This is a genomic window from Dyella sp. GSA-30, from assembly GCF_027924605.1.
Taxonomy (GTDB): Bacteria; Pseudomonadota; Gammaproteobacteria; order Xanthomonadales; family Rhodanobacteraceae; genus GSA-30.
Map to the genome: position 1 here is coordinate 2,467,083 of NZ_AP027042.1, position 57,671 is coordinate 2,524,753.

Here is a 57,671-nt window from a genome sequence, read left to right on the forward strand (position 1 = left end):
CAAACCCGATACGCCATCGCAAGGCGTATTGACTCGCGTGGTGGGCGAGTTCGCGATTCACGGAGCGGCACCGTGAGTTCCGCGGCCAAGCGCATCCTGGTGGTTGGCGAGATCAATGTCGATCTCGTCTTCAAGGGCCTGGGCGGTGCACCGACGCCGGGCCAGGAAGTGCTGGCCGACGATATGCTGATGACACCCGGCAGCTCATCCATGATCTGCGCGATGGGCCTAGCGCGACTGGGCGATCCGGTAACTTTTCACGGCAAGCTTGGCGATGACGCCTGGGGTCACTATTGCCTGGGTGCCCTGCGTGGTGCAGGTATCGATACCGACTCCCTGCGCCCGGACGCTTCACTGCGTACGGGTGTTACCGTGTCGCTGTCGACCCAGCAGGATCGCGCGCTGGTGACCTATGCCGGTGCAATTGCCGACTTGCGTGCAGAGGAAGTCAGCGATGCGCTCTTGGCGCAGGCCGATCATCTGCATGTGTCGTCGTTCTATCTGCAGGAAGCGCTGCGACCGCGGTGCAAGGCGCTGTTCGAGCGCGCTAGCGCAGCGGGCCTGACCACATCACTCGATCCGGGTTTCGATCCGCGCCGCATCTGGGGCGTGGACCTGATCGACACGTTGCAGGCGGTCGATCTGTTTTTGCCCAACGAAGACGAGTTGCTGGCGATCACCGGCAAGGACTCGATTGCCGACGCGTTGTATGCCCTGGTTAACGGGCGCACGCGCACGGTGGTCAAACGCGGCAGACTCGGCTGCGTAACGCTTGACGGTGGCGATTTGCTCAATGTGCCGGCTTACGATATCGACGCTGTCGATAGCACCGGCGCGGGTGATTCTTTCGACGCGGGCTTTTTGCACGCATGGCTGCGCGATATACCCCTGATCGAATGTCTGCGCTGGGGCAGCGCGTGCGGCAGCCTGTCCACGCGCGGTATCGGCGGTACGACGCGACAGGCGACCGAGGCCGAAGCCATCGCCTTGCTGGCCGCATCGGCATGATTACTGTCGCCGGTTTCAATACGGCGATCGATCGCTTGATGCGTGTCGAGCAGTTTCGAGCCGGCGAGGTCAGTCGTGCGCTGGACGAGCGTGTTTATCCGGGCGGCAAGGGCATGCACGTGGCGCAGACCATTGCGGCGCTCGGCGAACGCGTGCAACTGGTCGGCCTGGTCGATAAGGCGCATCGAAATTTGATCACGCAGCGCATGGCCGAGCGTGGCGTGTTGTTCCATGGTGTCGAGATTGGCGAGGATCTACGCCTCTGTATCGCCGTGCAGGACGCTGCCGGCGCTGTTACCGAAGTGTTGGGGCGTGGGCCGTTGCTGACAGAGCGCCAGTGCGAAGCACTGCGCTCTGCTTTTTGGCGCGCAGTGGACGAGAGCGAGCTGGCGGTTCTATCGGGGAGCCTGCCGCGCGGGATGTTACCGACGACCTATGCCTCGCTGGCCGAGGGAGTGCGCCATTTCGGCAAACGTTGTCTGGTCGATGCCAGTGGCGACGCGTTGCAGCAGGCCGTTGCCGCAGCACCCTATCTGGTCAAGCCCAACCGCGATGAAGCCATTGCGCTGTTGGGTTATGCCATCGACGGTATCGATTCGGCAGCCCAAGCTGCATGCGATCTGCATGCACGCGGCATTGCCATGCCGGTGGTGTCGATGGGTGCGCTGGGCGCCATCGCCGCGGATACCGAAGGCGCGTGGCACGCGGAACTGTCGATAGAACAGGCACGCAACACCGTGGGCTCGGGTGATTGTCTGCTGGCGGGGCTGGCCGTGGGCATTCACCGCGGCATGCCGCTGGCCGACGCGCTGGCGTTGGGTGTGGCCTGCGGTGCCGCCAATGCATTGAACGAAGAAACAGGTTTTGTCGAACGCGACACGGTCGAGGCCTTGCTGCCTCGCGTGCGCGTGCGGCGTGTCACAGGGGACAAGCCGTCGGTGATCCACCAGCACTGACAACAACAAGACGGCCGCTCATGGGCGCCGTCGCGACATACCGAGGTTACTGCAGCAGCAGCTCAGGACATCGGGCAACACCGGGAGGAGGGTTGTAATGCGTTTTAACCAACAGAAGTGCGTTCGCGCAGGCGTACGCTTGTCCCCATTCGCAGCTTGCCTGATGCTGGCCCTGGGCGGTCTTGCGTTTGTTCACGACGCCATTGCGCAGGATGCAAATGCGCCTGCCTCGACGGCGCCGGACAAGGCGAAGAATCTGCAGCAGATCACGGTGACCGGCTCGAACATCCGCAGCGTGGATGTGGCAGACGCACAGCCGCTGATTACCATCAGCGCCGCCGATATTCAGCGCCAGGGTTTTGCTACTGTCGGCCAGATCCTGCAGAACGTTTCCGCAGCGGCGACGCCCGATCTGAGTACCTCCGCGCCGGGCGATCTGGGCCCCAACCAGGGTGGCCAGTTCATCAACCTGCGTGGATTGGGCGCGCCGCGCACGCTGGTCTTGCTCAATGGGCAACGTATCGGCGCAGCGCATGGTGGCTACACCAATATCAATGTGATTCCCGCGTCGGTGATCGACCGCATCGAAGTGCTCGCTACCGGGGCATCGGCGGTCTATGGTTCGGACGCGATCGCCGGCGTGGTGAACATCATCACGCGCAAGGATTTCAACGGCGTCGAAATCGACACCTATAACGGCATGTATGCGCCGCATAGCGACGGCAAGCAGAACCAGTACAGCGTGACGGCTGGCAAGAGCGGGGAGCGCGGCGGCATCGTGATCAGTGCTTCGTATCAGAAGCAGGACCCGGTCTGGGCGGGCGATCGCAGTTTTTCGAGCTATCCGTGGACCGACCGGCATCCGTACTACGGCTTGAGCTATACCAAGCCGAATGGCTTGATCACCAATGCACCAGGCGGGCGCGTGGTGCTCAATCCCGGTGGCGATTCGCGCAATATCGCCGACTACAGCCCATTCATGCCGCAGAAATTCAATGGTGCCGGCGATATCGGCAGCCTCGCCGATGCCGGCTCGTATACGTATAACAACAACAGCGGCAAGCAGTCGATGCTGCGTACCGCCGACACCACCAAGAATCTGTACATCGATGCGCATCTGAACCTCACGTCCAATCTGACAGCGAAGTTCAACTACGGATACAACATCGATCGCGAGTACGCGCAGTCGGGTTACTCCACACTCTACAGCGGCATGGGCAGCAACCTGGCCTATCCGTCGACGCTCGACCCCAACAGCTACTACAACCCGCTGCCGGGGCAGGCGACCAAGTTCTATCGCCGCATGGCGGATCTGCAGTACGCCAACCAGAGCTACAACAACCCGACCAACTACCGTTACAGCCTGGGACTGGAAGGCAACTTCACTATCGGTGACGACCACACCTTCAATTGGGACGTCTACCACTACGACAGCAAGATCAAGGGCATCAACACGCGCCCGGGGTACTTCGACCTGGTCAAGGTGCAGCAGGGCCTGGGTCCCTCGTTCATGGGTGGCGATGGTGTCGTGCATTGCGGCACGCCTGGCAATGTGATCGCCGGCTGCGTACCGATCAATCCGCTGGCCGGGCCGGGTGGCTTCACCAAGCAGATGCTCGACTACCTGGCGATCAGCAGCGTCGAGCGTTACGGCAGTCGCGAGCAGGCTACAGCGGCCGATATCACAGGCAACCTGTTTCCGTTGCCAGGCGGCGATCTGACCTTCGCGACCGGCATCCAGCATCGCCGTGTTTCCGGTTACGACGATCCGGACGCCTATGCGCAGCAAGGACTATCCAGCGATGGCGGCGTGCTGTCCAACAGTGGCGAGTACAGCCTCAACGAAGCCTATGTGGAGTTGAACGCGCCGCTGCTTAAAGACTTGCCGGGCGCACAGAGCCTGAGCCTGGACGTGGCGCGCCGTCATTCCGACTACAGCAACTTCGGCATCACCAACAACAATGCATTCAAGCTGACGTGGCAGCCGATCGAGGACCTGCTGGTACGTGCGAGTTACGGCACCGGTTTCCGCGCGCCCACGGTCAACGATCTCTATCAAGGCCGTTATCCGGCCGGTACGTTCACCGACCCCTGCGATGCGGTGTATGGCCCTGGCGCCTACGGCAACAACGCCACAGTTGCCCAGCGATGTCTGAGCGGCTACGGCGGTATCGCTGGCGTGCCGGCCGATTTCCGCCAGGTCGACGTGAGCGGCCAGCCGATCACGACCGCCAGCGGCAGTGGTGCGGTGCCCACCACCAATTTCACCGGCGGCAACGTCAACCTGAAGCCGGAGACTTCGTACAACTCGCAGTTCGGGTTCGTCTACAGCCCAAGCTGGCTGCAGGGTTTCAACCTGAGCGTCGACTACTGGCGCTACAACATCCGCAACCTGATCACCGGCATCGGCAACGACCAGGTACTGGCCAATTGCTATCAGTACGGCATGGCCGACGCATGCAACCAGTTCCAGCGCCAGCCGGGCACGGGTCAGATCTACAACCTGCTGAACCTGGAAACCAACGCGGGCTGGCAGAAGACCAGCGGTTACGATTTCTCGGTGGCTTATGCGTTGCCTGAGTACGCGTTCGGCCGCATCAAGGCGAACCTGAGCGGTACGTATGTCAGCCGCTTCGATACCTTGCCGACGATCGGTTCCGCCGTCGTCAACGGAGCCGGCATCTCGTCGAATGTCACAGCCACGTCGGTGTGGCGCCTGCGTGGCAACCTGACCTTGAACTGGGAATGGCGTGACTTCGGCGCGAGCTGGACCATGCGCTATTTCTCGCCGTTGAAGGCGCCATGTGCATTCACCGATGGACGCAGCGCCTTCCCGTGCAGTCTGCCTGATTACTACGCTGCCGGTGTCGGCACGCAGCCGATGACGCAGATCGGCTCGGTCACTTTCCACGATCTGCAGCTGTACTGGAACGCACCGTGGAAGGGCACGATCTCGGTCGGCGCCAACAACCTCTTCAATCGCGTCGGGCCGTACGTGTACGGCGGTTATGCCGGCAGCGACACGCCCTACAACTACAACGCCTCGTACGACATCGGTCGCTACGTCTACGTGCGTTACCAACAGCGCTTCTGATGCATCAGTTCGCGGCGACGACCTGGGGAGGTCCGCCGCGAACGCATTGAACGTCTCAGGCCGCGGGGAGGAACTCGTGGCGTATTCGCAGAGGGATGTCGCAGGGGATCTGGCGACGCTTTCTAAATCCACCAACGAGGCATGGCATGAACAACGTAAGGGGAAGGCGCGGGTGTTGTAGCAAAACCGTGTTGGCGATGGGGTTGTTGATGGCCTTGGGTGCCGGAGTGACGCAGGCACAATCCATTACCGGTGGTCTTTATGGCAAGGAGCCCGGCGGTGCCGATGTCACCGTGGCGGTCGACAGCACGGCCACGGGCTATCACAAGGAGCTGCATCCGGATGCGGATGGGCGTTATACGCTGGCTGGATTGAACCCTGGCCGTTACACGGTGACGATTTCGCAAGGTGGCCAGGAAGTCGGTAAGCGGGATGTGGTGGTGACGCCGAACGTGCAGACGCCGGTGGCAGCGCTGTCGACGGCGGCTGTGACAGCCGGCTCGCCCAAGGCTTCGACGCTGTCAGGCATCAATGTGAATGCGAACACGATCAATTCGGACATTGTTCCCATTGATGTGAGCACGCCACAGCTTGCGAGCAACTACAACATGGCGCTGGTCAACCAGCTGCCGACCGGTCGTAGCTTCGAAAGCATTGCCCTGCTCAAGTCCAATGTACGCTACGACAACCAGACCACGCAGCTGGTGCAGATCGGCGGTGCGAGTCCGGCAGAAAACCGTTATTACTACAACGAATTCGATACCACCTATGACTATAACGGTCTGGGTACGACCAAGCTGCCGGATGAAGCGGTGAGCTCGGTTCAGGTCATTTCGAGTAACGGCACGACCACCTGGACCAGTTCTACCGGCGGTATTCTCGCCGGTACGGTTCGCCAGGGAACGAATCATTTCCAGGCCGGCTACTCGCTGTACTTCACGCCGCCGACCTCGCGCTTGCTCAATCCGCGCCAACGCGACTCGTTCGATTCCCAGGGCAACTACTACAACTACGACAGCGCCAATACGCACGCGGCGAATGTGGCCAGTCAGTACCTGTGGGCATCGGGTGCGTTGATCAAAGACCGACTGTTCTTCTTCGCGTTATTGGGTAACTCGCCGAACAATCAAAGCACCACCAATAGCCAGACGTTCCATACGAATGCGACAAGTCGGAACAAGAACGGTCTGCTGAATCTGACCTGGAACATCAACAACGATCAAAGCCTGAATATTGTTGGCAATCGTAGCTGGAAGGACACCTTCAACAACCAGTACTCCCTGAGCCGTGATTACGATCCGAGTTCGGCAGGCAAGTATTTCGGTTGGAATGCCACTCATGTCAAAGATCAGTTCCTGATCGGGAACTACAACTGGCAGATCAACGACACGATGAGCCTGCGTCTGATGGGCGGCTATTTGAGCGAGTCCTCGCTCAGTCCAACGTCGACCAGCGGTAGCGGTCTGCCCTATGTGACCGAAGTGGATCCGGTTACCCAGAAGTCGCGCAACATTGGCCTGACCACCGAAGCCAATCAGCTATTCCCGTTCGAGTACTGGCGCCGCGGTTTCAAGGGGGATTTCACCTGGAACCTTGGCGATCACAAGGTCACTATCGGTGCCGAGCATTACAAGCACTACATCAATAACACCATCGCAACCAGTCAAGGTGGTGATTGGACCTACCATACACAGCCCGGCGCGGTACTGCCCAATGGCTCGGTCGTGCCAGGCGACGGGCGCTATGTGGATCAGTTCTTCGAAAGCACGGGCGGTGCCTTCTATACCGTCAACAAGGCGTTCTACGCGGACGATTATTGGCAGGTCGCCGATCGCTGGGTCATTTACGGCGGTATGCGCTTCGACACCTTCATCAACAAGAACGTCAATGGCCAGAACATCTGGCATATGCCCATTACTTCGCCACGTTTGGGTGTTTCCTGGGACGTCCACGGCGACAGCAGCATGAAGCTGGGCGCCAATCTTGGAAAGTACGCGCTATCGATACCTTCGAGCGTCAATAACGGCGCGGCAGGTGCCGTGTACGAGTGGCATCGTTACTTTACGTATACCGGTCGCGATCCTTCGACTCAGGCGCCGACGGGTTTGACTCAGATAGGGCCGCAGTCGACCTTGATCGACGGCCTTGCGCCCAGCGCGAATAACGTGGCCACCTCAAATATCAAGGCGCCGTACCAGTACGAGTTCCAGGTCTATATGCAGAACACGATCGGGACGAGCTGGACCACCTTGACGGAACTGGGCTTCAGTTCGCTCAAGCGGATCATCGACGACACCTGTTACAACCAGGGCATTACCGACTATGCACGGGCCCACGGTTATCCCGATTACACCGACGCCAGCGGCTGTCCGATGTTCAACCCGGGCATTGCACAGGTATTTACACGCGACTACCGTGGTGACGGGAAGCTGGAGTCGCTGACGATTCCTGGAAACGTGTTTGGCCCCGCACCCGCGCGAAAGTACGCGCATGTGACGCTTGAGGCGACCCACGTGCGCAACTCCGAGGAGCCCTGGTTCCTCGACGTGAGCTATACCTGGGCGCACCTTTACGGCAACGACGATGGTCTGCTTAACCTGGGTACGCGTACCGGTGGTGGTCCCGGCGAGCAGATCTATTGGGATTTCCCTGGCCTGATGGAGCACGACAACGGTCCGTTGGCCGGCGACATCCGCCATGCGCTCAATATCAACGGCGTCTACTACTTCAATACCGGCTTGCGCATCGGCAGCACGTTGACGATGCATACGGGTACCCCGCTGAGTTGCCTGGGAACCTATCCGGATGTAAACAACCCCGCGTCGCTCTACGGTGCGGCGAGCCACTATTGCAACAACGTGCCGTCGCCACTGGGCAGCGCAGGACGGCTTCCGTTTTTCTGGCAATGGAATCTCGGCGTGGGTTATGACTGGGCGATCGATTCGGACAATCACCTGAGTCTCGATGTGCAGATTCAGAACGTCACCAATCGTCAGGGGCGGATCGATTCCAATCAGCTCTATGACACCGGTAGCTTTCAGGACAACGGTGCGCCGATTCTCAACCCGAGCTATGGTGCCGCCACCTGGCAGGTGCCGCGTACGACGCAGCTGGTGCTGCGCTATACCTTTCAGTAAGTCACCTGGGGCGGTGATCATGTGATCACCGCCTCAACATGCAAATGAGGTTTGAAAGCATGCATCATTCCAAAGCAAAGCGCTTCGTGGAGCATCGTCGTTTGCTGGCGGCAATGCTCGCGGCGAGCCTGGTCAGTGTGATCAGCGCCAAGACCGACGATCAGACGGTGGCGTTCACCAGGCAGGGCGATCAGCAGCAGTTCGGCAACGCGAGCGTCAATGCGCGCTGGACGTTGAAAGATCATGTGTTGACTGACATGACAGTGACCGATGCCATCAATCAGCAGGTCTTGAAGGTCGCGACGCCGTTTGCGCTGGAGCTGGGCGATGGCAGCAAGCTCGCCACAGCCGATTTCCGTTTGCTGTCCGAGCCCAAGGTGATAAAGCTCAAGGCGGAGCCGAAAGCGCCGCGCCTGGCGGAGCGCATACCAGGCAAGGCCATTGCCGCGAGCTTTGGCGATGCCGACGGGCGTTTTCGCATCGACTGGCAATGGGTACAGCGCGAAGGCTCGGACTATCTGCGCGAGCAGGTGACGATTACCGCGCTAAAGGCCGATGAGAACATCAAGAAGGTCGATCTGCTGCAGACCCAGGCGACAGGAGCGGAGGTGGTCGGCACGGTCAATGGCTCGCCGATCGTTACAGGACAGGATTACCTGGGCTTCGAGCATCCGCTGTCCGAAAGCGCGGTGCGCGGCAAGAATCTCAATCTCTGGATCGAGCGCGGCCTGCCGCTGATCAAGGGACAGTCGATCACGTATTCGGCGGTGATCGGCGCGACACATAAGGGGCAGCTGCGGCGCGACTTCCTGACCTACGTCGAACGCGAACGCGCGCACCCGTATCGCCCGTTTCTGCACTACAACTCCTGGTACGACATCGGCTATTTCACGCCGTATACGCAGCAGCAGGCGGTCGATCGTATCAACACCTTCGGTCAGGAGCTGAGCGTCAAGCGTGGCGTGAAGCTTGATTCCTTTCTGTTCGATGACGGCTGGGACGACCGCAGCGGCAGCTGGAATTTCAGCAAGGATTTCCCGCAGGGCTTTGTGCCGGTCAAGCAGGCGGCGGCCAAATACGGCGCCGCGCCGGGTATCTGGCTGTCGCCCTGGGGTGGGTATTCCAAGCCCAAGGATATCCGTGTCGAGAATGGCAAGGCGCAGGGTTACGAGATCATCGATGGTGGCTTTGCGCTGTCCGGGCCGAAGTATTACCAGCGCTTCCACGATGTGGTGATGAAGCTGCTGAAGGACGACGGTATCAATCAGTTCAAGTTCGACGGTACCGGTAACGCCGACAAGGTCTTTCCGGGCAGCCGTTTCCCGAGTGATTTCGATGCGGCGGTGGCGTTGATCGACGATATCCGCGAGGCGAAGCCGGGGACTTTCATCAATCTCACCACTGGTACGTTGCCATCGCCGTTCTGGCTTCGCTATGCGGATTCGATCTGGCGCGATGGCGAAGACGATGACCTTACCGGTGTCGGTACGAACCGTGAAAAGTGGATCACCTATCGCGATACGCAGACTTATCGCAACATCGTGCTGAAAGGGCCACTGTATCCGCTCAATTCGCTGATGCTCCACGGCATCATCTATGCGCAGGAAAACCGTCGTCTCAACACCGATCCCGGGCATGATTTTGCCAACGAAGTGCATTCGTACTTCGGTACCGGTACGCAGTTGCAGGAGATGTACATCACGCCGTCGCTGCTGAGCGATTCGGACTGGGATACCTTAGCCGAATCGGCTCGTTGGTCGCGTGAGAACGCCGATGTATTGCGCGATACGCATTGGATCGGCGGCGATCCGGGGCGGCTGGATGTTTATGGATGGGCATCATGGACGCCTAAGAAGGCGATCGTTACGCTGCGCAACCCGGACGCGCGGGCGCAGAGCATGGTGATCGATTTGCGGCGTCAGTTGGAGCTGCCTGAGGGGGCGGCTACGCATTTCAGCGGGCATAGTCCGTGGAAGGCCGATGGCAGCAAGTCGTCGATAACGTTCGATGCGGACAAGCCGACGACGATCGAGTTGCAGCCGTTTGAGGTGGTGACGTTGGAGTTGGTGCCTTCGGTGTAACGTTTGGCTTTTCTAAAAATCCTTCCTACTCGTCATCCCGGCGCAGGCCGGGATCTACTCCTCAGCGTGGATGCTTGCCAAACGTCGTCTGACAAGCGGAAATAGAGGAATGGATCCCGGCTTGCGCCGGGATGACGATTGCTATGAGGTTGTCGAGGTACCTCTCAGTCGTGATCAAAGTCGCTCCTGCAACGAAGTTGAAGACTGGGAAACGAGATGCAACGACGGGAATTCCTGAAGATTTCGCTGCTGGCACCACTCGCCGGGCTTGCGCTGCCAGAGTTGGCGTCTGGCAAGGAGGCGAGCGGGGCCGAGCCCATCGCCGACGGACACCCCCATCGCTTCACCTTGTCCAGGCAAGCCTTCCTGCTCGACGGCAAACCTTTCCAGATACGCAGCGGCGAGATGCACCCGATCCGCATCCCCGCCGAATACTGGCTGCACCGCATCCGCATGGCCAAAGCGATGGGGCTCAACACCATCGCGGTCTACATCATGTGGAATGCGTTCGAGCAGGAACCGGGCGTATTCGATCTGAAGACCGGCCGTCGCGACTTCGCGCACTTCATACGGTTGTGCCAGCAGGAGGGCATGTGGGTCTACCTGCGTCCAGGGCCGTACGTCTGCGCCGAATGGGACTTCGGCGGCTTGCCGCCTTATCTGCTGCGCGATCCAAATAGCCATGTGCGCCACAAGGACGATGCGGGCTACATGGCCGGCGTGCGTCGCTACCTCGATGCGGTCGCCCCGGTGATCAAGCCGTTGATGGCAAGCGCGGGTGGGCCGATCCTGATGGTGCAGGTGGAGAACGAATACGCCTCGTTCGGCAACGATCTCGACTACCTCAAACTGCTGCACGCGATGTGGAAGGAACGTGGCATCGACGGCCCGTTCTCGATTTCCGACGGACTTGGGCAGATCCAGAAGCAACAGACGTATTTGCCAGGCACGGCACTCGGGCTCGACGGCGATACGGATTTTGCCTCGGCTCAACGCATTGCCGGCGAAGCGCCTGTATGGGTAGGGGAGGGCTATCCCGGCTGGCTGACGCATTGGGGCGATCCCAAGCTGCAAAGCGCCGACTACGCCAACACCTTGAACGAGCTGTTGCAACAGAAGCGCTCCTTCAATCTCTATGTCGTGCACGGTGGTAGCAACTTCGGTTTTGGCGCGGGCGCCAACGCCAACAAGGACTATTCCAATTTCGAGCCGGTGATCACCAGTTACGACTACGGTGCGCCGATCAACGAGCGCGGCGAAGCTACGGCCGCCTTTCATCGTTTTCGCGAGCTGATCGCCAGGCACGTGGCGCATAAGATTCCCGATATCCCCGCGCCGCCGCCGGCGATTACCTTCGATGCGACAACACCGGTGGCGCATGCATCGATCTGGGACAACCTCGGCACGCCGCGCCAGGTATCGCATCCGCAGCCGAATGAAATCCTGTTGGCGCAGGATCACGGCATGGTGCTTTATCGCAAGCGCCTGCCCGCAGGCGGCACGCTGCATATCGATGATGTGCGCGACTACGCAACGATATTCAGCGATGGACGCTATCTCGATGCGATATCGCGCGTACGCAAGCCGGGTGTGCCCGACGTATCGCAGATAGATGTGCCCGCTGGCGAGCTGGACGTCCTGATCGACAGCTTCGGTCACATCGGTTACGGCCAGGCGATGGCCGATCGCAAGGGCATTGTCGGCGAGGTCAGGCTCGGCGAGCTTCCGCTCGAGGATTGGTCCGTCTACGGCTTGCCGTTGAACGATGCCTTTGTCGCGTCATTGAAACCGCTGGCGGGGCCGTCACGTCGTCCGGGGCTGTTCTTCAAGTTGAATGTGTCGCTAAAGACACCTGGCGATACCTATATCGACATGAGCGGCTGGGACAAGGGCTATGTCTGGGTGAACGGGCAGCTGCTGGGGCGCTACTGGCACATCGGGCCGCAGCAGCGCCTTTATTGCCCGGCGCCGTGGCTGAAGGCAGGGGAGAACGAGATCCTGGTGTTCGACATGCATCGCGTGGATGCCGCGCCAGTGCGCGGGGTAACGCGCCTGGCGGGCTGAGCGTGGGCTTTACTTGAAGGTACAACCGGTCAACAGCACCTGACCCTTCATCAATTCCTCGAGCTTGGTGCAGTGTGCCGTCACCGTCTGGCCCTTGGTCAATCCGGCCGGCACTACGCTGTCGTCGTTGTCGCGAGGATTGAACTGCACCTTCGAGCCGATGATCACATCTTCGCCCGGCATGCCTTGCATCAGCACGGCCTTGTGCGCCTGGCCGACCATGGCGCCGTAGCTGTCGTAATCGAGGAAGCTGCCGACGACGGTGATGTCGTGCTTGCCGGCGTACTTCTTGTCCATGGTGCCCGGATGGGTGGCCGCGTCGCGCGCCACATCGGCGGCCTTGAGCGTGATCGGCGACGCAGCGAAGGCAGGGGTCGCGGCCAGCAGCAGGATAAGTACAGCGTATTTCATTGCATCAGCTCCATGTCGATGAGAAACAACCGCGCCATGGTAGCGCGCCACAAAAAAAGCCGCCCGGAGGCGGCTTTTTGTTTTGCATCTTGCTGATCGATCAGGACGAGCGCGAAGCCTTCTTGCGATCGTTTTCGGTCAGATGCTTCTTGCGCAGGCGGATTTCCTTCGGCGTGATCTCGACCAGCTCATCGTCATCGATGAAGTCCAGCGCCTGCTCCAGCGAGAACTTGATCGCCGGGCTGAGCTGAATCGCGTCGTCCTTGCCCGAGGCGCGCATATTGGTCAGCGGCTTGGGCTTGATCGCGTTGACGGTGAGGTCGTTGTCCTTGGAGTGAATGCCGACCAGCTGGCCTTCATACACCGAGTCGCCTTCGGCGGCGAACAGCTTGCCGCGATCCTGCAACGGCCCCAGCGAGTAGGCAGGGGTAGTGCCGGCGGCGTTGGCGATCATCACGCCGTTGAGGCGCTTGGCGATCTGGCCTTCTTCCTTCGCACCGTAATGGTCGAACACGTGGAACAGCAGGCCCGAACCCTGGGTGAGGGTCTTGAACTGGTTCTGGAAACCGATCAGGCCACGCGCCGGGATCATGTACTCCAGGCGCACGCGACCCTTGCCGTCCGGCTCCATGTTCTTGAGCTGGCCCTTGCGGGTGCCCAGGCGCTCCATCACCGGACCCTGGTGAATTTCTTCGACGTCGACCACCAACTGCTCGATCGGCTCCATCTTCTGGCCGTCGATTTCCTTGATGATCACTTCCGGACGCGACACGGCCAGCTCGTAGCCTTCGCGACGCATGTTTTCGATCAGCACCGACAGATGCAGTTCGCCACGGCCCGAGACCAGGAACTTGTCGGCGTCGGAGCCCTGCTCGACCTTCAGTGCCACGTTGTGCACCTGCTCGCGGTCCAGGCGGTCCTTCAACTGACGGCTGGTCAGGAACTTGCCGCCGGAAAGGTCCTTGTTACCGGCGAACGGCGAGTTATTGACCTGGAAGGTCATGCTGATGGTCGGCTCGTCGACGGTCAGCGCCGGCAGCGCTTCGGGGGTGTCGAGCGCGCAGATGGTGTCGGAGATGGTCAGTTCCGCGATGCCCGAGATGGCGATGATATCGCCGGCTTCGGCGGTGTCCTGCTCGATGCGCTCCAGGCCGAGGAAGCCCAGCACCTGCAGCACCTTGCCCTGGCGCTTCTTGCCTTCGCGGTTGATCACGGCGACCGGCATGTTCTTCTTCAGCGTGCCGCGCTGGATGCGACCAATGCCGATGACGCCGACGAAGTTGTTGTAATCCAGCTGGCTGATGCGCATCTGGAACGGGCCCTCCGGATCGACTTCCGGCTTGGGCGCGTTATCCATGATGGCCTGGTACAGCGGGGTCATGTCGCCTTCGCGCACGGAGTCGTCGAGGCTGGCGTAGCCGTTCAGCGCCGAGGCGTAGACGATCGGGAAATCCATCTGCTCGGCAGTGGCGCCCAGGCGATCGAACAGGTCCCACACCTGGTCCACGACCCACTGCGGGCGAGCGCCTGGACGGTCGATCTTGTTGATCACCACGATCGGCTTGAAGCCCATCGCGAACGCCTTCTGGGTCACGAAGCGCGTCTGCGGCATCGGACCGTCCATCGCGTCGACGAGGATCAGCACGGTATCGACCATCGACAGCACGCGCTCCACTTCGCCGCCGAAGTCGGCGTGTCCGGGGGTGTCGACGATGTTGATGCGGTTGCCCTGCCAGGTGATGGCAGTGTTCTTGGCCAGGATGGTGATGCCACGTTCCTTTTCCTGGTCGTTGGAGTCCATCACGCGCTCGGCCAGCACGGTACGCTCAGAGAGCGTGCCCGACTGCTTCAAGAGCTGATCGACCAGCGTGGTTTTGCCGTGATCGACGTGAGCGACGATGGCGATATTGCGCAGATTTTCGATGGACATGAGTGGACTCGGGCGGCTTTGGACCGTCGCGGCAGGTTTCAAGAAGGCGAATCGGACGATTATACGCGGTTATGTGACAACTTGCCTGGGGGGAGGGGAGTTGTTCAGATTTGCGGCGGGGACGCGTATGTCGAGGCGTTGGGAGGCTGAGGGCTTAGAGCCCCCCTCACCCCAACCCTCTCCCCCGGCGAAGCCAGGGGAGAGGGGGCCAACTGAGGGTGCTTGAATGTCTCGTGCTTGCGCAACCTGCTCCCTCTCCCCTGGCTCCGCCGGGGGAGAGGGTTGGGGTGAGGGGGCGCTCTTGCCCTACTGCTGGATCAAACTCAACTGATCCGCCGCCGTCGCATACAACAATTGATAGTGCTCATACGGATAGGCATAGCTGGCCGTTTCCCCGTCGATAGTCGAGGTATGGACGCCATAGACCAGACAGGTGCCGGTGGCGCAGTTGATCTCGTCGACCCAGGAAATGAAGGTGTACTCCTTCTGCCCGAAATGCTTGCCGTCCAGGCCGTTGAGCAGTGGGCTGCTGATCGAAAGGCCGTACTGGCCGCAGGTCAGCGTGGCGACGTTGAACGGATAGATGCCGCAGGTATACAGGCCATGGAACGCACCGGCGATGCCCAGGAACACGTCGACCTTCGACGAAACATTGAGCTTGGTGATTTCCAGCGCCGCCAGGGTGGCGCCCATCGAATGGCCGATCACATCGATATGGCCGGTGCAGGAGCTGGCGATCGCGCTGGTGATCGCATTGCGCACCGGTGTTTCTTCGGTGCCGTTGTGGTCGTTGCAGGCGGCGCACAGCGAGTTGCCCCAGGAGGGCGCGAAAATTTGCGAACTGGTATAGCCGTTTTGCAGCAGCAGGTCGACGGTGTTCTGGAAATCGACCGGGCTGCCGGTGTTGCCATGCACGAGCACGACGTTGTCGACACAGGTGGCATGCAGAGCCAATACGGGACTTAACAACAACAGGGCCAATAGCCCCAGCACGCGTTGCTTGATGGACATCGCTTGTTGCTCCCTACGCTTTCACTGGAATGCCCCGGGTGGGGCGGGAAGTGCGGAGGTGCTCGGTTGTTGTCGAAGTACGAAAAGCCCCCCTCACCCTAACCCTCTCCCCCGGCAGAGCCAGGGGAGAGGGGACAAAGCGCTAAACCAGGCCGGTCAGGTAGAACGTGGCGATCACCACGAAGACGGCGAGCGTCTTGATCACGGTGATCGCGAAGATGTCGCGATACGACTGCCGATGCGTCAGTCCGGTCACGGCCAGCAAGGTGATGACCGCGCCGTTGTGCGGCAGCGTGTCCATGCCACCGGAGGCCATCGCCGCGACGCGGTGCAGGACTTCCATCGGAATGCCGGCCGCCTGTGCGTTGTGAATGAACGTCTGCGCCATTGCCGCCAGCGCGATGCTCATGCCGCCGGAGGCGGAGCCGGTGATGCCGGCCAGTGCGGTCACGGTGACCGCTTCGTTGACCAGCGGATTGGGGATGGCGTGCAGACCATCGGCCACCAGTTTGAAACCGGGCAGGGCGGCGATCACTGCACCAAAGCCATACTCGGAAGCGGTGTTCATCGATGCCAGCAACGCGCCCGCAACCGCCGCTTTGCTGCCTTCGGCAAAACGCCGCGCCACCGGGCGCCACGCAAAGGCCAGCACGCAGACGACGCCCAACAGCAGCGCGCCTTCCACCGCCCAGATCGCGGCAATCTTGGCGACGTCCTGCACCACCGGTTCGGCCTTGCCGACCACGGCCGGCACGAACGACTGCGTCGGGCCATAGAGTTTCGGAATCGCATCGGTCAGCAGCTTGTTGGCAACGCCGACCAATACCAGCGGCAGCAATGCGACCAATGGGTGAGCGAGCTTGCCGTCTTCGAACGGCGCGGGTTCGTTGACGAGGTTGTCGCCATAGCCTTCGCCCGCTGCCGCCGCGCGGCGCCGCCGCGATTCCAGATAAAGCAGGCCAACCACCAGGATAAATACCGAGCCCAGCGTGCCCAGCCACGGCGCAGCCCAGCCATTGGTGCCGAAGAAGGCGGACGGAATGATGTTCTGGATCTGCGGCGTACCTGGCAGCGAATCCATGGTGAAGGTGAACGCGCCCAGTGCGATCGTGCCGGGAATCAGGCGCTTGGGGATCTGCGACTGGCGAAACAGCTCCGCGGCGAACGGATACACCGCGAACACCACCACGAACAGCGACACGCCGCCGTAGGTAAGCAGGGCACAGACCAGCACGATCGACAGCATCGCGCGGCTGCGTCCGACCAGGCCGATGGTGCCAGCGACGATGGATTTGGAAAACCCCGATAGCTCGATCAGCTTGCCGAACACCGCCCCGAGCATGAATACCGGAAAGTACAGCTTCAAGAAGCCGACCATCTTGTCCATGAACAGGCCGGTGAAGATCGGCGCGACCAGCGCCGGGTCGGTCAGCAGGACCGCGCCCAACGCGGCGATCGGCGCGAACAGGATCACGCTGTAGCCGCGGTATGCCGCATACATCAGAAAACACAGTCCGGCCAGCACGATCAGAAAGGCCATGCCCGAAGTTCCTCCATGGACGTTGGGCGGCGAGTATCCGCAAGCCATGGCGCGGGCGGCACTGTACCAAGGTACAAGTGTGGCCCCGTTCGCACCTGCCTAATCTGCCGGGCATCGGCATCCGGGGGAGTGGATGCGTTCATTGACGAGGGGTGACATGAAACGCACGCATTTGAGTCTTGCGGTTGGGCTGGTGTTTGGCCTGCTCGGTAGCACATCGCTTTACGCGCAACAGGCCGGCGATGCCGGCACGGCTGCCAAGACCAGCGACGCCAAGCAATTGGGCGAGATCAAAGTCACCGCGCGCAAACGCGAAGAAACGCTGCAGGACGTGCCGATTGCCGTCAGCGCCTTCACCGCCGATTCGCTCTACAAGCAGAACGTGCAGAACATCGGTGACCTGCAGGGCAAGGTGCCGTCGCTGCAGGTCTATGCAGCGCGCGGCTCCAACACCACCTTGACCGCCTATATCCGCGGCGTCGGCCAGGCCGATCCGACCTGGGGCTTCGATCCGGGCGTCGGTATCTATCTGGACGACGTGTATCTGGCGCGTCCCCAGGGCACCTTGCTGGACGTGTTCGACGTCAACCGCATCGAAGTGCTGCGCGGCCCGCAAGGCAGCCTGTACGGCAAGAACACCATCGGTGGCGCGATCAAATACGTGTCCAATCCGTTGCCGACCAAGACCACTGGTTCCGTGGAAGCCACGGTAGGCACCTATGGCGAGAAGGACATCAAGGCCAATGTCGGCGGTGCCACCTCCGATGGCGTGTGGCGCGGGCGTATTGCCGTAGCGAGCGAGCACAACGATGGCTACGGCACGGACCTGCTCACCAATAGCCGCAACGGCAACAAGAACACCAATGCCGCGCGTGCCAGCATCGGTTTTTTCCCGTCCAGCGAATTCAATGCGCAGCTGTCGGTGGATGGCATGCGTGATAATTCCAATCCGCGCGGCGCCAAGCTGCTGACGGTCAACGCGTTGGATCCGACCTACCAGCCGTTGAACAGCAACTACAACACGCGCAGCGGCATGGCCCAACTCAACAATACCGAGATGAGCGGCGCCGCATTGACCCTGAACTGGATCGCCAGCCAGGACTGGTCGTTCAAATCGATTACGGCATACCGCGAATCGTCGACCGACACCAATATCGATTTCGATACGCTGCCGGAAAAGATCGCCGACGTCGGCGCCGTCTACTCCGATCATCAGTTCACCCAGGAGTTACAGGCGAACTACGATTCGGGCGGCTCGCTGCATGGCGTGTTCGGCCTGTTCTACTTCAAGGGTTCGGCGGCCGGGCAGATCGACAACATCTTCCTGGGTTCGCCGCCCTATAGCTTGCTGGGGCTGGCGCAATACGGCAGCACCGGCGGACGCGTAGGTACCAAGAGCTATGCGGGCTATGGCGACTTCACCTGGGATATCAGCCCGCAGTGGAGCCTGGATGTGGGCGTGCGCCTGAGTCGCGAAACCAAGAGCGCAGTCATCCAGAACTATGGCTATGCCGATGCGAGCTTCAGCAATCCGATCGCTACGCTGGCCGATTTCAGCGGTTCGCATACCACCAACAACGCCTCGCCCAAGGTGTCGCTGAGCTGGGCGGCCAGCGATCATATCAATCTCTACGCCAGCTATAGCGAAGGCTTCCATTCGGGCGGTTACAACATTCGCGCCAACTGCGTGGCGATTCCCAGCTCGTGCCGTCCAATCCAGGACGAGAAGGTGCAGTCGTACGAGTTGGGCAGCAAGATGACGTTCTTCGACGATCGCCTGATGGCCAACACGGCGGTCTTCCACAACGTGTACTCGAACATCCAGCTGTCGGTGTTTACCTCGTACACCTTGCCCAACGGCAGCCAGGGTTTCTTCGGCGACTTCACCAATGCCGGCAAGGGCCATATCGACGGCCTGGAAGAAGAATTCGCCTGGAAGCCAACGGAAAACTGGACCTTCAGCGGCAACGTGGCGTACCTGCATACCAAGTACACGCAGTTCCTGAGCGGCGGCGTGAATATCGCCGACACGCAGCGCTTTACCAATGCGCCGAAATGGTCGGGCGGGCTGTCGCTGGAGAACACCTATCCACTGGCCAATGGCGGCAGCATTACTGGTCGCATCAATTACACCTACCAGACGTCGGTCTATCCCGAGACGACCTTGTCGCCGCTGATCCTGCAGCCGTCCTATGGTCTGTGGAATGCGGGCGTGATCTGGCAGATCAACGATCCATGGACGCTGAGCCTGCAGGGTAGCAACCTGGCCAACAAGGCGTATCGCACCACCGGCTACAACATTGCCGCGCTGGGCATCGTGACGGGCTATTACGGGGCGCCGCGTGTGGTTACGCTCAGTGCGCGCTATAAGTTCTAAAGTGTAACTCCCCGCCCTCTCCCGACGGCTGGAGCCTGAGGGGGAGGGCACTTTTTTTTGGAGAATGCCATGCGTTGGATCGGTGCTTTATGCCTTGGCCTGCTCGCTGTCGGCGCGCACGCGGACCCGTTGCCGAAACTCAAGCTCGATCCGCACCGCGTGGCGGTGGCCGGGCTGTCTTCCGGTGCTTATATGGCAACACAGATGCAGATCGCCTATCCGGATGTGTTTCCTTACGCGGCGATCGTGGCGGGCGGGCCTTATGCCTGTGCGGGCGGCAAGCTGGATGTGGCGCTGAGTAGTTGCATGAAGGGGACGCCAGCGGCGGATGTTTCTGCGCTGGTGACCAAGGCGACTCAGCGTGCGCAGTCCGGCGATAACGGCGCGCTGAAAAATCTTGCGCATGGCAAGGCGTATCTGTTGCATGGCAAGGACGATGCGTTGGTGGCGCCGTCGGTGGCCGAGGCGGGGGCGCAGTTCTATCAGCGCCTGCGCGACACGGTGCCAGGCTTGAAGGGTTTGCAGGTGGTCGATGATGGCAACCGTGCCTTTGCGCACAACCTGCCGATTGCGGCTACCGGCGATGATTGCGACAAGTCGGTTTCGCCGTATCTGGGGCATTGCGGCTTTGATGCTGCGGGCGAGATCTTTGCGCAGCTGTATGGCAAGCCGTTGCATGCGGTGGGTGATGCCAAGGGGCAGTTGCAGACGTTCAGCCAGAACGCCTATCGGGTCGACAATGTCGATCCCTTGTTGGCCGACGATGGCTATCTTTACGTGCCGCCGTCGTGCGCGGCTGGAAAGCCGTGTGGTCTGCTGGTGGCGTTTCATGGATGCAAGCAGAATGCGGCGGCGGTGGGCGAGGCCTTTGTGAAGGATGCCGGGTTCAATCGCTGGGCGGACGCCTATGATGTGGCGGTGCTGTATCCTCAGACACGCGCAAGCATGGCGCCGTTGAATCCGCAGGCGTGTTGGGATTGGTGGGGGTATTCGGGTGGGGATTACGATACTCAGCGTGGGGTGCAGCCGCGGTGGGTGATTCATGTGGTGGAGCAGTTGGGGATTGCTGCGCCGCGTTGATGCGCGTTCGCATTTCTCTCTGTACTCAAACCTCGTCATCCCGGCGTAGGCCGGGACCCAGTGACTTCGGTGTTGGGTTGTCGCGGTGGTTCTGCTCTCAGGCTAGAAAGTCGCCTTGGGCGTGTTTCGCCGACCTGCCGGTCGCCGAGTTACTTTCTTTGCTTGTCCAAAGAAAGATAACCAAAGAAAGGACACCCCGCGTCCGCCGTCCTTCGGACCGTGGGGTTGGGCCGGGCTTTTCGACAGGACGTCCCTGTCCTGTCGAAAAGGCATCGACGTCCTGTCGATGCCCCCATCGGGGCCTTATCGTCCCAACCCCACTCGGCTCCCGAGGGGGCCCGAAGATCAAGAGCTGTAGGCTCGCTTCGCATCGCCTCCAGCTTTGCGGCTCCTCGCTTTTTGCTCCCTCTCCCCTGGCTCCGCCGGGGGAGAGGGTTGGGGTGAGGGGGCGCTCTTGGCTCTCGGGTTGCGCCCGATGCTGAACTCCACCGTCATCGCCGCTGCAGCACTCGTCTGGCTCGGCCTGCTTTTCGGCGTAGCGCTCATCGGCGAGCGCCGCCCGCATCTTTTCGAAAAACGCTGGGCAATCGTCTACGCACTGTCACTGGCCATCCACTGCACGTCGTGGACGTTCTACGGCACGGTAACGCAGGCGAGTCGTTCGGGGTGGTGGTTGCCGCCGACGTTTATCGGCGCGATCTTGATGTATCTGCTGGCCGTTACCGTGCTGCGTCGACTGGTGCAGCTGGCGCGCGATTACAACGCAGGCTCCTTGGCTGATTTGATCGCGGTGCGCCTCGGCCGTCATTCCGGCCTGGCGGCCATGGTTACCGCGGTGGTGGTGATCGGTATCGTTCCGTATATCGCGCTGCAGCTCAAAGCGGTGGCGATGAGCTACGCGATGCTCAGCCATGGGCAGATCACCGAGTCCGAACCGTGGCAGGACAGTGCGCTGTATGTCGCCTTGCTGATGGCGTTGTTCGCGATGCTGTTCGGCACGCGGCGCGCCTCGGCAATGGCGCATAACCGTGGACTCGTGCTGGCGATGGCGTTCGAGTCGCTGTTCAAGCTGAGCGCGATGCTGGCCTTGGGTTCGCTGCTGTTTGCGCCGTTGCCTGCCAATCTCGTGCATGCCGCGCCACCACCGCACGACAGCTCGGGCTTTCCTGCGCTGATCCTGCTCGGTGCACTGGCGATGTTTACCTTGCCGCACCAGTTTCATGCCGGCGTGGTGGAGTGTCGCGATGCGTCGCACCTGCGTACGGCACGCTGGCTCTTTCCGCTGTACATGTTGCTTATCTCGTTGCCGATTCTTCCATTGGCGCGCCTGGGCGATGCGTGGCTGGGTCCAAGCGGCGTGCCTTCGGATCTGTATGTGCTTGCCTTGCCGATGGCGCGCGAACAGCACGGCCTGGCACTGGTGGCATTCCTCGGCGGTCTGAGCGCGGCGACCAGCATGGTGGTGGTCGCGACGCTTGCGTTGAGCCTGATGATCGTCAATCACTTCATCGCTCCCTTGCGCGTGCGCGCGGGTTGGGGACGCGACGAGCGGGGCGATCTGCGTGGCGAGGTGATCAACCAGCGTCGCGTGGCGATCCTGGTGGTGATCCTGCTTGCCTGGGGATATAGCCGCGCATTGGCGCGCAACGATGCCTTAGCCGATATCGGCGCGATCTCGTTTTCCGCCCTGGCAGGTCTCGCGCCTGCGCTATTGGCTGCCGTGTATCGCCCGCAATGGGGGCCGCGTGCTGTCGCCATGGGCTTGGCGGCGGGAACGTTGGCCTGGTTGTATATCCTGCTTCCGGCGATCATGACCGACGCGGTCTGGATGCACACCGGCCCGTTTGGCATCAGTTGGTTGTCGCCGGATGGTTTGCTCGGACTGGATGACTGGAGTCGCCTGGGCCGTGCGGTGGTGTTGAGTCTGGCGGTGAATATCGCCGTGACGATGGTGTTGGCCGGCTCGCGGTTCGGGCAGGTGGTGCGGCCGGTCAGTGTCGGCGATATCGATGTCTCCCAATTGCACGCGCTGGCGGTGCGTTTCCTGCCGGCCGAACGGGTCGAGCATCTATTCGATAACGCGCCGGCACATGGTCTGGCCGGTGGCCATCGTGTGGCCTTGGTCGAACACGAACTGGCGGCGGTGATCGGTGCGGCATCCGCGCGACTCTTGCTGGAAGTGGTGCGTCAGCAGCGCGGCGGCGAAATCGACACCGTGGCGGCCATCGTTGGCGAGGCGGCGCAGGATCTGCGTTTCAATCAGCGGGTACTTGAGGCCGCGCTGGAAAACATGAGTCAGGGCATCTGCGTGGTCGATGCCGAGCTGCGCCTGGTGGCATGGAACCGACGCTACGCCAGCTTGTTCGACTATCCACCCGAACTGTTGCAGGTCGGACGCCCGGTGGCCGAGCTGACGCGTTACAACATCGATCGCGGCATGATCGGCGAGGGCGAGCTTGAAGACCGCGTACAGCGTCGGTTGACGCATATGCGCGCGGGCACGCGGCATCTATCCGAGCGTCGCTTCCCCGACGGCACGGTGGTAGAGATCCGCGGCAATCCGATGCCCGGCGGTGGGTTCGTCGCGACGTTTACCGACGTCACTGCGTTCCGGCAGGCAGAAGATGCCTTGCTGCGTTCGAACGAGACGCTTGAATGGCGCGTGGGCGAGCGCACGCGCGAATTGGCCGCGGCGAGTGCCGAGGCGCAGCGTGCGAACGAAGCGAAGAGCCGCTTTCTTGCGGCGGTCAGTCACGACCTGATGCAGCCCTTGCATGCGGCGCAATTGTTCGCGCATGCCTTGGCCGAGCGTGGTGGTGAAGTCACTACGGTGCGTCATCTCAACGGCGCGTTGGCAGCAACCGAGGGTTTGCTGGCGGGGCTGCTCGATATCGCGCGTCTGGAAGCGGGACGTTTGCATCCGCAACCGCGCGGTTTTGCGCTAGCCGAAGTGCTCGATCCGTTGGCGGCTGAATTTCGGGTGCTTGCCGAAGAACGTGGCATTCGCCTGGATGTCGTCGGCAGCCGGGCCTGGGTGCATACCGATCCGCAATTGCTGCGTCGTGTACTGCAGAATTTTCTGTCCAACGCATTGCGCTATGCCGAACGCGGTCGCGTGCTGCTTGGTGTGCGGCGTCGTGGCGATCGTTTGCGCCTGGAGGTGTGGGATACCGGGCCGGGTATCGCACCGGAAGAGCAGCGCGTGATCTTCGACGAATTCCGTCGCGGTAGTACGGCAGGTGGGCAGGGGCTTGGATTGGGGTTGTCGATTGCGCAGCGCATGGCGGGCTTGTTGGGAACGCCGTTGCATCTGCGCTCGTGGCCGGGACGCGGTAGCGTGTTCGATCTGGAAGTGTTGCGCGTGGCGCCGTCGCTGCAACCGGCAGCGACAACGGTCGTCGCGCAACCTTTGCCCAACGGACGTGCGCTAGTCGTGGATAACGAACCGGCCGCGCTTTCCGCGCTGTCGGCCCTGCTGTCCAGTTGGGGCTGGCAGGTGCATGCGGCGCGTACGATCGAACAGGCGCGCGAGGCACCGTGGCCTGCCGACCTGCACATCTTCGATTACCACCTCGATGGTGGTTGCACGGGGATGGATGTGTGGCATGCACTGGGCGAGGCGGCGAGCGCTACGCCGACGATCATTCTTACCGCCGATCGTGATGGCGAACTGCGGCAGCGTTTGTTGGAGCGTGGCGTGGGCGTGTTGTACAAACCGCTCAAGCCGTTGGCGTTGCGGCAGGTGTTGCAGCGGGTGGCGACGGCTCAGCAGGTTTGAAAGTACTCTCGAAAACCAACCCTATCCGTCATTCCGGCGAAGGCCGGAATCCAACTCTCAGCATTGCCGCTTGCCGGAAGTCATCTAACAAGCGACGACTGAGGAATGGATTCCGGCCCTAAATACGCGCCGGATCGTTCAACGTCAGCGACTGCAACAAAACCCCCGCCTGCGTCCGATTGCGCACGCCGAGCTTCTCGAAGATCGCGGTGACATGCGCCTTGACGGTGCGCTCCTGGATCGACAGCCGATCGGCGATCTGCTTGTTGAGCAAGCCCTCGCCAAGCAGGACCAGTACGCGATATTGCTGTTCGGTCAGCCGAGCCAGGCGCGCGGCCAGATCGGTATCGGCCGGGTCCGACGGCAGCGATTCGATCGTCTGCGCCCATGCCGGTGGCAGCCAGCTGCCGCAGTCGAGCACGGTGCGAATGGCCTCGCCGATCTCGGCGGGGCTCGCGCTCTTGGGAATAAAACCCGCCGCGCCATGATTGAGCACGCGACGCACGATGCGCGGATCGTCGTGGCCGGACACCACCAACACCGCGACACCGGGATATTGCCCGCGCAACGCTGCGAGTCCGGAAAGTCCCTGGCTGCCGGGCATATGCAGGTCGAGCAGCACAAGGTCGATGTCGGGCTCCGTACCCAGCACGCTTAGCGCACTATCGAGATCGAATGCTTCGAGCACCTTGCAATCGGGCACGCTTTCGCTCGCTGCCTGGCGCAGCGCAGCACGAAACAACGGATGGTCGTCGGCAATCAGCAAGCGTGTCATGGGCGCCGACGGTAGCCGGATGCGGCGTCGCCGTCGAGTTCGAAACGTCATGCTGGACTTTAGTACGATGGCGCATGCGGATTGGCTTGCTATCGTGCCGGGATGAAAAAACGATCCCGCGCCTGGCTGGTCCTTCTGATCGCAGCGGCCGTGTCCGGCTGCGCGTCATCTCCCCGAACGACGGAGCGTTCCATGAAAGCGGCCGACTTTGTGCGTGGCGATATCAGCGTGACCGATCACCGCAACGGCGACGATCTGCTCAGTGCGGGCCTGGGCCTCAAGGGGCTTGCCGGTGCACCTGCGCCATTCGCCGATCCGCAACATCCCACGCCGGTCGAACTTCGCCGTCGCGCGATTCAAGCCAGTTGGAAAGGCATTGCCGATCTCGGGCCGTTGGGCGGTTATGGAAGCGTCTATGGCGGCGTGCCCGATGTGCCTGGTCGTGAGTACCAGGCCTTCGCGTGGATTCCCGGTGCCAGGCAACCGCATCGCGTGTTGCTGCAGGTGCCGGACAACTTCGATACGCAGCGACGCTGCCTCATCGTCACCGCATCGTCCGGATCGCGTGGCATCTATGGCGCGATCTCGCTGGCCGGCGCCTGGGGGCTGCCGCACGGTTGCGCTGTTGCCTATACCGACAAAGGTACCGGCGCAGGTTATTTCGACTATGCCGACGATAGCGGTGTCGCACTCGACGGCACGCGTGCGCAGCGTGGCAGCAAATCGCTGGAATTCGATCCGCCCGCGATAGCCGGTTCGTCGGCGATCGCCATCAAGCATTTGCACTCGGGCGATAACCCCGAAGCGGATTGGGGACGTCATGTCCTGCAGGCGGCGAAGTTCGGTCTGGCCATGCTCGATCGCGCCTATCCGGATCAGGCGCCGTTCACTGCGCAGAACACGCGCATCATCGCGACGGGCCTCTCCAACGGTGGCGGTGCAGTGTTGCAGGCGGCCGGCTTGGACGATGAGCACCTGTTGTCCGGTGTGGTTTCGCTCGAGCCGAATATCCACGCCGAAGGGCAGGGTCGTGCGTTGTACGACTACGCGACGGAGGCATCGATCTGGTTGCCTTGCGCGTTGAGCGACGAGCGCTTTGCGCACGTACCTTTCGCGCGTACGCCGCACGGCGACGTGCCGCCGGCATGGACGGCGCGCTGTGCGAGTCTGCACGCGCAGGGCAGGCTCGCCGGCGATACGCCCGCGAAGCAGGCAGCGCAAGCGTACGAGCATTTGCGCGCGGCCGGTTGGGTCGATGGTGCGATGGAAGTTTCCGCCAGCGTGACCGCGTTCGATCTGTGGCGCGCCATTACGGCCGGTTATGCGTCGTCGTACATGCGCAGCGGCGCCGCATCGATGCCATGCGGTTTCAACTATGCCGCGCCGGGCGCGGATGGAAAGCCGGCGACAGCAAGCGCGGCGGTGCGTGCCGCGTGGTGGTCCGACGGCGCGGGTATTCCGCCTGGCAACGGCATCGGTCTTTTTGGCGGCATGGACGCATCGAGCGATCCGAGTCTGGCCGGTGCCGATTGCCTGCGTGCGCTTTGGGAGGGTCAAGGCACCGACGCGAAAACGTTGCATGCTTCCGTGGCTGCGACGGCAGGGCGTTTGCCACGTGCCGATTTGCCGATATGGATCGTGCACGGTGCGGACGACGGCCTGCTGCCGACCGCTTTCAGCTCCGAGCCCTATGTCGACTGGTTGCGTGCGCAAGGGCGCCGGCCCTTGTATTGGAAGGTGCCGCACGCACAGCACTTCGACGCCTTTCTTGCGCTGCCGGGTTTCGGCGAACGGCATTTGCCCCTGATGCCCTACGGCTATTGGGCGCTGGATCGCCTTTGGGCGCACCTGTTCGAGGCGGTCGCCTGGCCGACGGACGCGCCCACGCCGCAGGGCAAGCCGCGCGGCAAGGCTGCGCTGGAGCGCGAGGCGCTGGGGCTGCCTTGAGGCGATAGGGCACAAGCCCCTGCCTGGGGTATCCTTGTCGGTCTGAAGCCGTCCCCAGAAGACGGCCCCACCCACATCAGGAAGCCTCGATGACCATTAACGTTACCCTCGATACCAACCGCGGCCCGATCCATCTGCGTCTGCATGACGACAAGACCCCCGTCACCGTTGCCAGCTTCGTCAATCTGGCGCGCCGTGGCTATTACGACGGCCTGTCGTTTCATCGCGTGATCGCCGATTTCATGATCCAGGGCGGCTGCCCTGAAGGTAGCGGCCGTGGCGGCCCGGGGTATCGTTTCGAGGACGAATTCGACGCCTCGCTGCGTCACGACAAGCCGGGCATCCTGTCGATGGCCAATGCCGGTCCGCGTACCAATGGCAGCCAGTTCTTCATCACCCACGGCGCCACCCCGTGGCTGGACGGCAAGCACAGCGTGTTCGGCGAAATCCTCGGCGCCGAAGACCAGAAGGTGATCGATGCCATCCGCCAGGGCGACACGATCGAGAAAGTGACCGTGGAAGGCGACGTCGACGCATTGCTCGCTGCGCAGGCCGATCGCGTGAAGGAATGGAACGCGGTGCTCGACGAGCGCGCCTGATCGCATCGTCTGAATTACCCGAAGCCGCCGGGGCAACCCGGCGGCTTTTTCACGCCTTCGTCACCACAGTGAAGGACACGTGGGTTTACTATCGCCAAGCTACAACGGACCCTCTTTCTGCGTCAGGAGAACGGCTATGTCATTGCTCAACGATTTGCTCGGTGGCGGTCAAGGAAACGAGGCAGGGGGCGGCTCGCTGGTCTCCATGGCCGGCGAACTGATCAACAAGGCCGGTGGCCTGCAGGGTCTGATCGGCATGCTTCAACAGCATGGCCTGGGCGATGCGGTGCAGTCCTGGGTCGGCACCGGCAGCAATCAGCAGGTATCGGGCGCCGAGCTCGGTCAGGCGCTGAACAACGGTGGCCTCGGTGCCACGGTCGAAGGGATGGCGGCGAAGCTGGGCGTGGATCCGGGCCAACTGCTGGGTCAGCTTTCGCAGGTGCTCCCGCATGCTGTCGATCACCTGACGCCCGATGGCCAGGTGCCGCAGGGTCAGCCGGCGGGTGGTGGTTTCGATCTGGGTGCCTTGGCCGGTCTGGCCGGCAAGCTGATGGGCAACCGCGCCTGATACACGCTTTTGCCGACGGCACTGGCGGGGCGAGCGCCTCGCCAGTGTCGAACGGTTGGAGATCGATCTTCAGGTAGCGCTGCGGCGCTTGAACATGCCGTAGATCACCAGCAGGATCACCGCGCCGACGATCGAGCCGATAAAATGCACCAGGCCGGTTTCTCCCCAAAGTCCTAATTTTTCGCCCACGAACGTGGAAATGATCGAACCGGCGATACCGAGCAGGACGGTAATGATGAAGCCGCCAGGATCCTTGCCCGGCGTAAACGCCTTGGCCAGCAGGCCAACGACCAAGCCGACGATGATTACCCAAAGCCAATGCATATCCGTGTCCTTCTAAGCGGGTTGATTGGGATCCCCTTGAGACTGCTCTGCGCCACGCATCCCGCGGGCGGGCCGCCAGTGCCCTGAACAGGCCGGTTGGCGGCGACGCCATGATGTCATGGCCGCGGGCGCTATGCAGCTTCCCAATGTCCTGCGCTACAGCCGCCGCGGTCGCGCGAAGATGGCGTTGTAGATCAGCAGCAATATGACGGCGCCGCCGACCGAACCGACGAAGTGCTTCCAGCCGGTCAGGGGCAGCAGGCCCCAGCGCTCGCTCACATAGGTGGCGATCAGCGACCCGGCGATGCCGAGCAGGGCGGTGACGATGATGCCGCCGCTATCGGGGCCTGGTACCAGCAGCTTGGCCAGGACACCGATGATCAAGCCGATAATGAAAACGATGATCCAATGCATCATGGTTCATTTCCTTACGGGTTGGGGGACCTTGCCCGGATTGGCGGGCGCATGGTGTCACGGCCAACCTTAATTCCAGCCGATGGCCAGGTGGCAGGGGCGATGCGGCAGCGCCGCATGCTAAAATCATCGAGTTTGCTGCTCCCCATTTCCCCAGAGGAAGCCATGCCCCAGCTTGCCCAGCGTGTCGGCCGTGCCCAGCCCAGTGCGATCATGGTGATCGCCGAAAAGGCGAAACAGCTGAAGATGGCCGGTCGCGACATCATCAGCTTTTCGATCGGCGTTCCGAACTTTCTGCCCGGCGAGCACGTTTATGCCGCCGCCCGCGAGGCGCTTGCGCATGACAGCGGGCAGTACGGCAGCAACCGCGGTGCCGAAAGCCTGCTCGACGCGTTCCTGAAACACATCGAAGCGCTGGGTTTTCACGGCTATGGCCGGCAAAATCTTTCGATCGGCATCGGTGCCAAGCAGGTGCTGTACAACCTGGCCGAAGCACTGATGAACGAAGGCGACGAAATCTGCTTCGCCGCGCCTTACTGGACGACGTATCACGATATCGCGCAGATCGTCGGCGCGAAGATCAACGTGTTGCATTGCGGCCCGGAGCAGAACTACAAGCTCACCGTCGAGCAGCTCGACGCGGCGCTGGCACGCAAGCCGAAAGTGTTTCTGTTCAACAACCCGTCCAATCCCACCGGCATGGTCTATACGCGCGAGGAAATCGCCGCGCTGGCCGACGTGTTGGCGAAGTATCCCGATACCTGGATCGTCACCGATGACATCTACAACTCGATGGTGTTCGACGGCATCGGCTATCACAACTTCGTGTTCGCCAAGCCGGAATTGCGCGAACGCCTGATCTTCGTCGATTCGATCTCCAAGACCTATGGCATGCCCGGTTGGCGCGTCGGCATGATCGCGGCGCCCGAATCGGTGGCGCGCGCGGTAACGACGCTCAATTCGAATCACATCACCAGCGTGCCGGAAGTGATCACCGCTGCCGCGGTGGCTGCATTCTCCGGCCCGCAGGATATCCCGCAGCAGAAATGCGCCGAGTTCGCGCTCAAGCGCGACATCGTCGTCAATGCACTGCGCGCGATTCCCGGTGTGGTGTGTCCGCGTCCGCAAGGTGCGTTCTACGCATTCCCGGATATCTCGGTAGCGTTCGGCAAGCGTCACAATGGCACGCTGATCGAAAACGACGTCCAGTTCTGCGCGGCGTTGCTCGAAGCCAAGGGCGTGGCCTGCGTGCCGGGCTCTGCGTTCGGCGAGCCGCGCGCGCTGCGTATTTCCTACACTTGCCCCACCGCTCAGCTTGAGCCCGGCCTTGTGCGTATCGCCGAGTTTTTTGCCGAGTTGACCTGATCCACGACCAGGCCCGCGTCGCGAAGAATGCGGGCTTTGTTTTAAGCAAAGTACCCTTAGGAGTTGCCACGATGAAAGCCCCCGTCCGAGTTGCCGTCACCGGTGCCGCTGGCCAGATCGGTTACGCCCTGTTGTTCCGCATCGCCGCCGGCGACATGCTCGGTAAAGACCAGCCGGTGATCCTGCACCTGCTGGAAATCACCCCGGCGCTGCCTGCCCTGCAGGGCGTGGTGATGGAACTCAACGACTGCGCGTTCCCGACGCTGGCCGGCATCGTCGCCACCGACGACGTCAACGTCGCTTTCAAGGACGTCGATTACGCTCTGCTGGTCGGCGCGCGTCCGCGCGGTCCGGGCATGGAGCGCAAGGATCTGCTCGAAGCCAACGGCGCCATCTTCGGCCCGCAGGGCAAGGCACTGAACGATCATGCCAAGCGCGATGTGCGCGTGCTGGTCGTGGGCAACCCGGCCAACACCAATGCGCTGATCGCCCAGCAGAACGCTCCGGACCTGGATCCGAAGTGCTTCACGGCGATGGTCCGTCTCGACCACAACCGCGCGCTGTCGCAGCTGGCCGAGAAGACCGGTGCGCACACCACCGACCTCAAGAAGGTCACCATCTGGGGCAACCACAGCTCCACCCAGTACCCGGACCTGCACCAGACCACGGTCAAGGGCAAGGCTGCGCTCGAGCTGGTCGAGCAGGCCTGGTACGAAAGCGACTTCATCCCGACCGTGCAGCAGCGCGGTGCAGCGATCATCAAGGCACGTGGCCAGTCGTCGGCCGCCTCGGCTGCGTCGGCGGCGATCGACCATATGCACGACTGGGCACATGGCACGCAGGATGGTGACTGGGTCTCGATGGGTATCCCGTCGGATGGTTCGTACGGCATCGAGCCGGGCGTGATCTACGGCTACCCGGTCACGATCAAGAACGGCAAGTACGAGATCGTGCAGGGCCTGTCGGTGAACGACTTCTCGCGCGCCCGCATGGACGCCACCAACAAGGAACTGCGCGAAGAGCGCGCCGCTGTCGAGCATCTGTTTGCCAAGAAATAATCGGCGGTTTTAGTAGCTCGCTTGATATGTCATGGCCGCCGCGAGGCGGCCATGATTGTTTTCGGGGATACCCAAGCCCAACCTATCGTCATTCCGGCGCAGGCCGGAACCCAGTGGCGACTGCAACGGGTTTTTGCGATGCGTTGAGGCGATAACCCTATGCAATGCCACTGGGTTCCGGCCTGCGCCGGAATGACGGGTGAGGAGGAGCGCGTAGATTCCGTAGCGCGCTTCTGCTCTGATAGCCCAATGACCGAATCGATCACCCTCGTCGTTGCCGACGATCACCCGATGTTCCGCGCCGCGGTGTCGCAGGCGCTGCGCACCGTGGTCGAGGGCGCGCGCGTGGTCGAGGCGGCCAGTCAGAGTTCGCTGGAATCCGTATTGGCGGCGGAGACCACGGTCGATCTGGTGCTGCTCGATCTGACCATGCCGGGCGCGATGGGCTTTTCTTCGCTGATCTGGTTGCGTGGCGAATATCCCGACTTGCCGGTGATCGTGATTTCATCCAACGACCATCCGCGTACGGTGCGGCGTGCACAGCAATTTGGTGCAGCCGGCTTTGTCTCCAAGGCGGCGCCTGCCGATGTATTGGGACAGGCGGTTGGTGAGGTACTGGCTGGCGGCAGCTGGTTCGACGCGGCGCGGGCCGAGCGCAGCGAGCAGGATGCGGCGTTAGCCGCGCGGTTGGCGCAGCTGACGCCGCAACAGTTTCGCGTGCTGATGTTGATTGCCGATGGTTTGCTCAACAAGCAGATCGCGGCGTCCATGGGGTTGGCGGAGAACACGGTGAAGATTCATGTCACCGCCGTGTTGTCGAAGCTCGAGTGTCGGTCGCGTACGCAGGCGGCTGTGCTGGTGAAGTCGCTTGATGTGGATGATGCGGGCGAGTGATTGAAAGCCCCCTCACCCCAGCCCTCTCCCCCGGCAAAGCCAGGGGAGAGGGAGCAAGAGCACGTAATATTGATACTTGCGTCAGTCCCCCCCTCTCCCCTGGCTTTGCCGGGGGAGAGGGCTGGGGTGAGGGGGCACAAGAGGCGATGCGAGGCGAGCCTTCTGCTCTCAGGAATTCAGCGATGCCGCCAACAACAATCGACTCATCAACGCACGCAAGCGCGATGGCGCCACGGGCTTGGCCATGAAATGCAGGCCAGCCTCGGCGATGCGTGCACGGGTGTCGTCATCGCGCTGCGCGGTCACCACGATGATGGGCGGTTCGCACTGCCATAGCTGGCGCAGCTCCGGCAGCAATGCCGGACCGATCTGATCGCCCAGCTGATAATCGAGAAGCACCAGGTCGGGCGCATCGCCACGCTCGGCCAATGCGCGCGCTTCGATTGCATCGCCCGCCAGCGAAACAACACAGCCCCAACTGTGCAACAGCGTCGCGGTAGCTTCGCGCGCTTGCGGATCATCGTCGATACACCAGACATACCTGCCGACGAGGGGCGAATCATCGCTTTCCTGAAGAGTGACTACTGGCTCGGCCGCCTGTGTTGCCAGTGGTACCGTCACCGAAAACACACTGCCATGCCCCGGCCAGGAGTGCAGCTGCACGGGGTGCTCCAGCAGGTTGGCGATACGTTCGACAATCGACAAGCCCAGCCCCGCGCTGCGTTCATCGCCATCCATCCCGCTATCGAGACGACGAAACTCTTCAAAAATAGTCTGGCGCTTGTTTTCGGCAATACCGATGCCGGTATCCCAGACTTCGATACGTATGGCATCGCCTTGCCGCCGGCAACCCAGCAAGATGCGCCCTTGCGGTGTGTAGTGCACCGCATTGGACAGAAAATTCTGCAGGACGCGGCGCAGTAGCAGGGCGTCCGTGTGGACCCATGCCTTGGTATCGACCAGACGCAGCGACAACGAGCGCGCCTGCGCCACGATACCGAATTGACGTGCCAGGCTCTGCAGCAGCGGTGATAAGGCAAACGTGGCGATCGTCGGCTTGAGAGCACCCGCTTCCAGGCGCGATATATCCAGCATGCTGGTGAGCAAGCCGTCCTGCGCATGCAACGCCTGCTCGACGCGATCGAGCAGGTCACGTTCGGCTGCGTCTTGCAGACGTTGATGCAAGGCGCCGGCAAAGAGCCGGGCCGCATTCAAGGGTTGCAGCAGGTCATGTACCGCCGCGGCGACGAAACGGGTCTTGTAGCGATTGGCGCGTTCGGCCTCGGCCTTGGCGGCGCGCAGATCCTGCGTGCTTTCTTCGATGCGTTTTTCCAGTGTTGCCGTGAGCGTACGCAGGTCGCGCGCGGCACTCTTATAGGCGGTGATATCCGCATAGCTGGTAACAAAGCCGCCATCGGGCAGGGGATTGCCGCGAATTTCCAGCACGCTGCCATCGGGATATTCACGCTCGTACATATGCGGACCGCCGCTGCGCAGGTAATCGAGGCGTCGTTGAATCGCATCTTCGATATTGCCCGGCCCCAGCAAGCCGCGCCGTGCGTTGTAGCGGAACAGGTCCTCGATCGGTCGACCGGCCTGCAGGAGTTCCGGCGGAAAGCCGAAGATCTGTGCGTAGCGTTTGTTCCAGGCCAGCAGGCGCAGATCGGCGTCGACGACGCTCACGCCTTGCGGCAGATGTTCCAGGCTGCTGTGCTGGCCCTGAGCGGCCTGGTGCGCGGCATCGACCAGGCTGTCTTCGGCCGAGCGCAACGCGGTGGTGTAGTGCGTGACCATGCGCTCCAGCTCGTCGCGGCTCTGCTGGCGAAGGCGGGCAAGCCGCAGACGCTGCTGCAGAAACAGCCCAAGCAGGATCAACGGCAGCCAACCGCCCAGGGTCACCAGCATGGCGTTGCGGCGCGCCGTCAGCACCGGCTGCATGCTGCTCAACGAATGCAAGGTCCAGTTTTGCGCGGGCAACGGCAAGGAGCGCCAGAGCAGGGGATGCGTTATGGGAGGATCGTCGAGCGTTACTTCCTCGCTGCCGTCGGCCAGCGTTTGCGCAACGCGGAAACGTACGGGAGAGAGATCCTGATTACCGTATTGCCGTGTCGATGCGAGTCGCGCGATCGTCGCCTGATCGAGCGGATGCAGCGCGCGATAGGCCAGCCTGGGTCGATTCGTGAGGAACACCACGCCATGGGCGTCGCTCAGAAGCAAGGCATCGTCGCTGCGCGCCCACTCGCTTTCCAGCGCGTCGAGCGTGATTTTCACGACGATCACGCCGATTCTTGCGCCATGTTCGTCGTGCAGGGCGCGAGCAATGAAATAACCGGCGACATTGGTCGACACGCCGACGGCGTAGAACGTGCCCTGGTCCTGCGCCATGGCGAGCTGGAAATAAGGCCGAAAAGCGTAATCGAGCCCCACGTTACTGGAGGGCTCGCGCCAGTTGTTGGCGGCGACCGCCACGCCATGGCGGTCGATCAGGGTCAGGGTCGAGGTATGCGTTGCGCCGTTGGCCTGCTCCAGCTTGCGGTCCAGCGCCTCGGAATCGATATCGGCGGAAGGGCCGGAAAGCGCCTGGCGCAGCTCCGGGTCCAAGGCCAATACGTCCGGCAGCACACGGTAGCGGTCCACCAGCCGTTGCAGAGCCTGTGCGCGTAGCTGCAGTTGTTCGTCCGCTTGCAGAGACAGCTCGTCCAGCGCCCGATGGTAGGCCCACCAGCCGGCAAGCCCCACGCTGGCGACGACCGCGATCAGCAGCAGGCTCAGCTGAACCAGACGCAGGCGGCGGCGATCGCGGATCATCGTAAAAACCTGGGCTCCATGGGCATCCGGCGACCGGCCGGGCAGGGCTATGCTCGCACAACGCCCTGCCGACTAACCCTAATGTGTTATTCGGAATGACGCCCCGCTGAGCTACAAAGCCTGCCAGCATCCAGGCCCGTCGCATGTCGCGCGGGTCGCGGCCATGCGAGGGTAGTCATGCAGATTCCGACCAGCGCGCCCAGTCTCACCGAGCGCCGTCCGTTCTATCGCCACCTTTACGTGCAGGTGTTGGCAGCGATCGCGCTCGGTGCCTTGCTCGGTCATTTCATGCCTGACCTGGGCAAGAACCTCAAGCCGCTGGGCGATGCGTTCATCCGTCTGGTCAGCATGGTGATTGCCCCGGTGATCTTTCTCACCGTGGTCAACGGCATCGCGGGAATGACTCACGTCGGCGCGGTCGGTCGCGTGGTGCTGAAGGCGATGGTGTATTTCCTGTTCTTCTCCACGCTGGCGCTGATTCTCGGCTTGGTGGTGGCGCATCTGGTACATCCGGGTGCGGGTCTGAAGGTCGATCCGGCCAGCCTCAATACGGCCGAAGTGAAGAACTACGCCAGCCATGTCGGCGACATGTCGGTGACGGGTTTCCTGATGGAGATCATTCCGCACACGGTGATGGGTGCTTTCGTTTCAGGCAATGTCTTGCAGGTGCTGTTCTTCGCCGTGTTGTTCGGCATCGCGCTGGCCACCTGCGGTGAGCGTGCGCGTCCGGTGACGGCGTTCTTCGAAGCGCTGACAGCGCCGGTATTCAAGCTGGTGCATATCGTGATGAAGGCCGCGCCGATCGGTGCGTTCGGCGCGATCGCCTTCACCATCGGCCGTTACGGTATCGGTTCCCTGGTCGACCTGGCGTGGCTGGTGCTTACCTTCTATGGCACGTCGCTGTTCTTCGTGCTGGTGGTGCTGGGTGCGGTGGCGCGAATGGCCGGGTTTTCGATTTTCGCGCTGATCCGTTACCTGAAAGACGAACTGCTGCTGGTGCTCGGCACATCGTCTTCCGAGGCAGCGATGCCTTCGCTGATGGAGAAACTGGAACGCGCCGGTTGCAGCAAGTCGGTGGTAGGCCTGGTGGTGCCGACGGGTTATTCGTTCAACCTCGACGGCACCAATATCTACATGACGCTAGCGGTGATGTTTATCGCGCAGGCCACCCATATCGAGCTTTCGCTCAGCGAACAGCTCACGGTGCTCGCCGTGGCGATGCTCAGCTCCAAGGGCGCGGCAGGTGTCACCGGCGCGGGCTTTATTACCCTGGCCGCGACGCTGGCGATGGTGCCATCGGTACCGGTGGCCGGCATGGCGTTGATTCTGGGTGTCGACCGCTTTATGAGCGAGTGTCGTTCGCTCACCAATTTTATCGGCAACGCGGTGGCAACCGTGGTGGTCGCGCGCTGGGAAGGCGCGTTCGACAACACGCGCTGGCAGCAAACTTTGAGTGGCGATGTCAGGGCCGACATCGATGACCGCGACACGGCTGTCCTCGTCCATACCGGAGATCGTTCATGAAGTTCCTACGCGCAGTAGCGGTCGTGTTTGCGACCGGACTGGCTTGCAGCACGGCGGCATTCGCACAGCAGGTTGCGGCCGGTGTGTCGATGCAGTCGCTGGATCTATGGCCAGGGCAGCCGCCTGGCGACAGCCGTGCACACGGTCCCGAGCGTATCGGCCAGACCGGCACGGGCGTTGGTGCGGTGTCCAATGTGTCGCGACCGCGCATCGAGATTTATCGTCCGCAGCATCCGAACGGAACGGCGATACTGCTTATCGGCGGCGGTGGTTATTTCCGCATCGGCATCGGTCACGAGGTGATGCCGACCGCACAGTGGCTGGCCGCGATCGGCGTGACGCCGGTGGTGCTCTACTACCGGTTGCCGGCCGATGGCTGGAAGCCGGTGGCACCGTTTCAGGACGCGCAGCGCGCGATGCGTGTCCTTCGTGCACATGCAGGCGAATACGGGGTGGATCCGAAACACATCGGCGTTGTCGGTTTCTCCGCCGGCGGCAATCTCGCGGGTATCACCGCGACGCGGTTTGCCGATACGTTTTATACCCCGGTCGATGCCGCCGACCAGCAATCGTCGCGGCCGGATTTCGCAGGTCTGATCTATCCGGTGATTTCGCTCAAGAGCCCTTACGACACGACACGCTCGTTCCGTGAGCTCTCCGTGCAGCCTGACGCCGTGCAGGCTTACTCGGTCGAACTGCATGTGACGCATGACACGCCGCCGACCTTCCTGGCGCAGGCCCAGGACGACCCAATCGCCAACATCGGCAACAGTCTGGTGATGTTCGATGCCTTGCGCGCGCAGAACGTGCCGTCGGAACTGCATGTATTCGAGAACGGCGGACATGGCTGGGGCCTGGGCACGCCCGGCACGCTGGTGGCGGCATGGCCACGGCTGTTTGCCGACTGGATCCGTTCGCACGGTTGGTTGCCATCCAACGGCGAGCCGGCGGTGGTCGCACCCAGCAAGCCGAAAGCGGCCAGGCGGGCCTTGCCCGAAGGCGACGACTGAGTCCCACGCATTGCGCACTTTTCTTTAGGGGTTGGGGGTATTTCCATATGAAACACGTCTCTCGCCGCCTGCTGATGGCAGGCTCCGCGTCGGTTCTGTTGGGCGCTTTGGTGCCGCTGCATGCCGAGCAGGTAAGCAATAACGATCTGCTGAAGCTGGTCAAACAGCAGGCCGCCGAAATCAACGATCTGAAGAAGCGCTTGGCCGCCGTCGAAGCGCACGAGCACGATGCGCCGCAGGTGGTCACGACACCGCCCGCGAATGCCACAACGCAGACGGTGGCCACGCAGGCACAGGTGCAGGCGGCGATTGCCGAATCCCGCGCCAGCGAGCTGGCGCTGGTGCAGGCGCAGGGCGGCAATGGCGGCGGTTCCGGTGGTGGCAATGCCAGTTGGGGCAGGGGCGGTGAAGCCGGGCCGGTGTTCAGTAGCGACGATGGCTTCTTTACTTTCAAACCCGATGGTCGCTTGTTGGTGGACTTCACCAGCACGCGTGGTTCGTCGTACGACACGCGCAATATCAATGGCTCGCAGATCAGTCAGGCGCGCTTGGGTGGCGAAGGCACGATCGGTCCGCTGGGTTATCACGTCGAAGCCGATTTCGCCGGCAACAAGGTCTCATTGCGCCAGGCCTACATGAGCTATGAAACACAGCTCTGGGGTTTGCGCAGCAAGTTCTACGTCGGTAACTTCCTCAAGGATCTGGGCACGGAAGGTTCGAGCGAACAGGCGCGTACGCCGTTCATGCTGCGCAATGCCGCGGTGACGGTGGGCGAGCCGGTCAACAGCTTCTTTGGCCTGGGCGCGCAGATGAAAGTGTATGGCGACAATTGGCACTACAGCTTGTCGGTCACCGGCAACTCGCCGTCGAGTTCGACCACCGGCACCAGTTCCGATTCGGTGGCGTATCTGACGCGCGCGCACTGGAATCCGATCAAGGGCAGCGACGGCTTTGTGCATGTCGGCGCGTGGTACTGGTACGAGAGCATCAGCAGTGGTGTCGCCAGCATCAACAACACGCCGGCGATCGCGCTCGACTACAACGCCAACCTCGCCGTATCGGCCAGCTCGATCGCCAACCCGTCGCAGGATCACGGTTCGGGTTACGAACTGGGTGGTGTCTATCGCGGCTTCTGGGCGATCGGCGAATACGGCAAGCGCACCATCGATTCGCATACCACCGATTCGGTATCGCGCCACGGCTCGTCGTTTGCGGCGGGCTGGATGATCACCGGCGAGAAACCCGGGTTCACCAGCCGCTCGGGCAGCTGGGGCGCGGTGAAGGTCAACGATCCGGTGACATCGGGCGGTTGGGGTGCCTGGGAGCTTGCGGCACGCGTCGATCACTACGACTACACCGATGCACCGCGCGGCGGTCTGGGCCAGGGTTACACCCTTGGCGTCAACTGGTATCTCAACGACTGGTCGCGCCTGATGTTCAATTACATCCGCTGGCACACCGACAACAAGGTGGGCAGCTTCCAGGGGCCGGACTGGGGCAATTCGTTTGGCATTCGTACGCAGGTGGTGTTCTAGTCGATCGCACGGCGGCCCGTATGACGGGCCGCCTTATCGAATCGGTCAAGCCTTGGCATGAAGCGTCGCGAACGCCTTGTGCAGGTACTGGAGCAGCTCGGCATCGACAAACGAGCCGGCCATCAGTTCGGGCTCGTTGTCATGCGCCTTGCGAAAACGCAGATGTGTCTGCGGATCATCGCCTGCATAACTACGAAAAAGTTCCATCCAGCGTTTGGCGAGCGCCTGCACCGTGGGGGACTCCGGCGCGGTACCCATGGCGATCTCCTTGCGCAGGGCAGCGACCAGTGCCGGCCAATCGTCCATATGCGTGGGATAGTGTTCGCGCATGAAGGCCAGCTCATGCGGCTCCAGATACCGTGCATAGATGGCCATGCGGCCCTCCATCACTGCCTGGCGAACAAAATGTTGAACCTCGGGCGTGATGCGGCTCGCTGCCTGCAACGCCGGTTCGCTTGCATGCATCTTGTCCAGGCGATCGAGGAAATCGGCGTTGTTGCCGGTGTCGCGTTGCAGCGTTCGCATCCAGCGCAGGCCAAGGATCTGCGCCTCATGCGCGTCCGGCGGGATACGCCGATCGATCGTGCCTTGCACCATGTCGACCATCGCCGACCATTCGGCCTGGGCGTCGGCATCGTTCAGCATAGGAAAGCGTTCCAGCTCTTCGGGTGAGAAGTAGTTTTCGTACATCGTCATCAGCTCCAGCGTGTCCAGCCATTGGGCCAGGTCGGGGGCCTGTCCTGCCGCCAGTTGCGTGCGCAACTCGATGAGCTGCCGCTTCAGTCGAAGCGCCTGCGCCAGTTCACGCTCGATCTGCGCGAGCTGGCGGTCGATCACCTCGGTCAATGGCACCTGGGGCCCGGACAGGGCGTTGCCGATGTCGGTCAAGCTAAGACCCAACCGACGCAACGCCTGGATACGGTGCAGGCGTTCGATGTTCGCGCGGTCGTAAAGCCGGTAGCCGGCATCGGAGCGCGACGAAGGAACCAGCAGGCCGATGCTGTCGTAATGATGAAGCGTGCGGACCGTTAGCCCGCTCCGCTTGGCAAGTTCACCGACGCTCAACAACATGCCGCTTCCTCCGTCGTGGCTGGAGCGGCAACTTAAGCCCTCACGTTGCGTGAGGGTCAAGCGTTATTTGCGGGGGTGTGGCTGGTTGATCATTCCAGCTGATAGGAAAAACTCAGCCCATAGCGCGGATAGCTTTCGCCGGGCACATGATCGCCGATGGCCTGCGCGGCGGATACATCGACGTTGTAGTGCTTGCCGTCGCTCAGGCGCAGACCGATGGCAAACGTCCTGAGCGTATCGAGCGGCAACTCGGTACCGTGCAGATAAACGCGCGCGACCTGGGCCACCGCATAGGGCGTCAACGACTTGAACCATTTGTACGACGACACAAAGGGACGATTGAGCTCGAACGCCGCGCCCCAGCCGCTGTCGCCCGACACGCTGCCCGGATCGTAGGCAAGCCCGAAGCGCGGGCCGCCGAAACTGATCTGCTCACCCGAGGGCAGGTGGTTGTGGCTGTACTGGCCGGCGAAGCTCACAACCGTACCCCAGTGTTTGCCCCAGCTGTCGCTCTGCGATGCGTTCACGTCGTAACGGGTGAATTTGGTGTCGGTCAGTTCACCCGGAATGATCGCCACATTGCTGAGGATGTCGCTCTGCGCACCCAGCGCGTTCAAACCCTGACCGATGCTCACGCTCACCTTGCGCACGCGTTTGTTGCTCGCCTGGACGAAATCCAGATCCAGATGCAGGACCCGCACACGCGTACGCAACTGCAGCGATACGCCGGTCAGCTGGTTGAAATACATGTCGTCCTGGTTCGAACCGTACAGGCCTGCTCCGGCGACCAGACTGCGTGTCGGTCCAAGCAGCAGGGGATAGGTGAAGGCCAGCCCCAGATGGTCCTGGCGCAGGCGATGGCGCAGATAGGGCGGCAGCGCGTTGTCGTCGATATCCGGGTCGCCGAAGAAATACGAGCCGTCCAGCTTGCTCATGAAGCCATCGGAGCCGAGCATCTGCGAATAACCGGCGGCATAGAATTCCTGTTGCCCGCGGCCATGGGGAAACATTACCGATGCACTGACTTGCTCGGCCATCGGTGTCAGGCCATTTACAAGGCCGTTGACCAGCCCTTGTACGCCGGGATGGTTGAAGTCGATGCCACTGGTGGCGTTGTAGCGTTTGCGCTGCACTTGCAGTTGTAAACGTGTCGCGCCATCGGTCGTCGTGGGAGCGGGAACGTTGGCGGCAATCTTGGCGCCCGGCAACATGCCCAGGATCTGGATGTAACGCTCGAACGTCGCCCGTTTCAACGGGCGGTCGGCCGTAATGTGACGTGCGATCGCACGAATCTTGTGCTCCATATTGCCTGCGTCGCCGGTGATATCCACCGCTGCGACATAACCTTCGACAGCAACGACTTTGACTACGCCCTGCTCGAAGGTCTGTCCCGGCACGTAGCAGAACGACAAGGCATAACCGTGCTGTTGATAAAGCTTGGTGCACGCGTCGGCGGCGGCAAGCAGATCGGACACACGCACGTTCTTTCCGGTCAGCGGCTTGAACAAGGCAGCAACATCGTCGAAGGGAATCGAGTGCACGCCGGCAATATCGACGCGCGAGGGCGTCAGCGTGCTGGCGAGCAGTGCCGCCAGTTGCGGATTCTGCTGTTGCTGCACATTGAGCGTGACGCTCGGTTGAGTTGCCGGCGTATCGACGCGCGGCAATGTCTGCAACGGATTGGCAACCGGTGGTCTGGCTTGCCCCCAGGCGCCGGTCGCCATGGTGGCGGCCAGCGTCGCACCCAGCCATTTCCTCATTTGACGCACTCCTTGAAATCCCACGGGTATGGCCGCGCATGCTCGGGATGCATGGCGAGGATCGACGGGCATAAGAAAGAGGCGGCCGTGCGGCCGCCTCTTTGAGTCACGGCTACTTCTTGTGGCCGCCTAAGATGCCAAGACCGAGCAGGCCGCCCGGATTCTTGTCTCCTGTGTCACCGGTCGCGTTGCCGAGGCTACTGGTCACTCCACCAGTCAAGGCGCTCAAGCCCGACGGTCCCGAGGTAGCGTTGGCCAGTCCATTGACGACATTGTTGAGCGCCGCCGTCACCGGTTGTAACGGGCCGGTGTTGACCGCGGCCGTTACGCCGGTGCCGACGTTCGACACCGTGCCGCCGACCGTGCCTACGACATTGCCGACCACCGACGTGACCGGGTTGAGTGGCGCCAACTGGCCGCTTCCGATGCTTGCCACGGTAGCGCCGACACCGGTCACGGCCTGGCCGGCGCCGGTCACACCGCTACCTGCACCTGCCAAGGTCACGCCGACCGGATTGGCGATGCTGCCCGACTGCCCGAGACCTGCGGTGACACCGCCGCCGATCGTGCTGACTGCGCCGCCCAGCGTCTGCACGCTACCTCCGAGCAATTGCCCAGTCTGGCCGGTGCTGCCGGGTAACGGTGCCGATGCGATCCCTGCACCGATGCCGCTGACCAGGCCGCCAACGCCGCTGGTTGCGCCACCACCGGCCTGAGATACCGCCGCGACCAGGTTGGTCGGGCCCGTACTGCCGCTGCCGTTGGTCTGGCCCAGCGTCAGCACGGGTGTGACGACATTGCTGAGACCTTGCGTCAGCTGGCTGGCCGGACCTGAGCCAAGCAGATGATCGAGCGCCCCACCGCCTTGATTCACGCCCACGCCCAGCGTGGATACGGTCGTGCCGACCAGCGAGGTAATTGGTGCGATCGGCGATCCCTGGAAATCGCCCACGGCCTTGACCGTCTGGCCGAGATCGTTGACCGCCGTTCCCGTGGAGCCAACGACACCGCCCAGACTACCGACGGTTACGCCGACGGGATTGGCGATATTGCCGGTCTGGCCCAGGCCATCGACGACGCCATTGCCGAGCGTGCTGACCGCGCCACCGAGATTGCCGACAACGCCACCAAGTCCTTGTGTGACGCCATTGCTACCGCCGAGCAAGGTCTGTTGGGGAATCTGCGCACCGATACCGGAAATGGTGCCACCCGCATTGCCCACGATCGTGCCGACGCCGGTCACGATGGTGCTGATGACGCCATCCGGAGGAGGCGTGCCGCCACCACCCGTGCCACCACCGGTTCCACCGCCACCGCCTGTACCGCCGCCACCGCCTGTACCGCCACCACCGCCGGTGCCACCACCACCTCCACCTGTGCCGCCACCGCCGCCGGTACCACCACCACCTCCGCCTGTGCCGCCACCGCCGCCGGTGCCACCACCACCTCCACCTGTGCCGCCGCCACCGCCGGTGCCACCACCACCTCCACCTGTGCCGCCGCCATTATCTCCACCACTGCCGCCACCGCCGGAACCACCGCCGCCGGAGCCGCCTCCACCATTATCTCCACCACCGCCTGAGCCACCGCCACCCGCGCCGCCGGGGTTTATCACGCCGCCGCCGCTGGAAGATTTATAAGAGCCGGATCCGGAGCAAGCGGACATCGAGACGGCGGCCGCAATAATGCAGCTCGCTAGCAGGGTCTGCTTTAGCACCGTACTGATACGCGTTTTGTCCATGACCATTCTCCACAAGTGTCCACCGTGTGGCTCAGGCGCGCCTTCAGCTAGTGGGCGAATGGCTCATTAGTTAGAGGTCCCCTGAAGATTAGCCACCCCTTAATCCGAACTAATGGTGGGAGGGCGATAACCGATTAACTGATATTGGCAGTTCAGTTATCCTCAGCATCTCATCCGGATGGGGTGATTATTTAAACTTGACGTGTGAATAAGCAAAACAAAATTCGTTTAAAATTCGTTAAAAGTTATTTATATCGATGTTTATTTTGTGAAGGGCGTTTTGATTTGAAAACATTTATATCCGAAACGTGACTTGGTTTTATTGTTTGCGCCTGGATGGCAGGATTCTTGAATGGTGTATGGGCTAATTTGATTAATTGTATGCAATCGTTTTTTAAAGTCCGACAAATAGACTGTTAATGCCGGATATTTTTCGACCAACGTCTAGTGCGCGCCGCCCGGCCGGTGGTTCAGTCTTGGATGCAAGATCATCCGCACAGGTCGTGGCCATGGGTTATGAGGAGTTCTACCGCCGATCGGTCGAGGAGCCCGAGGCGTTCTGGGCCGAACAGGCGCAATCGATCCACTGGCAGACCCCACCGCGGCAGATTCTGGACGCCTCGCAGCTGCCTTTTCGCCGCTGGTTTGTCGGCGGCATGACCAACCTTTGCTACAACGCGCTCGACCGCCACCTGGCCGAGCGTGGTGACCAGCTTGCACTGGTCGCGATATCCACGGAAACCGATATCACGCGGGAGCTGACCTATCGTGAGCTTCACCGCGAAGTGAATACGTTCGCCGCTGTGCTCGTCTCGCTGGGCGTGGGCAAGGGTGATCGTGTCGTCATCTATATGCCCAATATCGCCGAAGCGGTGTTTGCGATGCTTGCCTGCGCAAGGCTGGGCGCGATCCATTCGGTCGTCTTTGGCGGCTTTGCGGCGCATAACCTCGCCCTGCGTATCGACGACGCGAAGCCCAGGCTGCTGATTGCCGCCGACGCCGGCATGCGTGGCGGCAAGGTCATTCCGTACAAGCCATTGATCGACGCCGCACTGGAGGAAGCACGGTTCGCGCCTGCGCATGTGCTTATCGTGGATCGAAAGCTCGACGCGCAGATGACGCGTATCGCCGGCCGCGATGTCGATTACGGCGAATTGCGGCGCGACTTCGAAAACAGCGACGTACCGGTCACCTGGCTTGAATCCAACGAGCCGAGCTATCTGCTCTATACCTCCGGCACCACCGGCAAGCCAAAAGGGATTCAGCGTGATGTCGGCGGCTACGCGGTAGCCATGGCGATGTCGATCCGTTGGATCTTCGATATCGCTCCCGGGCAGGTGATCTTTTCCACCTCGGACGTCGGCTGGGCGGTAGGCCACTCTTATAATGTGTATGGCCCGCTGATCGGCGGCGCGACCTCGCTGCTTTACGAAGGCCTGCCGATCCGTCCCGATGCAGGTGTGTGGTGGCGGCTGTGCGAGCGCTATCGCGTCCGCACGATGTTCTCGTCGCCCACCGGTATCCGCATACTGAAAAAGCAGGACGCGGCCTGGCTGAAAAAGTACGACCTGTCGCAGCTGAAATGGCTCTTCGTTGCCGGCGAGCCCTTGGACGAGCCTACCGCACACTGGATTACCGAAGGTCTGGGTGTGCCGGTGATCGACAACTACTGGCAGACCGAAACCGGCTGGCCGGCAATTACCTTGATGCCCGGGCTGGAATTGAAGCCGATAAAGTTCGGCTCGCCCGGTTTGCCCGCACCGGGCTATCGCATGAAAGTGATCGACGAAAGCACGGGCCAGGAAGCCGCGGCGGGACAGAAGGGCGTATTGGTGTTCGAACCGCCTTTGCCGCCTGGTTGCCTCACCACTGTCTGGGGTGACGACGAGCGCTATCGCCAAAGCTATTTCAGTCATTTCTCCGAGCTGCTTTACAGCTCGCTGGACTGGGCCATTCGCGACGACCAGGGCTACACCACCATTCTTGGGCGCACCGATGATGTGATCAACGTGGCCGGGCATCGCCTGGGGACGCGGGAAATCGAAGAGTCGGTATCCACGCATCCGGCAGTCGCCGAAGCTGCCGTGATCGGCATGCATGATGAATTGAAAGGGCAGGTGCCCGTGGTATTCGCCACCTTGAAACAGGACATCGGCACGGCGACGGATATCGCCAAGGGGATGCAGCAGCGTGTGGTCGATCTGCTGGGCAGCATCGCCAGGCCGGCGCGTGTGTATGTGGTTGGCGCCTTGCCCAAGACGCGTTCGGGGAAACTGCTGCGGCGCTCCTTGCTGGCGTTGGCGGAGGATCGCGATCCGGGTGACTTGTCGACGCTGGACGATCCCAACGCGCTGGAGGAAATTCGCAAGGCGTTGGAGCGTGGGCCGGATCAGGGCGGCTGATCGTTAACAGGCCCTCGGCCCTGAAAAACAAAACCCCGGCACAAGGCCGGGGCTCTGCCAACACTCGCCCTGCGAGGCGATGCTTAAGCTGCAATCTCTTCTTTCACTTCCACTGGCATGCGGATCAGGTGATCGAATGCGCTGAGCGACGCCTTGGCGCCTTCGCCCATGGCGATGATGATCTGCTTGAACGGCGTCGTCGTGACGTCGCCCGCGGCAAACACACCGGCTACGGAAGTGCGACCATGCGAGTCGACTTCGATCTCGCCACGCGGCGACAGCTTGACCGAGCCCTTCAGCCATTCGGTGTTCGGCAGCAAGCCGATTTGCACGAAGATGCCTTCCAGCTCGACCTTGCGGCTTTCACCGTTGCTGCGATTGGTATAGACCAGGCCCTGCACCTTCTGGCCGTCGCCGATCACTTCGGTAGTCTGCGCACTGACGATGATGTCGACGTTGGGCAGGCTGCGCAGCTTGCGCTGCAGGACATCGTCCGCACGCAACTGGCCGTCGAATTCAAGCAGGGTGACATGGCCCACGATGCCAGCCAGGTCGATCGCTGCTTCGACGCCCGAGTTGCCGCCGCCGATCACCGCCACTTGCTTGCCCTTGAACAGCGGGCCGTCGCAATGCGGGCAATAGGTCACGCCTTTGTTGCGGTATTCCAGCTCGCCCGGCACGCCCATATTGCGCCAGCGGGCGCCGGTGGAAAGGATCACCGACTTGGCCTTCAGTGACGCGCCGTTGGCCAGCTTGATCTCGATCAGGCCGTTGGCGTCTTTAGGCGCGATCAGCTGTTCGGCGCGCTGCGAATTCATGACGTCGACGTCGTACTCGTGCACATGCTGCTCGAGCGCGGCGGCCATCTTCGGGCCTTCCGTGTACGGCACGGAGATGAAGTTCTCGATCGACATGGTGTCGAGCACCTGGCCGCCGAAGCGTTCGGCTGCGACACCGGTACGGATGCCTTTGCGCGCGGCATAAACCGCCGCCGCGGCACCAGCCGGGCCACCACCGACGACGAGCACGTCGAACGGCTTCTTGGCCTTCATCTTCTCCGCATCGCGCTTGGCGGCGCCGGCGTCGATACGGGTGACGATCTGCTCGACCGACATGCGACCGGTATCGAACAGTTCGCCGTTCAAGAAGACGGTCGGCACCGACATCACCTGGCGTGCGTCGACCTCGTCCTGGAACAGCGCGCCATCGACCGCGACATGCTTGATATTGGGATTGAGCACGCTGATCAGGTTCAGCGCCTGCACGGTATCGGGGCAGCTATGGCACGAGAGCGACATGAAGGTCTCGAAGACGAACTCGCCTTCGATATTCTGGATCTGCTCGATCAGTTCGGGTGCGGCCTTGGATGGATGACCGCCCACCTGCAGCAGGGCCAGCACCAGCGAGGTGAACTCGTGGCCCATCGGGATACCGGCAAAGCTCACGCTGACATCGGTGCCCAGGCGATCGATCGAGAACGAGGGCTTGCGCGCACCGTCGGCGCGGCGCAGCGAGATTCGGGGCGACATCGACTCGATGTCTTGCAGCAGGGCGAGGAGTTCCTGCGACTTTTCGCTGTCATCGACAGAGGCCACCAGTTCGATCGGGTGTACGACCTTTTCGAGGTAAGCCTGCAATTGGGTCTTCAGATCGGCGTCCAACATGAGGTGTACTCCAGCGGCTCTAATCAGGGGATGGGTGTTTGTTTCGGGCCGAACACCGCCAAAGCTGCGGCTCAACAGCCCAGCATTTGATGGTCGATACGAAATTCGTGGTGCGGACCCGGCGAGCGTGCCGGGTCCGCTGCAAGCCCGTAGGGATCGGGCTGCGAGTCACAAGAAGCGTTGGCTTAGATCTTGCCAACCAGGTTCAGCGACGGCTTGAGGGTCTTCTCGCCTTCCTTCCACTTGGCCGGGCACACTTCGCCCGGATGGGCGGCGACGTACTGAGCGGCCTTGACCTTGCGCAGCAGCTCGCTGGCGTCGCGGCCGATACCGTTGTCGTGGATTTCGCACAGCTTGATCTGGCCTTCCGGATTGATCACGAAGGTGCCGCGCAGGGCCAGGCCTTCTTCTTCGATCATCACGTCGAAGTTGCGGGTGATCGTGCCGGTCGGGTCGGCGAGCATCGTGTAGTTGACCTTGCCGATCGCCTCGGAGGTGTCGTGCCAGGCCTTGTGGGAGAAGTGCGTGTCGGTCGAAACCGAATAGATCTCAACGCCCAGCTTCTGGAACTCGGCGTAATGGTCTGCGAGGTCTTCCAGTTCGGTCGGGCAGACGAAGGTGAAGTCGGCCGGGTAGAACACCACCACGGACCACTTACCCTTCAGCGAGGCGTCCGTGACTTCGACGAACTGGCCGTTCTTGTAAGCCTGTGCCTTGAACGGTTTGATTTCGGTGTTGATCAACGACATCGTTATTTCTCGCGTGGTTGGTTGGAAACCACGTATTTTACGCAAGTGCAGCAATAAATCTAATTGATAGTTGGGATTGGGTTGATTGGCTACGGCTATCGATGTGATGGAAGTGCTTGATCTATCAGGGTGATGCTTCTTCGTTGCGGCGTAATCGCGCATCGACCACCGTGGCGGTGACGATGTCGCTGCCGACATTTACCGTGGTGCGCAGCATGTCCAGGATCCGGTCCACCCCCAGCACGATGCCGATGCCCTCGGCCGGCACCTCGAAGGTGACCAGCAGGCCGGCGATCAGGGGCAGCGAACCGCCAGGTATTCCGGCCACCGCCACCGCGCTCAACACGGCCAGCAACATCAACACGGCCTGCTGAGCCAGCGATAGTTCGACGCCAAAGGCCTGCGCCACGAACAGCACCACGCAGCCCTCGAACAAGGCCGTGCCGCTCATGTTCATGGTCGCGCCCAGTGGCAGTACGAACCCGGCTGTCGTCGGCGACAGTTTCAATTCGTCACGCGCAATGGCGAGCGAGGCGGGCAGGGAGGCGCTGCTGGAACTGGTCGAGAATGCCGTGATCAGCAGTGGGCGAATCTGTTTGAAGTAAGCCAGCGGCCGCCGCCGGGTGAACAGGCGCAGCCAAAGTGACAAGGTGCCGAACAGGTGCAGCAGCAAGGCCACCGAGCAGCTCACCACGAATACGGACAAGGTCAGCAGGATGTCCACGCCGACTTTCACGATGACGCTGTAGATCATCGCCGGCACGGCATAGGGCGCGAGCTTGAGCGCAAAGCCGACGATACCGGTCATGACTTCGCAGATCAGGTCCAGGCCGGCTTGAAAGCGGGCGCGTTTTTCTTCGCCCAGTTGCGTCGCCGCGGCGCCGACCAGGATGGCGAACAGAATCAAGGGGAGTACATCGCCCAACGCGCCACGATTCTGGCCGATAAAGGCCCCGAACAGGTTGCGCGGCATGAACATGTCCACCAGCACCGCCAGGCTCATCGAAGGTTGCCCGCGCCCGACGTCCACCGCCTTCTGCGCACTGCCGCCGTACTCGCTCATGAGCAACTGCTGTGAACCGATAGCCAGATGATGACCGGGCTGCAGCAGGTTCATCATGATCAGGCCGATCGTCACCGCGATGGCCATATTGGCGAAGAACAGGGCGAACGTGCGGCCGGCGAGTGGGCCGAGCCGATCCAGCCGGCCCAGCTGCGTGATGCCCGACGCCAATGAGGCAAATACCAGCGGGATCACCACGAAGAACAGCAGGCGCAGGAAAATTTGACCAAAGGGATCAAGCAGGGTCGTAGCTATGGAACGTGCGCTTGTCAACGCGTCCGGATAAAACTGGCCGATGCCCAGTGTGGTCACGCCAGCGACCACACCGATCGCCAAGCCCCAAAGAATGCGTGTTGCCAGGGATTTCGTTGTTGTACTCATGAACTTCAATGTACGTGGCTGGGGAGATCGCGTCATGTCGGCGCTTGTCCCTGCTCTCATCCGTGATTGACCTACAATGTTGCTGTGCAATAACGACAGGCGAACGAGGTTTTCGCCAGTGCGCTAAAATAGCATTTTTATCCGGAGGCGATATGGCCCAGCTTGCATCTCCCGGCGCGCGATTCCGCGACGCCCTGGCCGCCGAACAACCCTTGCAGGTGATTGGTGCGATCAATGCCAATCACGCCTTGTTGGCCAAACGTGCAGGCTACCGTGCGATCTATCTCTCGGGCGGCGGCGTTGCGGCCGGTTCGCTGGGTTTGCCTGACCTGGGCATCAACACGCTCGAAGACGTGCTGATCGATGTGCGCCGCATCACCGACGTGTGCGACACGCCGCTGATGGTGGACATCGATACGGGGTTCGGCCCTAGCGCGTTCAATATTGCGCGTACGGTCAAGAGCCTGATCAAGGCCGGCGCCGCTGCTTGCCATATCGAGGATCAGGTGGGCGCCAAGCGTTGCGGTCATCGCCCAGGCAAGGAAATTGTCTCCGCCAGCGAAATGGCCGACCGCGTCAAGGCGGCTGCCGATGCCAAGACCGACTCGGACTTCTTTCTGATTGCCCGCACCGACGCCATCGCGGTCGACGGTGTGGATGCCGCGATCGAACGCGCCATCGCCTGCGTCGAAGCCGGGGCCGACGGCATTTTCGCCGAGGCCGCCTATGACTTGCCGACGTACCGTCGTTTCGTCGATGCGGTGAAGGTGCCGGTGCTTGCCAATATCACCGAGTTCGGCCAGACGCCGCTGTTCAGCGTCGACGAGCTGCGTACCGCCGGTGTGAGCATTGTGCTGTACCCGCTCTCCGCCTTCCGTGCGATGAACAAGGCCGCGGAGAACGTGTACACCACGATTCGACGTGATGGCCATCAGCGCAACGTGATCGACAGCATGCAGACGCGCGAAGAACTCTACGACCGTATCGGCTACCACGACTTCGAAAAGCGCCTGGACGCGCTGTTCGCAAAGCAAAGCTGAAACCCCATTCCCAGCAAGGGCGCATGCCGCCCTTGCGTTGCTTTAAGGCATCTCCAGGAGAGTCACTGATGAGTGAGCAAACCCTTCCCAAGGCCAAGAAATCCGTCGCTCTTTCCGGCGTGGCTGCGGGTAACACCGCATTGTGTACCGTCGGCCGCAGCGGCAACGACCTGCACTATCGCGGTTACGACATTCACGATCTGGCCGCCAAGGGCTGCTTCGAGGAAGTCGCTTACCTTCTGGTGCACGGCGTATTGCCGAACTGGTCCGAGCTCAACGCCTATCGCGCCAAGTTGAAGCGCTTGCGTGGCCTGCCGGCACCGGTCAAAAGTGCGCTGGAATTGTTGCCCGCCGCGACCCATCCGATGGACGTCATGCGCACGGGTTGTTCGGCGCTCGGTACGGTGCTGCCGGAGAAGGACGATCATAACGTCACCGGCGCACGTGACATTGCCGATCGCTTGATGGCCTGCTTCGGTTCGATTCTGCTGTACTGGTATCACTTCAGCCACAACGGCAAGCGCATCGAGACGGTGACCGAGGACGAGTCGATCGCGGCCCATTTCCTGCACCTGTTGCATGGCAAGAAGCCCAGCGAGCTGCATGCGCAGGCCTTGGACAAGTCGCTGGTGCTGTATGCCGAGCATGAGTTCAACGCTTCGACCTTTACTGCACGCGTCATCGCCGGTACCGGCTCGGACATCTATTCCGCAATCACCGGTGCGATCGGTGCGCTGCGTGGCCCCAAGCACGGCGGTGCCAACGAAGTAGCGATGGAAATCATCGCGCGCTATCGCAATGCGGCCGATGCAGAGGCGGATATCCGCGCCCGTGTGGAGCGCAAGGAAATCATCATCGGCTTCGGTCATCCGGTTTACACCGTGTCCGATCCGCGCAACGAGATTATCAAGGAGATCTCGCGCAAGCTGTGCACCGACGGCGGCAATCCGACCCTGTTCGACGTGTCCGAGCGTATCGAGAAGCTGATGTGGGACCTCAAGAAGATGTTCCCGAACCTCGACTGGTACTCGGCCAGCGCGTATCACATGATGGGCGTGCCCACGGCGATGTTCACACCGCTGTTCGTCATTGCCCGCACGTCCGGTTGGAGTGCGCATGTGATCGAACAGCGCGAGGACGGCAAGATCATTCGTCCGAGCGCGAACTACACGGGCCCGGATGATCTGGCTTACGTGCCGATCGAAAAACGCTGAGTTTTAGGTGATGTGTTGACAGGCAGGGGCGTTATCGCCCCTGCCTTTTCTTTTGTCCCGAGTCAGTCGCGACCGGCATCAGCTTGTACTCAAAACCCAAGCTGAAGAAACGACCGGACAGGTGTAACACGTGCGATACACGTGCCCTGAGTTTGCGCGCTCGTGTCGAGTAGTGCGTTCCAAGTGCATGAAATCCATCACGACATGACATGCACTGCAACCTGAATACCCCGTCGATCAGGCATACCTATGTAACAGCCACGTATCACTCGGCCGTCCAAACGGCTGAACGAGATGCCGTTGAATGGCTGGGATATGATTCAATTGATTGATTTATATTGATTATTTGTAGAGTCGCGCCGTCCCTGCGACATGGCACACAAGCTGCAAGACGTGAGCGCTGCAACGAAAGACAAACAGGGGGTTACCGCATCGTTCACGGAGACCCAATCATGCGCAAGACTCTACTTGTAACAGCCGTATGCCTCGGACTGGGATTTGCACTTCCGGCCTTGGCGGATGATACGCAGACCGGCGGAGCCGGACCCAGCGCACAGCGCCATTCAAGCGTGACTGCCGACGCGTATGCCAATGGACTGGGCAGCGCAGCGGCCAATAACGGAGGAACCGCGACCTCGTCGGTCGCCAGCTCGTTCAATACCAGTAACGCCATCGCAACCAGCACGCTCGACGGTACCGTTACCGATATCCGCATCCACGATATCGGCAACGTTGCTCGCAATACGGGTGACGCCAGCGGTGGCAACGGCGGCGCGGGCGGTCGTGGTTATGGCGGCGACGGCACCGGTGGCCGTGGTGGCTCAGGCGGCGATGGCGGTAACGCGCGTTCGCACAGCGGCGCAGTAGGCGATGCCGATAGTGCCAGCGGCGACACCGGCGCACTCAGTGCGGCATCCGGTGGAAACAGCAACGGTGACAGCGGCAACGCACGCAACCATCAACGTGGTGCCGGCAACGGTACCGCAACGACGGGTGCGGCAACCTGGGCAGGCGGTGCGGGCACAGGTGGCGCGTCGACGGCAAGCAGCGGTGCTTCAACCGCGACTGGCGGTACCAGTGGTTCGTCGGCGAGTACCGGCGGAGCTGGTGGTGCCGGCGGTGCAGGTGCCGAAGGCATGGGCGGTGCGGGGTCTGGTGGTGCCGGTGGTGCAGGCGCGGCGGGTGGCTCGGCCATGGCCGATGCAGGCACGTTCAACATGTCCAACACCATGGACAGTGCGGCAGCGGCGGCGGCAGGCGTAAGCGTCATTGCTCAGAACAGCGGCCTTGGCTCGCTGATCCAGCAAAGCGTAAACGTGCAGGCCAATCTCAACGTCGGTCCATAAGATCGCTAACGACATCGGGGGGCGCGCAAGCGCCCCTCGATCGTTGCGGCGAATGAGGGAGTACACGCCATGCGATCCCATCGATATCTGCTCGGCCTTCTCTGCGCTTGCGTTAGCGTCGGCGCGTTAGCGTCCGATCCACCGCAATCGACAGACGCCCACGATGTCGCCGGCTTTGGCCGCAGCATCGACAGCAACGCCCTGGCGAAGCTGAGCGGCGGAACCAATGTCACGTCGAACATGACCCTGACCGGCACGGTCAGCAACAATGTCGATACCAATGTGGCAACCGGGCTCAACGATATTTCATCCGGCTCGTTCAGCGGTGCCACGGGCATACCGATGGTTATCCAGAACACCGGTAACAACGTTCTTATCCAAAACGCCACTATTCTCAACGTGCAGTTCCAGCCGTGATGAAGAGGCGCGCTCTATGCTGCGGATTGGTCCTGCTGCTGGCGCCGCTGTGCGCCGCTGCGGTGGATCTGACCGGTGTGCAGGGCGAGGGCTATCGCCTGCACATCACCAGTCTGAAAGAAGCGCGCTTCAAGAACACGGTGCGGCAGAAGTACGACTTCAGCTGCGGCTCGGCGGCGGTAGCGACGCTGCTGACCTATCAATACGGTTATCCGGTCAACGAAGAAACCGCGTTTGCGCAAATGTATGCGCACGGCGACCGTTCCAAGATCAACAAGGAAGGTTTCTCGCTGCTGGACATCAAGATGTTCCTTGCGGCCAACGGCTTCGACGCCGATGGGTTCCAGGTGCCGCTGGAGAAGCTGGAAGAAGAAAACCTCCCCGCGATCGCGCTGGTCGACGAGCGCGGCTATCACCATTTCGTGGTGATCAAGGGCGTGCGCGATGGGCGTGTATTGATCGGTGATCCGGCGCTTGGCACGCGTTCGGTGCCGATCGCTCAGTTCGAGGCGAGCTGGAAGAACGGCTTGGTCTTTGTGATTCACAACCGCCGCAATCAGGCGGTATTCAACAGCGCGAAGGACTGGCGCGTCGTGCCGATGGCACCGCTGGGCCTGAGCATCGATCGCAGCGGGCTTGATCGGATCACCATCCCCAAACGCGGTCCGGGCGATATCTAGGCGATGACGTCATGACCTTCCAGCGCACATTGATTATCGGAATCGTTCTCAGCCTTGCAAGCCAGGCGGTGTTCGCAGCCGATGGCATCGGATATTGGCAGCCGGTCAGCGACCAGCGCCTTGAGCAAATGCGTGGCGGCTTCGATCTGGGCAGCGGCATCGTGGCATCGCTGGGCATCGACCGCGCGGTCTATATCAACGGAAACCTGGTCACCAGTACCAGCATCAACATCCCCGACATCAGTCACATCAGCAGCGCTCAGGCGACAGCGCTGGCAGCGGTGATGAATACGGCCAACCTGGTGCAGAACGGTCCCGGCAACAGCGTCGACCCATCGACGCTGAGCCAGGCGCGCGGGGCAACGATCATCCAGAACACCTTGAACAATCAGCAGATCCAGGCACTGACCACGCTCAATGTGGGCACCAATAGCCTGAATCTGTTTCGCGCCATGGGACTGCAAGACAGCCTGCAATCGGCATTGATCGGTTCGCAGGGACATTGAGGCTTGGACTTTGGGGGAACGTCGATGGCACAGGGATCATGGAAAAAGCAGTGTGCAGTCGGATGTCTGGCTAGCCTGGGCATACTGAGCGGCGCCGTCGTCGCACAGCAGACGCCCGATGACGTCCAGCCGGCGCCCGACGTGCGCCAGCGCATTTCCGAGCAGGGTCAGCATATCGACGAGATGCGCGACAAGATCGATGCGCAGCTCGAACAATTGGCCGCGATGCAACGCGAACTGGCCAAGCAGGAGGCGGACTATCGCGCATTGCGCCATGCAGTCGGCATGGATGTGCTCGACAAGCAACGCGCCGGCAATATCGCCGCGGGCGGCAGTCGCGCCTCGGCACTGCCAATGCCCGCCGCTGACGCGATAGCCGCCGCCGATGCCGCTACCGACGACACCAGGCAGCCTGTCGGTCAGGCGCCGCAGCACGACGATCGCCCTCCGGAGGTGGCGCCCATCTTCGATCAGCCCGGTGTGCTGACGCCGCGTGGCAAGCTGGTGGTCGAGCCGTCTTACCAGTTCGGTTATTCCTCGGCCGACCGCGTCGCGCTGGTGGGCTATACGGTGATTCCGGCGATTCTTATCGGCTTGATCGATGCCCGCCAGGTCAAGACTACGACGCAGACAGGCGCTGTCGCAGCGCGCTACGGCATCACCAATCGGTTGGAAGTGGAGGTGCGTGTGCCGTATGTCTACGCGCACACCGACACGATCAGTCGCGAGATATTTACCGGCACGGCGCAAGACAATGTATTCACTACCAGCGGTCACGGCATCGGCGACGTCGAAGCCACCGCGCGTTATCAGGTCAACGACGGCGGCGCGGACAAGGCTTATTACATCGCGTGGTTGCGTTTCAAATCGCGCACCGGCACCGACCCCTTCGAAGTGACGACCGATTGCGTGACGCGCTGCGTGCAGAATGCGACCGGCACCGGACTGCCGCTGCAATCGCCGACCGGATCGGGCTTCTATTCCCTGCAGCCGGGCGTGACCTGGCTCTATCCGTCTGACCCGGTGGTGTTCTTCGGTAACCTGAGCTACCTGCACAATTTCCCGCGCGACAACGTCACACGCAATCTGGTGCTTGCCGGCAAGGAAAATCTGGGCAAAGTAAAGCTGGGCGATATCGTCGATGTCAGCATCGGCATGGGTCTGGCCTTGAACGAGAAGGCCTCTTTCAGCATCGGCTACGACCAGAGCTTTATCGGCACCACCAAGCAGAACAATCAGACGGTGCCTGGTTCGGCCAAGTCGGTACTGGGCACGCTATTGATCGGCGGTTCGTATCGCTTCAACCCCAAGCGCACGGTCAACTTCACCCTGGGTGTCGGCGTGACGCGCGACACCCCGGATGCGACGGTGACGGTGCGCGTGCCGATGATGTATTAAGAGCAGGAGTGAGTGTTCAGGAGTGAGGAGTGAGAGCGGCTCGCCCCCGCGTTCGGCTCCTTGATCACTCACTTCTCACTCCTCTCCACACACTCCTGCTCTAACAATCCTGCGCTTCTGCATCCACCAGCCACCGCCGCACACCAGCGCAACCAGCAATACGTCCAGCACGTACTTCATCCACTCGCGCGCGTCGAACCAAGCCGATATCAGATGGTCGTGAGCGATCATGCGCGCTGCGGTCCATGCAATCGCCGCAGCGCCGATATAGATGATGATCGGAAAGCGTTCGATCAGCTTGAGGATCAGCGTCGAGCCCCACACCACCAGCGGCACGCTGATCGCCAGGCCGATGATCACCAGCCCCATATGCCCGCTCGACGCGCCGGCGATTGCCAACACGTTGTCCAGGCCCATCAAGGCATCGGCAACGATGATCGTGCGCAGCGCCGCCCAGAAGTTGCCGGCCGGATTGATGTGATGATCGTTGCCGTCCTCGGTTTTCAACAGCTTCCACGCGATCGGCAAGAGCAGCAGGCCGCCGGCCAGCATCAGGCCCGGCAGCTTGAGCAAATAAACGACCACAGCGGTCAAGGCGACACGCACCGCGACGGCGCCGAAGGTGCCCCAGAACACGGCCTTCTTTTGCAGCTGCTTGGGAAGATTGCGTGCGGCCAGCGCGATCACGATCGCGTTATCGCCCGCAAGCACGAGGTCGAGCAGGATGATCGCCAGGAGGCTGGAGAGAAAATCGGTACCGGTCAGTTCCATGCGGGTTTCCTTGCGCGCTTGACTCATGCGACGACGGCAGGCGCGCGCGGCCTGCGGTCATCGCAAAAGTCTCGTTCGCAGCCAGTGCCGCCGTGGCGCCCGGAGCGGAGTGTCCGCTCGTGATGACGATCGCCACACAGGTGCTTGCCCAAGATGAGCCAGCTGCCCGGAACTACTCCC

General features: G+C 61.8%; 42 protein-coding genes (1 of these 42 only partly in view). 27 read left to right on the forward strand and 15 right to left on the reverse strand.

Annotated features, from left to right (window positions below):
- The 7 genes from QMG46_RS10940 to QMG46_RS10970 form a co-directional block, all read left to right on the forward strand.
- Positions 1 to 76: the 3' end of an SIS domain-containing protein gene (locus tag QMG46_RS10940; protein ID WP_281852543.1), read on the forward strand. The gene continues 1,091 nt to the left of window position 1, outside the view; 76 of the gene's 1,167 nt are visible here — the last part of the coding sequence; the start codon falls outside the window, past its left edge; it ends in the stop codon at positions 74 to 76.
- Entirely contained in the window at positions 73 to 1,008 is a 936-nt protein-coding gene (locus tag QMG46_RS10945; RefSeq protein WP_281852544.1) for a carbohydrate kinase family protein, read from the forward strand. The genes QMG46_RS10940 and QMG46_RS10945 overlap by 4 nt, the downstream gene beginning before the upstream one ends.
- Entirely contained in the window at positions 1,005 to 1,964 is a 960-nt protein-coding gene (locus tag QMG46_RS10950; RefSeq protein ID WP_281852545.1) for a 1-phosphofructokinase family hexose kinase, read from the forward strand. The genes QMG46_RS10945 and QMG46_RS10950 overlap by 4 nt, the downstream gene beginning before the upstream one ends.
- A 97-nt stretch (positions 1,965 to 2,061) precedes the next feature.
- Positions 2,062 to 5,058, forward strand: a complete 2,997-nt coding sequence (locus QMG46_RS10955) for a TonB-dependent receptor plug domain-containing protein (RefSeq protein ID WP_281852546.1) — start codon at positions 2,062 to 2,064, stop codon at positions 5,056 to 5,058.
- Positions 5,059 to 5,204: 146 nt separating this feature from the next.
- A complete protein-coding gene (locus tag QMG46_RS10960) occupies positions 5,205 to 8,195 on the forward strand; it encodes a TonB-dependent receptor (RefSeq protein ID WP_281852547.1) in 2,991 nt (996 codons plus the stop codon).
- A 59-nt stretch (positions 8,196 to 8,254) separates the two neighbouring features.
- Positions 8,255 to 10,276 (forward strand): alpha-galactosidase, encoded by a 2,022-nt coding sequence (locus QMG46_RS10965; protein WP_281852548.1) that lies wholly within the window; start codon positions 8,255 to 8,257, stop codon positions 10,274 to 10,276.
- Between the two features lie 216 nt (positions 10,277 to 10,492).
- Positions 10,493 to 12,340: a beta-galactosidase gene (locus tag QMG46_RS10970; protein WP_281852549.1), complete on the forward strand. Its 1,848-nt coding sequence runs from the start codon at positions 10,493 to 10,495 to the stop codon at positions 12,338 to 12,340.
- 9 nt (positions 12,341 to 12,349) lie between these two features.
- On the opposite strand, the gene QMG46_RS10975 is transcribed toward QMG46_RS10970, so the two are convergent.
- From QMG46_RS10975 to QMG46_RS10990, 4 genes are all read right to left on the reverse strand, one after another.
- Entirely contained in the window at positions 12,350 to 12,751 is a 402-nt protein-coding gene (locus tag QMG46_RS10975; RefSeq protein ID WP_281852550.1) for a hypothetical protein, read from the reverse strand.
- 100 nt (positions 12,752 to 12,851) lie between these two features.
- On the reverse strand, positions 12,852 to 14,681 hold the full coding sequence (typA, locus tag QMG46_RS10980; RefSeq protein WP_281852551.1) for a translational GTPase TypA: 1,830 nt from the start codon (positions 14,679 to 14,681) through the stop codon (positions 12,852 to 12,854).
- Positions 14,682 to 14,987: 306 nt separating this feature from the next.
- Complete coding sequence (locus tag QMG46_RS10985) at positions 14,988 to 15,692, reverse strand: alpha/beta hydrolase family protein (RefSeq protein ID WP_281852552.1); 705 nt, start codon at positions 15,690 to 15,692, stop codon at positions 14,988 to 14,990.
- A 142-nt stretch (positions 15,693 to 15,834) separates the two neighbouring features.
- Complete coding sequence (locus QMG46_RS10990) at positions 15,835 to 17,232, reverse strand: GntP family permease (RefSeq protein ID WP_281852553.1); 1,398 nt, start codon at positions 17,230 to 17,232, stop codon at positions 15,835 to 15,837.
- Positions 17,233 to 17,389: 157 nt separating this feature from the next.
- Here QMG46_RS10990 and QMG46_RS10995 point away from each other — a divergent pair, with 157 nt between their 5' ends.
- From QMG46_RS10995 to QMG46_RS11005, 3 genes are all read left to right on the forward strand, one after another.
- Complete coding sequence (locus QMG46_RS10995) at positions 17,390 to 19,609, forward strand: TonB-dependent receptor (RefSeq protein WP_281852554.1); 2,220 nt, start codon at positions 17,390 to 17,392, stop codon at positions 19,607 to 19,609.
- A 69-nt stretch (positions 19,610 to 19,678) separates the two neighbouring features.
- Complete coding sequence (locus QMG46_RS11000) at positions 19,679 to 20,689, forward strand: extracellular catalytic domain type 2 short-chain-length polyhydroxyalkanoate depolymerase (RefSeq protein ID WP_281852555.1); 1,011 nt, start codon at positions 19,679 to 19,681, stop codon at positions 20,687 to 20,689.
- 475 nt (positions 20,690 to 21,164) lie between these two features.
- Positions 21,165 to 24,467, forward strand: a complete 3,303-nt coding sequence (locus QMG46_RS11005; protein WP_281852556.1) for a PAS-domain containing protein — start codon at positions 21,165 to 21,167, stop codon at positions 24,465 to 24,467.
- A gap of 118 nt (positions 24,468 to 24,585) precedes the next feature.
- Here QMG46_RS11005 and QMG46_RS11010 read toward each other — a convergent pair whose 3' ends face one another.
- A complete protein-coding gene (locus QMG46_RS11010; protein ID WP_281852870.1) occupies positions 24,586 to 25,242 on the reverse strand; it encodes a response regulator transcription factor in 657 nt (218 codons plus the stop codon).
- Between the two features lie 192 nt (positions 25,243 to 25,434).
- Between QMG46_RS11010 and QMG46_RS11015 the strand changes: the two genes are divergently transcribed.
- The 3 genes from QMG46_RS11015 (at position 25,435) to QMG46_RS11025 (ending at position 28,356) form a co-directional block, all read left to right on the forward strand.
- On the forward strand, positions 25,435 to 27,189 hold the full coding sequence (locus QMG46_RS11015) for a 3-hydroxybutyrate oligomer hydrolase family protein (RefSeq protein WP_281852557.1): 1,755 nt from the start codon (positions 25,435 to 25,437) through the stop codon (positions 27,187 to 27,189).
- 89 nt (positions 27,190 to 27,278) lie between these two features.
- On the forward strand, positions 27,279 to 27,788 hold the full coding sequence (locus QMG46_RS11020) for a peptidylprolyl isomerase (protein ID WP_281852558.1): 510 nt from the start codon (positions 27,279 to 27,281) through the stop codon (positions 27,786 to 27,788).
- 136 nt (positions 27,789 to 27,924) lie between these two features.
- On the forward strand, positions 27,925 to 28,356 hold the full coding sequence (locus QMG46_RS11025) for a YidB family protein (protein WP_281852559.1): 432 nt from the start codon (positions 27,925 to 27,927) through the stop codon (positions 28,354 to 28,356).
- Positions 28,357 to 28,425: 69 nt separating this feature from the next.
- Here the strand turns inward: QMG46_RS11025 and QMG46_RS11030 are convergent, their stop codons facing one another.
- Positions 28,426 to 28,680 carry a GlsB/YeaQ/YmgE family stress response membrane protein gene (locus QMG46_RS11030; protein ID WP_281852560.1) on the reverse strand — a complete coding sequence of 85 codons (255 nt, stop codon included), beginning with the start codon at positions 28,678 to 28,680 and terminating at the stop codon, positions 28,426 to 28,428.
- Between the two features lie 156 nt (positions 28,681 to 28,836).
- Positions 28,837 to 29,097: a GlsB/YeaQ/YmgE family stress response membrane protein gene (locus QMG46_RS11035; RefSeq protein WP_281852561.1), complete on the reverse strand. Its 261-nt coding sequence runs from the start codon at positions 29,095 to 29,097 to the stop codon at positions 28,837 to 28,839.
- 162 nt (positions 29,098 to 29,259) lie between these two features.
- Here QMG46_RS11035 and QMG46_RS11040 point away from each other — a divergent pair, with 162 nt between their 5' ends.
- From QMG46_RS11040 to QMG46_RS11050, 3 genes are all read left to right on the forward strand, one after another.
- Positions 29,260 to 30,459, forward strand: coding sequence for a pyridoxal phosphate-dependent aminotransferase (locus QMG46_RS11040; protein ID WP_281852562.1), 1,200 nt, complete (start codon positions 29,260 to 29,262; stop codon positions 30,457 to 30,459).
- A 71-nt stretch (positions 30,460 to 30,530) separates the two neighbouring features.
- Positions 30,531 to 31,517 carry a malate dehydrogenase gene (locus QMG46_RS11045; RefSeq protein WP_281852563.1) on the forward strand — a complete coding sequence of 329 codons (987 nt, stop codon included), beginning with the start codon at positions 30,531 to 30,533 and terminating at the stop codon, positions 31,515 to 31,517.
- A gap of 249 nt (positions 31,518 to 31,766) precedes the next feature.
- Positions 31,767 to 32,411, forward strand: a complete 645-nt coding sequence (locus QMG46_RS11050) for a response regulator (RefSeq protein ID WP_281852564.1) — start codon at positions 31,767 to 31,769, stop codon at positions 32,409 to 32,411.
- 168 nt (positions 32,412 to 32,579) lie between these two features.
- Here QMG46_RS11050 and QMG46_RS11055 read toward each other — a convergent pair whose 3' ends face one another.
- Positions 32,580 to 35,219, reverse strand: coding sequence for a hybrid sensor histidine kinase/response regulator (locus QMG46_RS11055; protein ID WP_281852565.1), 2,640 nt, complete (start codon positions 35,217 to 35,219; stop codon positions 32,580 to 32,582).
- A gap of 177 nt (positions 35,220 to 35,396) precedes the next feature.
- Between QMG46_RS11055 and QMG46_RS11060 the strand changes: the two genes are divergently transcribed.
- Genes QMG46_RS11060 through QMG46_RS11070 form a run of 3 tightly spaced genes read left to right on the forward strand, consistent with a single transcriptional unit; the run spans position 35,397 to position 39,288 of the window.
- On the forward strand, positions 35,397 to 36,743 hold the full coding sequence (locus QMG46_RS11060) for a dicarboxylate/amino acid:cation symporter (RefSeq protein ID WP_281852566.1): 1,347 nt from the start codon (positions 35,397 to 35,399) through the stop codon (positions 36,741 to 36,743).
- Positions 36,740 to 37,753 (forward strand): alpha/beta hydrolase, encoded by a 1,014-nt coding sequence (locus QMG46_RS11065; RefSeq protein ID WP_281852567.1) that lies wholly within the window; start codon positions 36,740 to 36,742, stop codon positions 37,751 to 37,753. Before QMG46_RS11060 ends, QMG46_RS11065 begins: the two co-directional genes overlap by 4 nt.
- A 47-nt stretch (positions 37,754 to 37,800) precedes the next feature.
- Complete coding sequence (locus tag QMG46_RS11070; protein WP_281852568.1) at positions 37,801 to 39,288, forward strand: OprO/OprP family phosphate-selective porin; 1,488 nt, start codon at positions 37,801 to 37,803, stop codon at positions 39,286 to 39,288.
- A 45-nt stretch (positions 39,289 to 39,333) separates the two neighbouring features.
- On the opposite strand, the gene QMG46_RS11075 is transcribed toward QMG46_RS11070, so the two are convergent.
- The 3 genes from QMG46_RS11075 to QMG46_RS11085 all read right to left on the reverse strand — a co-directional run bounded on the left by QMG46_RS11075 (position 39,334) and on the right by QMG46_RS11085 (position 43,860).
- Positions 39,334 to 40,359, reverse strand: coding sequence for a MerR family transcriptional regulator (locus QMG46_RS11075; RefSeq protein WP_281852569.1), 1,026 nt, complete (start codon positions 40,357 to 40,359; stop codon positions 39,334 to 39,336).
- An 89-nt stretch (positions 40,360 to 40,448) separates the two neighbouring features.
- Entirely contained in the window at positions 40,449 to 42,119 is a 1,671-nt protein-coding gene (locus tag QMG46_RS11080) for a ShlB/FhaC/HecB family hemolysin secretion/activation protein (protein ID WP_281852570.1), read from the reverse strand.
- Between the two features lie 112 nt (positions 42,120 to 42,231).
- The gene (locus tag QMG46_RS11085; protein ID WP_281852571.1) at positions 42,232 to 43,860 is read right to left on the reverse strand and encodes a collagen-like triple helix repeat-containing protein; all 1,629 of its coding nucleotides are present in this window, start codon (positions 43,858 to 43,860) and stop codon (positions 42,232 to 42,234) included.
- A gap of 509 nt (positions 43,861 to 44,369) precedes the next feature.
- Here QMG46_RS11085 and prpE point away from each other — a divergent pair.
- Complete coding sequence (prpE, locus tag QMG46_RS11090) at positions 44,370 to 46,262, forward strand: propionate--CoA ligase (RefSeq protein WP_281852872.1); 1,893 nt, start codon at positions 44,370 to 44,372, stop codon at positions 46,260 to 46,262.
- An 83-nt stretch (positions 46,263 to 46,345) separates the two neighbouring features.
- On the opposite strand, the gene ahpF is transcribed toward prpE, so the two are convergent.
- The 3 genes from ahpF to QMG46_RS11105 form a co-directional block, all read right to left on the reverse strand.
- Positions 46,346 to 47,926: an alkyl hydroperoxide reductase subunit F gene (gene ahpF, locus QMG46_RS11095; RefSeq protein WP_281852572.1), complete on the reverse strand. Its 1,581-nt coding sequence runs from the start codon at positions 47,924 to 47,926 to the stop codon at positions 46,346 to 46,348.
- Positions 47,927 to 48,111: 185 nt separating this feature from the next.
- The gene (gene ahpC / locus QMG46_RS11100; protein ID WP_281852573.1) at positions 48,112 to 48,675 is read right to left on the reverse strand and encodes an alkyl hydroperoxide reductase subunit C; all 564 of its coding nucleotides are present in this window, start codon (positions 48,673 to 48,675) and stop codon (positions 48,112 to 48,114) included.
- 124 nt (positions 48,676 to 48,799) lie between these two features.
- Positions 48,800 to 50,119, reverse strand: a complete 1,320-nt coding sequence (locus QMG46_RS11105; RefSeq protein WP_281852574.1) for a dicarboxylate/amino acid:cation symporter — start codon at positions 50,117 to 50,119, stop codon at positions 48,800 to 48,802.
- A gap of 152 nt (positions 50,120 to 50,271) precedes the next feature.
- On the opposite strand from QMG46_RS11105, the gene prpB reads away from it, so the two are divergent.
- From prpB to QMG46_RS11140, 7 genes are all read left to right on the forward strand, one after another.
- The gene (gene prpB / locus QMG46_RS11110; protein ID WP_281852575.1) at positions 50,272 to 51,159 is read left to right on the forward strand and encodes a methylisocitrate lyase; all 888 of its coding nucleotides are present in this window, start codon (positions 50,272 to 50,274) and stop codon (positions 51,157 to 51,159) included.
- 68 nt (positions 51,160 to 51,227) lie between these two features.
- Positions 51,228 to 52,373: a bifunctional 2-methylcitrate synthase/citrate synthase gene (prpC, locus tag QMG46_RS11115; RefSeq protein ID WP_281852576.1), complete on the forward strand. Its 1,146-nt coding sequence runs from the start codon at positions 51,228 to 51,230 to the stop codon at positions 52,371 to 52,373.
- 452 nt (positions 52,374 to 52,825) lie between these two features.
- A complete protein-coding gene (locus QMG46_RS11120; protein WP_281852577.1) occupies positions 52,826 to 53,719 on the forward strand; it encodes a hypothetical protein in 894 nt (297 codons plus the stop codon).
- 69 nt (positions 53,720 to 53,788) lie between these two features.
- Positions 53,789 to 54,136, forward strand: coding sequence for a hypothetical protein (locus QMG46_RS11125; RefSeq protein WP_281852578.1), 348 nt, complete (start codon positions 53,789 to 53,791; stop codon positions 54,134 to 54,136).
- Complete coding sequence (locus QMG46_RS11130; protein WP_281852873.1) at positions 54,136 to 54,816, forward strand: C39 family peptidase; 681 nt, start codon at positions 54,136 to 54,138, stop codon at positions 54,814 to 54,816. The genes QMG46_RS11125 and QMG46_RS11130 overlap by 1 nt, the downstream gene beginning before the upstream one ends.
- Before the next feature lie 11 nt (positions 54,817 to 54,827).
- Entirely contained in the window at positions 54,828 to 55,322 is a 495-nt protein-coding gene (locus QMG46_RS11135; protein WP_281852579.1) for a hypothetical protein, read from the forward strand.
- 24 nt (positions 55,323 to 55,346) lie between these two features.
- Positions 55,347 to 56,720: an acetate kinase gene (locus QMG46_RS11140; protein WP_281852580.1), complete on the forward strand. Its 1,374-nt coding sequence runs from the start codon at positions 55,347 to 55,349 to the stop codon at positions 56,718 to 56,720.
- Between the two features lie 75 nt (positions 56,721 to 56,795).
- Here the strand turns inward: QMG46_RS11140 and QMG46_RS11145 are convergent, their stop codons facing one another.
- Positions 56,796 to 57,491 carry a TerC family protein gene (locus QMG46_RS11145; RefSeq protein ID WP_281852581.1) on the reverse strand — a complete coding sequence of 232 codons (696 nt, stop codon included), beginning with the start codon at positions 57,489 to 57,491 and terminating at the stop codon, positions 56,796 to 56,798.
- Positions 57,492 to 57,671: the final 180 nt, after the last annotated feature.

Excerpts from the sequence above, each read along its gene's own strand:
- QMG46_RS10950 (WP_281852545.1), top strand. The coding sequence starts at position 1,005 with ATGATTACTGTCGCCGGTTTCAATACGGCGATCGATCGCTTGATGCGT.
- QMG46_RS10955 (WP_281852546.1), top strand. The coding sequence starts at position 2,062 with ATGCGTTTTAACCAACAGAAGTGCGTTCGCGCAGGCGTACGCTTGTCC.
- QMG46_RS10960 (WP_281852547.1), top strand. The coding sequence starts at position 5,205 with ATGAACAACGTAAGGGGAAGGCGCGGGTGTTGTAGCAAAACCGTGTTG.
- QMG46_RS10965 (WP_281852548.1), top strand. The coding sequence starts at position 8,255 with ATGCATCATTCCAAAGCAAAGCGCTTCGTGGAGCATCGTCGTTTGCTG.
- QMG46_RS10970 (WP_281852549.1), top strand. The coding sequence starts at position 10,493 with ATGCAACGACGGGAATTCCTGAAGATTTCGCTGCTGGCACCACTCGCC.
- QMG46_RS10975 (WP_281852550.1), bottom strand. The coding sequence starts at position 12,751 with ATGAAATACGCTGTACTTATCCTGCTGCTGGCCGCGACCCCTGCCTTC.
- typA (WP_281852551.1), bottom strand. The coding sequence starts at position 14,681 with ATGTCCATCGAAAATCTGCGCAATATCGCCATCGTCGCTCACGTCGAT.
- QMG46_RS10985 (WP_281852552.1), bottom strand. The coding sequence starts at position 15,692 with ATGTCCATCAAGCAACGCGTGCTGGGGCTATTGGCCCTGTTGTTGTTA.
- QMG46_RS10990 (WP_281852553.1), bottom strand. The coding sequence starts at position 17,232 with ATGGCCTTTCTGATCGTGCTGGCCGGACTGTGTTTTCTGATGTATGCG.
- QMG46_RS10995 (WP_281852554.1), top strand. The coding sequence starts at position 17,390 with ATGAAACGCACGCATTTGAGTCTTGCGGTTGGGCTGGTGTTTGGCCTG.
- QMG46_RS11000 (WP_281852555.1), top strand. The coding sequence starts at position 19,679 with ATGCGTTGGATCGGTGCTTTATGCCTTGGCCTGCTCGCTGTCGGCGCG.
- QMG46_RS11005 (WP_281852556.1), top strand. The coding sequence starts at position 21,165 with ATGCTGAACTCCACCGTCATCGCCGCTGCAGCACTCGTCTGGCTCGGC.
- QMG46_RS11010 (WP_281852870.1), bottom strand. The coding sequence starts at position 25,242 with ATGACACGCTTGCTGATTGCCGACGACCATCCGTTGTTTCGTGCTGCG.
- QMG46_RS11015 (WP_281852557.1), top strand. The coding sequence starts at position 25,435 with ATGAAAGCGGCCGACTTTGTGCGTGGCGATATCAGCGTGACCGATCAC.
- QMG46_RS11020 (WP_281852558.1), top strand. The coding sequence starts at position 27,279 with ATGACCATTAACGTTACCCTCGATACCAACCGCGGCCCGATCCATCTG.
- QMG46_RS11025 (WP_281852559.1), top strand. The coding sequence starts at position 27,925 with ATGTCATTGCTCAACGATTTGCTCGGTGGCGGTCAAGGAAACGAGGCA.
- QMG46_RS11030 (WP_281852560.1), bottom strand. The coding sequence starts at position 28,680 with ATGCATTGGCTTTGGGTAATCATCGTCGGCTTGGTCGTTGGCCTGCTG.
- QMG46_RS11035 (WP_281852561.1), bottom strand. The coding sequence starts at position 29,097 with ATGATGCATTGGATCATCGTTTTCATTATCGGCTTGATCATCGGTGTC.
- QMG46_RS11040 (WP_281852562.1), top strand. The coding sequence starts at position 29,260 with ATGCCCCAGCTTGCCCAGCGTGTCGGCCGTGCCCAGCCCAGTGCGATC.
- QMG46_RS11045 (WP_281852563.1), top strand. The coding sequence starts at position 30,531 with ATGAAAGCCCCCGTCCGAGTTGCCGTCACCGGTGCCGCTGGCCAGATC.
- QMG46_RS11050 (WP_281852564.1), top strand. The coding sequence starts at position 31,767 with ATGACCGAATCGATCACCCTCGTCGTTGCCGACGATCACCCGATGTTC.
- QMG46_RS11055 (WP_281852565.1), bottom strand. The coding sequence starts at position 35,219 with ATGATCCGCGATCGCCGCCGCCTGCGTCTGGTTCAGCTGAGCCTGCTG.
- QMG46_RS11060 (WP_281852566.1), top strand. The coding sequence starts at position 35,397 with ATGCAGATTCCGACCAGCGCGCCCAGTCTCACCGAGCGCCGTCCGTTC.
- QMG46_RS11065 (WP_281852567.1), top strand. The coding sequence starts at position 36,740 with ATGAAGTTCCTACGCGCAGTAGCGGTCGTGTTTGCGACCGGACTGGCT.
- QMG46_RS11070 (WP_281852568.1), top strand. The coding sequence starts at position 37,801 with ATGAAACACGTCTCTCGCCGCCTGCTGATGGCAGGCTCCGCGTCGGTT.
- QMG46_RS11075 (WP_281852569.1), bottom strand. The coding sequence starts at position 40,359 with ATGTTGTTGAGCGTCGGTGAACTTGCCAAGCGGAGCGGGCTAACGGTC.
- QMG46_RS11080 (WP_281852570.1), bottom strand. The coding sequence starts at position 42,119 with ATGAGGAAATGGCTGGGTGCGACGCTGGCCGCCACCATGGCGACCGGC.
- QMG46_RS11085 (WP_281852571.1), bottom strand. The coding sequence starts at position 43,860 with ATGGACAAAACGCGTATCAGTACGGTGCTAAAGCAGACCCTGCTAGCG.
- prpE (WP_281852872.1), top strand. The coding sequence starts at position 44,370 with ATGGGTTATGAGGAGTTCTACCGCCGATCGGTCGAGGAGCCCGAGGCG.
- ahpF (WP_281852572.1), bottom strand. The coding sequence starts at position 47,926 with ATGTTGGACGCCGATCTGAAGACCCAATTGCAGGCTTACCTCGAAAAG.
- ahpC (WP_281852573.1), bottom strand. The coding sequence starts at position 48,675 with ATGTCGTTGATCAACACCGAAATCAAACCGTTCAAGGCACAGGCTTAC.
- QMG46_RS11105 (WP_281852574.1), bottom strand. The coding sequence starts at position 50,119 with ATGAGTACAACAACGAAATCCCTGGCAACACGCATTCTTTGGGGCTTG.
- prpB (WP_281852575.1), top strand. The coding sequence starts at position 50,272 with ATGGCCCAGCTTGCATCTCCCGGCGCGCGATTCCGCGACGCCCTGGCC.
- prpC (WP_281852576.1), top strand. The coding sequence starts at position 51,228 with ATGAGTGAGCAAACCCTTCCCAAGGCCAAGAAATCCGTCGCTCTTTCC.
- QMG46_RS11120 (WP_281852577.1), top strand. The coding sequence starts at position 52,826 with ATGCGCAAGACTCTACTTGTAACAGCCGTATGCCTCGGACTGGGATTT.
- QMG46_RS11125 (WP_281852578.1), top strand. The coding sequence starts at position 53,789 with ATGCGATCCCATCGATATCTGCTCGGCCTTCTCTGCGCTTGCGTTAGC.
- QMG46_RS11130 (WP_281852873.1), top strand. The coding sequence starts at position 54,136 with ATGAAGAGGCGCGCTCTATGCTGCGGATTGGTCCTGCTGCTGGCGCCG.
- QMG46_RS11135 (WP_281852579.1), top strand. The coding sequence starts at position 54,828 with ATGACCTTCCAGCGCACATTGATTATCGGAATCGTTCTCAGCCTTGCA.
- QMG46_RS11140 (WP_281852580.1), top strand. The coding sequence starts at position 55,347 with ATGGCACAGGGATCATGGAAAAAGCAGTGTGCAGTCGGATGTCTGGCT.
- QMG46_RS11145 (WP_281852581.1), bottom strand. The coding sequence starts at position 57,491 with ATGGAACTGACCGGTACCGATTTTCTCTCCAGCCTCCTGGCGATCATC.